The organism is Streptomyces sp. 7R007 (genome assembly GCF_054850255.1).
Map to the genome: position 1 here is coordinate 552,971 of NZ_JBTWMV010000001.1, position 53,916 is coordinate 606,886.

General features: G+C 72.8%; 54 protein-coding genes, 1 tRNA gene and 1 riboswitch (2 of these 56 only partly in view). Of the genes, 14 read left to right on the forward strand and 41 right to left on the reverse strand.

Features of this window, described 5'->3' with window-relative positions; translation table 11 throughout:
• Positions 1–908, forward strand: partial view of a beta-glucuronidase AbsR1 gene (gene absR1, locus ACYF6T_RS02635; protein WP_461693024.1) — the 3' portion only. 175 nt of this gene lie to the left of the window's left edge; 908 of the gene's 1,083 nt are visible here — the last part of the coding sequence; its start codon lies beyond the left edge, outside the window; its stop codon occupies positions 906–908.
• A 124-nt stretch (positions 909–1,032) separates the two neighbouring features.
• Here absR1 and ACYF6T_RS02640 read toward each other — a convergent pair whose 3' ends face one another.
• The 9 genes from ACYF6T_RS02640 to ACYF6T_RS02680 form a co-directional block, all read right to left on the reverse strand.
• Entirely contained in the window at positions 1,033–2,406 is a 1,374-nt protein-coding gene (locus ACYF6T_RS02640; RefSeq protein ID WP_461693026.1) for an NtaA/DmoA family FMN-dependent monooxygenase, read from the reverse strand.
• Positions 2,407–2,428: 22 nt separating this feature from the next.
• On the reverse strand, positions 2,429–3,625 hold the full coding sequence (locus tag ACYF6T_RS02645) for an LLM class flavin-dependent oxidoreductase (RefSeq protein WP_461693027.1): 1,197 nt from the start codon (positions 3,623–3,625) through the stop codon (positions 2,429–2,431).
• A gap of 78 nt (positions 3,626–3,703) precedes the next feature.
• A complete protein-coding gene (locus ACYF6T_RS02650) occupies positions 3,704–3,844 on the reverse strand; it encodes a putative leader peptide (RefSeq protein WP_461693028.1) in 141 nt (46 codons plus the stop codon).
• The gene (locus tag ACYF6T_RS02655; RefSeq protein ID WP_461693029.1) at positions 3,841–4,566 is read right to left on the reverse strand and encodes a GNAT family N-acetyltransferase; all 726 of its coding nucleotides are present in this window, start codon (positions 4,564–4,566) and stop codon (positions 3,841–3,843) included. Before ACYF6T_RS02655 ends, ACYF6T_RS02650 begins: the two co-directional genes overlap by 4 nt.
• Positions 4,567–4,641: 75 nt before the next feature.
• Positions 4,642–5,664 (reverse strand): transporter substrate-binding domain-containing protein, encoded by a 1,023-nt coding sequence (locus ACYF6T_RS02660; protein WP_461693031.1) that lies wholly within the window; start codon positions 5,662–5,664, stop codon positions 4,642–4,644.
• A 76-nt stretch (positions 5,665–5,740) separates the two neighbouring features.
• On the reverse strand, positions 5,741–6,511 hold the full coding sequence (locus ACYF6T_RS02665) for an amino acid ABC transporter ATP-binding protein (protein ID WP_461693033.1): 771 nt from the start codon (positions 6,509–6,511) through the stop codon (positions 5,741–5,743).
• Positions 6,508–7,488 (reverse strand): amino acid ABC transporter permease, encoded by a 981-nt coding sequence (locus ACYF6T_RS02670; RefSeq protein ID WP_461693034.1) that lies wholly within the window; start codon positions 7,486–7,488, stop codon positions 6,508–6,510. Before ACYF6T_RS02670 ends, ACYF6T_RS02665 begins: the two co-directional genes overlap by 4 nt.
• Positions 7,489–7,806: 318 nt before the next feature.
• Positions 7,807–7,915: riboswitch (SAM riboswitch) on the reverse strand.
• Between the two features lie 65 nt (positions 7,916–7,980).
• Complete coding sequence (locus ACYF6T_RS02675; RefSeq protein ID WP_461693036.1) at positions 7,981–8,841, reverse strand: glutathione S-transferase C-terminal domain-containing protein; 861 nt, start codon at positions 8,839–8,841, stop codon at positions 7,981–7,983.
• A 78-nt stretch (positions 8,842–8,919) separates the two neighbouring features.
• On the reverse strand, positions 8,920–9,063 hold the full coding sequence (locus ACYF6T_RS02680) for a putative leader peptide (RefSeq protein WP_461693037.1): 144 nt from the start codon (positions 9,061–9,063) through the stop codon (positions 8,920–8,922).
• A gap of 210 nt (positions 9,064–9,273) precedes the next feature.
• On the opposite strand from ACYF6T_RS02680, the gene ACYF6T_RS02685 reads away from it, so the two are divergent.
• A complete protein-coding gene (locus ACYF6T_RS02685; protein ID WP_461693039.1) occupies positions 9,274–9,939 on the forward strand; it encodes a LuxR C-terminal-related transcriptional regulator in 666 nt (221 codons plus the stop codon).
• On the opposite strand, the gene ACYF6T_RS02690 is transcribed toward ACYF6T_RS02685, so the two are convergent.
• The gene (locus ACYF6T_RS02690; RefSeq protein ID WP_461693040.1) at positions 9,909–10,838 is read right to left on the reverse strand and encodes an EamA family transporter; all 930 of its coding nucleotides are present in this window, start codon (positions 10,836–10,838) and stop codon (positions 9,909–9,911) included. The genes ACYF6T_RS02685 and ACYF6T_RS02690 overlap by 31 nt on opposite strands.
• 69 nt (positions 10,839–10,907) lie before the next feature.
• On the opposite strand from ACYF6T_RS02690, the gene ACYF6T_RS02695 reads away from it, so the two are divergent.
• On the forward strand, positions 10,908–11,771 hold the full coding sequence (locus ACYF6T_RS02695) for a LysR family transcriptional regulator (RefSeq protein ID WP_461693042.1): 864 nt from the start codon (positions 10,908–10,910) through the stop codon (positions 11,769–11,771).
• Positions 11,772–11,776: 5 nt separating this feature from the next.
• On the opposite strand, the gene ACYF6T_RS02700 is transcribed toward ACYF6T_RS02695, so the two are convergent.
• Positions 11,777–13,600, reverse strand: a complete 1,824-nt coding sequence (locus tag ACYF6T_RS02700) for an ABC transporter ATP-binding protein (RefSeq protein ID WP_461693043.1) — start codon at positions 13,598–13,600, stop codon at positions 11,777–11,779.
• A gap of 265 nt (positions 13,601–13,865) precedes the next feature.
• Here ACYF6T_RS02700 and ACYF6T_RS02705 point away from each other — a divergent pair, with 265 nt between their 5' ends.
• Positions 13,866–14,117 (forward strand): hypothetical protein, encoded by a 252-nt coding sequence (locus ACYF6T_RS02705; protein ID WP_461693243.1) that lies wholly within the window; start codon positions 13,866–13,868, stop codon positions 14,115–14,117.
• Positions 14,118–14,133: 16 nt separating this feature from the next.
• On the forward strand, positions 14,134–15,336 hold the full coding sequence (locus ACYF6T_RS02710; RefSeq protein ID WP_461693044.1) for an SPFH domain-containing protein: 1,203 nt from the start codon (positions 14,134–14,136) through the stop codon (positions 15,334–15,336).
• A 68-nt stretch (positions 15,337–15,404) separates the two neighbouring features.
• Here the strand turns inward: ACYF6T_RS02710 and ACYF6T_RS02715 are convergent, their stop codons facing one another.
• A complete protein-coding gene (locus ACYF6T_RS02715; RefSeq protein ID WP_461693045.1) occupies positions 15,405–15,863 on the reverse strand; it encodes a DUF4442 domain-containing protein in 459 nt (152 codons plus the stop codon).
• Between the two features lie 80 nt (positions 15,864–15,943).
• On the opposite strand from ACYF6T_RS02715, the gene ACYF6T_RS02720 reads away from it, so the two are divergent.
• Positions 15,944–16,696: a YqjF family protein gene (locus tag ACYF6T_RS02720; protein ID WP_461693046.1), complete on the forward strand. Its 753-nt coding sequence runs from the start codon at positions 15,944–15,946 to the stop codon at positions 16,694–16,696.
• Between the two features lie 49 nt (positions 16,697–16,745).
• On the opposite strand, the gene ACYF6T_RS02725 is transcribed toward ACYF6T_RS02720, so the two are convergent.
• Positions 16,746–19,952 (reverse strand): alpha-L-rhamnosidase, encoded by a 3,207-nt coding sequence (locus ACYF6T_RS02725; protein WP_461693047.1) that lies wholly within the window; start codon positions 19,950–19,952, stop codon positions 16,746–16,748.
• Between the two features lie 233 nt (positions 19,953–20,185).
• Positions 20,186–20,659 (reverse strand): hemerythrin domain-containing protein, encoded by a 474-nt coding sequence (locus tag ACYF6T_RS02730; RefSeq protein ID WP_461693049.1) that lies wholly within the window; start codon positions 20,657–20,659, stop codon positions 20,186–20,188.
• Between the two features lie 941 nt (positions 20,660–21,600).
• Here ACYF6T_RS02730 and ACYF6T_RS02735 point away from each other — a divergent pair.
• Positions 21,601–22,023: a pyridoxamine 5'-phosphate oxidase family protein gene (locus tag ACYF6T_RS02735; RefSeq protein ID WP_461693050.1), complete on the forward strand. Its 423-nt coding sequence runs from the start codon at positions 21,601–21,603 to the stop codon at positions 22,021–22,023.
• On the opposite strand, the gene ACYF6T_RS02740 is transcribed toward ACYF6T_RS02735, so the two are convergent.
• The 3 genes from ACYF6T_RS02740 to ACYF6T_RS02750 all read right to left on the reverse strand — a co-directional run bounded on the left by ACYF6T_RS02740 (position 21,998) and on the right by ACYF6T_RS02750 (position 24,542).
• Positions 21,998–23,056, reverse strand: coding sequence for an Acg family FMN-binding oxidoreductase (locus tag ACYF6T_RS02740; RefSeq protein ID WP_461693052.1), 1,059 nt, complete (start codon positions 23,054–23,056; stop codon positions 21,998–22,000). The two genes, ACYF6T_RS02735 and ACYF6T_RS02740, sit on opposite strands and share 26 nt — an antisense overlap.
• A 374-nt stretch (positions 23,057–23,430) precedes the next feature.
• Positions 23,431–23,931 (reverse strand): hypothetical protein, encoded by a 501-nt coding sequence (locus ACYF6T_RS02745; protein ID WP_461693054.1) that lies wholly within the window; start codon positions 23,929–23,931, stop codon positions 23,431–23,433.
• Entirely contained in the window at positions 23,856–24,542 is a 687-nt protein-coding gene (locus tag ACYF6T_RS02750) for a hemerythrin domain-containing protein (RefSeq protein ID WP_461693055.1), read from the reverse strand. The genes ACYF6T_RS02745 and ACYF6T_RS02750 overlap by 76 nt, the downstream gene beginning before the upstream one ends.
• Between ACYF6T_RS02750 and ACYF6T_RS02755 the strand changes: the two genes are divergently transcribed.
• Positions 24,541–24,666 (forward strand): hypothetical protein, encoded by a 126-nt coding sequence (locus ACYF6T_RS02755; protein WP_461693056.1) that lies wholly within the window; start codon positions 24,541–24,543, stop codon positions 24,664–24,666. The two genes, ACYF6T_RS02750 and ACYF6T_RS02755, sit on opposite strands and share 2 nt — an antisense overlap.
• Before the next feature lie 588 nt (positions 24,667–25,254).
• Here ACYF6T_RS02755 and ACYF6T_RS02760 read toward each other — a convergent pair.
• A tRNA-Pro gene (locus ACYF6T_RS02760) sits at positions 25,255–25,328 on the reverse strand.
• Positions 25,329–25,436: 108 nt separating this feature from the next.
• Positions 25,437–26,876, reverse strand: a complete 1,440-nt coding sequence (locus tag ACYF6T_RS02765) for an MFS transporter (RefSeq protein WP_461693058.1) — start codon at positions 26,874–26,876, stop codon at positions 25,437–25,439.
• A gap of 227 nt (positions 26,877–27,103) precedes the next feature.
• On the opposite strand from ACYF6T_RS02765, the gene ACYF6T_RS02770 reads away from it, so the two are divergent.
• Positions 27,104–27,676, forward strand: coding sequence for a TetR/AcrR family transcriptional regulator (locus tag ACYF6T_RS02770; protein WP_461693059.1), 573 nt, complete (start codon positions 27,104–27,106; stop codon positions 27,674–27,676).
• Here the strand turns inward: ACYF6T_RS02770 and ACYF6T_RS02775 are convergent, their stop codons facing one another.
• Both ACYF6T_RS02775 and ACYF6T_RS02780 read right to left on the reverse strand, forming a co-directional pair.
• Positions 27,677–28,408 (reverse strand): polysaccharide deacetylase family protein, encoded by a 732-nt coding sequence (locus ACYF6T_RS02775; protein WP_461693060.1) that lies wholly within the window; start codon positions 28,406–28,408, stop codon positions 27,677–27,679. It lies immediately after the preceding gene.
• The gene (locus ACYF6T_RS02780; RefSeq protein ID WP_461693061.1) at positions 28,405–29,889 is read right to left on the reverse strand and encodes a glycosyltransferase; all 1,485 of its coding nucleotides are present in this window, start codon (positions 29,887–29,889) and stop codon (positions 28,405–28,407) included. Before ACYF6T_RS02780 ends, ACYF6T_RS02775 begins: the two co-directional genes overlap by 4 nt.
• Positions 29,890–30,074: 185 nt before the next feature.
• On the opposite strand from ACYF6T_RS02780, the gene ACYF6T_RS02785 reads away from it, so the two are divergent.
• Positions 30,075–30,488, forward strand: a complete 414-nt coding sequence (locus ACYF6T_RS02785) for a BlaI/MecI/CopY family transcriptional regulator (protein ID WP_461693062.1) — start codon at positions 30,075–30,077, stop codon at positions 30,486–30,488.
• Between the two features lie 4 nt (positions 30,489–30,492).
• Positions 30,493–31,530, forward strand: coding sequence for a M56 family metallopeptidase (locus ACYF6T_RS02790; protein WP_461693063.1), 1,038 nt, complete (start codon positions 30,493–30,495; stop codon positions 31,528–31,530).
• 27 nt (positions 31,531–31,557) lie between these two features.
• Here the strand turns inward: ACYF6T_RS02790 and ACYF6T_RS02795 are convergent, their stop codons facing one another.
• The 5 genes from ACYF6T_RS02795 to ACYF6T_RS02815 all read right to left on the reverse strand — a co-directional run bounded on the left by ACYF6T_RS02795 (position 31,558) and on the right by ACYF6T_RS02815 (position 38,004).
• The gene (locus ACYF6T_RS02795) at positions 31,558–32,619 is read right to left on the reverse strand and encodes an Ldh family oxidoreductase (RefSeq protein ID WP_461693065.1); all 1,062 of its coding nucleotides are present in this window, start codon (positions 32,617–32,619) and stop codon (positions 31,558–31,560) included.
• 14 nt (positions 32,620–32,633) lie between these two features.
• A complete protein-coding gene (locus tag ACYF6T_RS02800; RefSeq protein WP_461693066.1) occupies positions 32,634–34,334 on the reverse strand; it encodes a thiamine pyrophosphate-dependent enzyme in 1,701 nt (566 codons plus the stop codon).
• Between the two features lies 1 nt (position 34,335).
• A complete protein-coding gene (locus ACYF6T_RS02805; protein WP_461693067.1) occupies positions 34,336–35,196 on the reverse strand; it encodes an amidohydrolase family protein in 861 nt (286 codons plus the stop codon).
• A 146-nt stretch (positions 35,197–35,342) separates the two neighbouring features.
• On the reverse strand, positions 35,343–36,545 hold the full coding sequence (gene lhgO / locus ACYF6T_RS02810; RefSeq protein ID WP_461693068.1) for an L-2-hydroxyglutarate oxidase: 1,203 nt from the start codon (positions 36,543–36,545) through the stop codon (positions 35,343–35,345).
• Positions 36,538–38,004 (reverse strand): aldehyde dehydrogenase family protein, encoded by a 1,467-nt coding sequence (locus tag ACYF6T_RS02815; protein WP_461693069.1) that lies wholly within the window; start codon positions 38,002–38,004, stop codon positions 36,538–36,540. The genes lhgO and ACYF6T_RS02815 overlap by 8 nt, the downstream gene beginning before the upstream one ends.
• Before the next feature lie 170 nt (positions 38,005–38,174).
• Here ACYF6T_RS02815 and ACYF6T_RS02820 point away from each other — a divergent pair, with 170 nt between their 5' ends.
• Positions 38,175–38,477, forward strand: a complete 303-nt coding sequence (locus ACYF6T_RS02820; protein ID WP_461693071.1) for a putative quinol monooxygenase — start codon at positions 38,175–38,177, stop codon at positions 38,475–38,477.
• Positions 38,478–38,559: 82 nt separating this feature from the next.
• On the opposite strand, the gene ACYF6T_RS02825 is transcribed toward ACYF6T_RS02820, so the two are convergent.
• The 12 genes from ACYF6T_RS02825 to ACYF6T_RS02880 form a co-directional block, all read right to left on the reverse strand.
• Complete coding sequence (locus ACYF6T_RS02825; RefSeq protein ID WP_461693073.1) at positions 38,560–39,537, reverse strand: uroporphyrinogen decarboxylase/cobalamine-independent methonine synthase family protein; 978 nt, start codon at positions 39,535–39,537, stop codon at positions 38,560–38,562.
• A 3-nt stretch (positions 39,538–39,540) separates the two neighbouring features.
• Complete coding sequence (locus ACYF6T_RS02830; RefSeq protein ID WP_461693074.1) at positions 39,541–40,017, reverse strand: GlcG/HbpS family heme-binding protein; 477 nt, start codon at positions 40,015–40,017, stop codon at positions 39,541–39,543.
• Positions 40,014–40,799, reverse strand: coding sequence for an alpha/beta fold hydrolase (locus ACYF6T_RS02835; protein WP_461693075.1), 786 nt, complete (start codon positions 40,797–40,799; stop codon positions 40,014–40,016). The genes ACYF6T_RS02830 and ACYF6T_RS02835 overlap by 4 nt, the downstream gene beginning before the upstream one ends.
• Before the next feature lie 26 nt (positions 40,800–40,825).
• Positions 40,826–41,197 (reverse strand): VOC family protein, encoded by a 372-nt coding sequence (locus ACYF6T_RS02840; protein ID WP_461693076.1) that lies wholly within the window; start codon positions 41,195–41,197, stop codon positions 40,826–40,828.
• Positions 41,194–41,964 (reverse strand): fumarylacetoacetate hydrolase family protein, encoded by a 771-nt coding sequence (locus ACYF6T_RS02845; RefSeq protein ID WP_461693078.1) that lies wholly within the window; start codon positions 41,962–41,964, stop codon positions 41,194–41,196. The genes ACYF6T_RS02840 and ACYF6T_RS02845 overlap by 4 nt, the downstream gene beginning before the upstream one ends.
• On the reverse strand, positions 41,961–43,409 hold the full coding sequence (locus tag ACYF6T_RS02850; RefSeq protein WP_461693079.1) for an NAD-dependent succinate-semialdehyde dehydrogenase: 1,449 nt from the start codon (positions 43,407–43,409) through the stop codon (positions 41,961–41,963). Before ACYF6T_RS02850 ends, ACYF6T_RS02845 begins: the two co-directional genes overlap by 4 nt.
• Before the next feature lie 13 nt (positions 43,410–43,422).
• The gene (locus ACYF6T_RS02855; protein ID WP_461693080.1) at positions 43,423–44,337 is read right to left on the reverse strand and encodes a VOC family protein; all 915 of its coding nucleotides are present in this window, start codon (positions 44,335–44,337) and stop codon (positions 43,423–43,425) included.
• A gap of 97 nt (positions 44,338–44,434) precedes the next feature.
• Complete coding sequence (locus ACYF6T_RS02860) at positions 44,435–45,346, reverse strand: LysR family transcriptional regulator (RefSeq protein ID WP_461693082.1); 912 nt, start codon at positions 45,344–45,346, stop codon at positions 44,435–44,437.
• A 46-nt stretch (positions 45,347–45,392) separates the two neighbouring features.
• Complete coding sequence (locus ACYF6T_RS02865) at positions 45,393–46,373, reverse strand: sugar ABC transporter substrate-binding protein (protein WP_461693083.1); 981 nt, start codon at positions 46,371–46,373, stop codon at positions 45,393–45,395.
• A 43-nt stretch (positions 46,374–46,416) separates the two neighbouring features.
• Positions 46,417–47,430, reverse strand: coding sequence for an ABC transporter permease (locus ACYF6T_RS02870; RefSeq protein ID WP_461693085.1), 1,014 nt, complete (start codon positions 47,428–47,430; stop codon positions 46,417–46,419).
• Positions 47,427–48,914 carry a sugar ABC transporter ATP-binding protein gene (locus ACYF6T_RS02875; RefSeq protein WP_461693086.1) on the reverse strand — a complete coding sequence of 496 codons (1,488 nt, stop codon included), beginning with the start codon at positions 48,912–48,914 and terminating at the stop codon, positions 47,427–47,429. Before ACYF6T_RS02875 ends, ACYF6T_RS02870 begins: the two co-directional genes overlap by 4 nt.
• Complete coding sequence (locus ACYF6T_RS02880; RefSeq protein WP_461693088.1) at positions 48,911–49,468, reverse strand: carboxymuconolactone decarboxylase family protein; 558 nt, start codon at positions 49,466–49,468, stop codon at positions 48,911–48,913. The genes ACYF6T_RS02875 and ACYF6T_RS02880 overlap by 4 nt, the downstream gene beginning before the upstream one ends.
• A gap of 233 nt (positions 49,469–49,701) precedes the next feature.
• Here ACYF6T_RS02880 and ACYF6T_RS02885 point away from each other — a divergent pair, with 233 nt between their 5' ends.
• Together ACYF6T_RS02885 and ACYF6T_RS02890 are read left to right on the forward strand one after the other, a co-directional pair.
• Entirely contained in the window at positions 49,702–50,112 is a 411-nt protein-coding gene (locus tag ACYF6T_RS02885; RefSeq protein WP_461693090.1) for a cupin domain-containing protein, read from the forward strand.
• A 28-nt stretch (positions 50,113–50,140) separates the two neighbouring features.
• Positions 50,141–50,878, forward strand: coding sequence for an MBL fold metallo-hydrolase (locus tag ACYF6T_RS02890; protein WP_461693092.1), 738 nt, complete (start codon positions 50,141–50,143; stop codon positions 50,876–50,878).
• 4 nt (positions 50,879–50,882) lie between these two features.
• Here ACYF6T_RS02890 and ACYF6T_RS02895 read toward each other — a convergent pair whose 3' ends face one another.
• From ACYF6T_RS02895 to ACYF6T_RS02905, 3 genes are all read right to left on the reverse strand, one after another.
• Complete coding sequence (locus tag ACYF6T_RS02895) at positions 50,883–51,665, reverse strand: alpha/beta fold hydrolase (RefSeq protein ID WP_461693093.1); 783 nt, start codon at positions 51,663–51,665, stop codon at positions 50,883–50,885.
• Positions 51,666–51,774: 109 nt separating this feature from the next.
• Positions 51,775–53,100, reverse strand: a complete 1,326-nt coding sequence (locus tag ACYF6T_RS02900; protein WP_461693095.1) for an MFS transporter — start codon at positions 53,098–53,100, stop codon at positions 51,775–51,777.
• Between the two features lie 209 nt (positions 53,101–53,309).
• Positions 53,310–53,916, reverse strand: partial view of a catechol 2,3-dioxygenase gene (locus ACYF6T_RS02905; protein ID WP_461693097.1) — the 3' portion only. It continues 344 nt past the right edge of the window; the window shows 607 of its 951 coding nt (coding positions 345–951); its start codon lies beyond the right edge, outside the window — the gene reads right to left on this strand; it ends in the stop codon at positions 53,310–53,312.

The window sequence follows — 53,916 nt, forward strand, 5'->3', positions numbered from 1 at the left end:
CGGGCACCGGGCAGTCGCGGCGGGTGCCGTGGGTGGGGACCGGCGAGCAGCGGGACGTGGTGCGCGCCTGTTTCCGGGAGTGGCAGGACCTCGGCATCGGCGTGGCCTTCGTCGAGGTCGGCGACCGCTCGGAGGCGGAGCTGCGGATCGGCTTCCAGTCCGGGGACGGCTCCTGGTCGGCGGTGGGCCGCGACGCCCTCCAGGCCGGGGTGAACGACCGCACGATGAACTTCGGCTGGGACCTGACCGCGCCCGGGGAGCGCTGGACGGCCCTGCACGAGATCGGGCACGCGCTCGGCATGCGGCACGAGCACCAGAGCCCGTTCGCCGGCATCCACTGGGACGACGAGGCCGTGTACGCCGAGCTGGCGGGCCCGCCGAACTTCTGGGGCCGGCACACCACCGACGTCAACGTCCTGCGCAAGCTGGACCGCGACGAGGCCAACGGCTCGGTGTGGGACCCGCAGTCGATCATGCAGTACCCGTTCCCGGCGGGGCTGATCCTGGAGCCGGAGCAGTTCCGCAAGGGCCTCACTCCGCCCGGGTCGCTGTCGCCGGCCGACAAGGAGTTCGCGCTGCGCTGGTACCCGCCCACCGCACGTCCGTCGGCGCTGGAGCCCTTCCGGTCGGTGCCGTTGCGGCTCGGGCCGGGCGAGCAGGCCGACTTCGTGGTCGAGCCGCCGGAGACCCGCGACTACACCGTGGGCACCTTCGGGGACGGTGACGCGGTCGTCGTGGTCTTCGAGGAACGGGACGGGGAACCCCGTTACCTCGCCGGCCGGGACGACGGCGGCACTTCGCGCAACGCCGCCATCAGGGCCCGCTTCGTCAGGGGCCGCCGCTACTTCGTCCGCGTGCGTCTGTACTCCGCCTGGGGAGCGGGACAGACGGCGGTCATGTGCTGGTGACAGCGCACGGCCGCGGCACGCGGGCGGTCCGGACCACTGTCCGGCGCCGGGGGAAAGGGCCCGGACCGTCACCTTCGGGGGAGGGAGGCGGTCCGGGCCACGCCACGTGCGCGGCCGCGGGACCTCAGGAGGCCGCGCGGGCGCCCCGGGCGTCGTCCGGATGGGCGAGGCCGAGGTGGTCGCGCAGGGTGGGGCCCTCGTACTCGGTGCGGAAGACGCCCTGTTCCTGCAGCAGCGGTACGACCTTGTCGGCGAAGGGGTCGAGTCCGGCGGGGGTGATGTGCGGGACGAGGATGAAGCCGTCGGACACGTCGGCCTGGACGAAGTCGTTGATGGTCTTGGCGACGGTGGCCGGGGAGCCGACGAAGGTCTGCCGGTTGCCGGTGTGGATGACCAGGTCGCGGATGGACCAGTTGTTGGCCTCCGCCAGTTGGCGCCACTCGCGTGCGGTGGCGATCGGGTCGCGGTACATGCGCACCTGGGCGCGGCCCTTGGAGATGTGGTCGTCGCCGACGGCCGGGTCGATGTCGGGCAGCGGTCCGTCCGGGTCGTAGGCGGACAGGTCCCGGTTCCAGACGAACTCCAGGTGCTTGATGGCGGTGGCGCCGCTGACCTGCTGCCGGCGCACCTCGCGGGCGAGGTCCTCGGCCTCGGCGTCGGTGTCGCCGAGCACGAAGGTGGCGGCGGGCAGGATCAGCAGGTCCCGGTGGGTGCGGCCGTACTTGGCGAGGCGGTTCTTGACGTCGGTGTAGAACGCCTGGCCCTCCTTGAGGGTGGCGTACCGGCTGAAGATGGCGTCGGCGCTCGACGCGGCGAACTCGCGGCCCTCCTCGGAGTCGCCCGCCTGGAAGACGACGGGCCGGCCCTGGGGTGAGCGGGGCACGTTGAACTGGCCGTGGATGTCGAAGTGGTGGCCGGTGTGGACGAAGGAGCCGGCCTTCGCGTCCCGCAGGAAGACGCCCGCCGCCTGGTCGGCGAGGATCTCGTCCCCGTGCCAGGAGTCGAAGAGTTCGTTCGCGGTGGCCAGGAACTCCCGCGCGCGGGAGTAGCGCTCCTGCTGCGGCAGGAATCCGCCGCGGCGGAAGTTCTCGCCGGTGAAGGCGTCCCAGGAGGTGACGACGTTCCAGGCGGAGCGGCCGCCGGAGAGGTGGTCGAGGCTGGCGAACTGGCGGGCCACCTCGTAGGGCTCGTTGAAGGTGGAGTTGATGGTGCCGGTCAGGCCGAGGTGCTCGGTGACGGCGGCCAGGGCGGCGAGGATGGTGAAGGTGTCGGGGCGGCCGACGACGTCCAGGTCGTAGATCTTGCCGCCCTGTTCGCGCAGCCGCAGTCCCTCGGCGAGGAACAGGAAGTCGAACTTGGCGCGTTCGGCGGTGCGGGCGAAGTGCGCGAAGGACGCGAACTCGATGTGGCTGCCGGCGGCCGGGTCGCTCCACACGGTGGTGTTGTTGACGCCCGGGAAGTGCGCGGCCAGGTGGATCTGCTTCAGCGGTTTGGTCATGGTCGGTGCGGGTCCTTCCCGGTCAGGCGGCGGCGTAGCGGTTGGCGGGGCGGGGCAGGCCCAGCAGGCCGCGCAGGGTGTCGGCTTCGTAGGCGGTGCGGAAGGCGCCCCGGCGCTGCAGTTCGGGGACCAGGCCGCGGGTGATGGCCGGCAGGTCGTGCCCGGCGACCGCGGGCCGCAGCCGGAACCCGCTCAGCCCCTCCCCCGCCAACTCCTGGAGCAGGTCGGCCAGTTGCGCGGGCGTTCCGGTGAAGATCCGGGCGTCGCTTTCGTACGGCTCTCCCGCGAGCGCGTCGAGGCGTGCGCGCCGGTCCTCGGCGGCCGTCTGGTCGTCGTCGAGGAAGACCACCAAGTCGCCGAAGACGTGCAGGGGTTCGCCGGCGCGTCCGGCGGCCTCCTGCTCGGCGCGGATCTCGGCGACGATCGCGCGGGCCTGTCCGGCGTCGTGCGGGGTGACGTAGCCGACGTCCGCCTGGCGGGCCACCAGCCGGTAGGGGACGGTCTGGTGGGCGAGGGCGGTGACCAGGGGCTGGCCCTGGGGCGGGCGTGGGGTGATGGAGGGGCCCTTGACGCTGAAGTACCGGCCCTCGAAGTCGATGTAGTGCAGCTTGTCGCGGTCGATGAAGCGGCCGGTGGCGGCGTCCCGGATCTCCGCGTCGTCCTCCCAGCTGTCCCACAGCCGGCGTACGACCTCCACGTAGTCGGCGGCCTCGTCGAACAGGTCGGTCACGACCGGGCTGTCGTAGGAGTCGACCGGGGCGATCGTGCGGCGGCCGAAGTGGTCGGCCTCGTGCGGCCGGGCGGAGATCTGCACGCGCAGGCCGGCGCGGCCGGTGCTGACGTAGTCGAGGGTGGCGATCGCCTTGGAGATGTGGAACGGCTCGGTGTGGGTGGCGATCACGGTCGGCACCAGGCCGATGTGCCGGGTCAGGGGGGCGATGCGGGAGGCGGTGAGGACGGCGTCGAGGCGTCCGCGGACCTGGTCGGTGCGGCCGTCGAGCTCGTCGTGGCGCGAGGACTGCAGGCCGAGTCCGTCCTCGAAGGTGACGAAGTCGATCAGGCCGCGCTCGGCCTCGGCGACCAGGTCGGCCCAGTAGCCGGCGGTGAACAGCTCGCGGGGGCGGGCGACTTGCTCCCGCCAGGAGGCGGGGTGCCAGCCGGTGCCGTCGAGGGCGACGGCGAGGTGCAGCGAAGAAGGAGACGTAGCAGAGGGGGACACGGGGGAATGCCTTCCTGGAGATCCGTACGAGAGCGCCGGCCCGCCGGAACGGGGGCGGACGGCGGCTGGGAAACGGGGTCAGGAGCAACAGAGGGCGCCGGCCACGCGCTGGAGGTCGATGTGGGGCCGGGAGTGCAGGCGAACGGCGCGCGGCAGGCGTGTCATGGGGCGCACCTCCGTCCGGGCCGTCGCCTTCGACAGGGGCAACGGCACGGTCATGCCGTTTCTTCCGCGCCGGCGGCCGCGGTGTTGCGTACGAGCGAGAAGACGGTGTGGCGGCGCAGGGTGAACCCGAGCGACTCGTACAGCCGGATGGCGTCGGTGTTGTCGGCGGCGGCGTGCAGGAAGGGCTGTTCGCCGCGCTCCTCGATGCCGGCGGCGACGGCGCGGACCAGGCGGCCGGCCAGGCCGCGGCCGCGGTGGCCGGGGTCGGTGCACACGGCGCTGATCTCGGTCCAGCCGGGCGGGCGCAGCCGTTCACCGGCCATGGCGATCAGCCGGCCGCGGTGGCGGATGCCGAGGTAGGTGCCGAGTTCGACGGTACGGGGCAGGTAGGGGCCCGGCCGGGTGCGGGCGATGAGGTCGAGGATCTCGGGTACGTCGGCGGGGCCGAGCCGTACGGCTTCGGGGTCGGGCTGCGCCCGCACCGAGGTGCCGACGAGCTGGACGCCCCGGCCGGTCCGGAGGAGTTCCCAGCCGTCCGGCGGGCGGGTCACGTCGCGCACCGCCGCGCTGCCGCCGGGGCCGACGAGGACGGCCAGGTCGGCCCAGGCGCGCGGGTCGTCCACGTCGGTGACGGCGTGGAAGGGGGCGACGTCCCGGGGGTAGCGGGCGGCGCGCCCGACGCGTTCGGCGAAGTGCCGGTGCGGGCCGGTGAGCGCGGCCCAGGCGGGGTTGTCGAGGACGGGGGCAGAGGTGGTGTCGAGGCTGGCGACGGACATCGCGTGACGGCTCCGGTGCGGGTGTAAGGGGCGGGGACCCCGCCGCGGGGTGGCGGGGTCCCCGGCCGGGGTGGGTCAGGAGTTGTCCAGCGGCAGGCCGGGCGGGTTGACCTCGGACGTGGCGACGGCGTCGTGGGAGAGGTTCCAGGCCTTGAGCCACTGTGCGTACTGGCCGTTTCGGATCAGGTGGTTGATCGCGTCGGCGAGGGGCTTGGCGAGGCCGCTGCCCTTCTTGGCGGTGGCGGCGATCAGGCCCTGGAGGGAGGCGCCGGCGCCGGAGTACTGGCCGGCGATGCGGGTGGCCTGGGGCGTGTTCGCGGTCTGGGTGACGTGGTAGGAGAGGTTGGGGCTGGGGCCGAGGTAGGCGTCGATCTTGCCGCCGGCGAGGGCCAGGTAGAGGCTGTTGTTGTCCTGGAAGTACTTGACGGTGAGCTTCTTGCCCTCCTTGGCCAGCTGGTCCTTCCAGGCCAGCAGGATGCGTTCCTGGTTGGTGCCGGCGCCGACGGACACGGTCTTGCCGGCGAGTTCCTCGTAGTCGCCGTCGAAGGTCCACTTCGAGGTCTTGAGCGTCTCGAAGGCGAGGTCGTCCTTGCGGTAGGAGGCGAACTCGTACTTCCTCTTGCGTTCCTCGGTGTCCGTGATGTTGGAGAAGCCGACGTCGACCTTGCCGCTGTCGATGCCGACGAAGAGGTTCTCCCAGGTGAACCGCTTCACCTCGGGCTCCAGGCCGAAGACGGCCGCGACGAGTCTGGCCAGGTCCACCTCGGAGCCGGTGAGGGTCTTCTGGTCGCTGCCCACGAACCCCAGCGGCGGGGAGCCGGAGGGCAGGGTGCCGGAGCCGATGACCAGCTTGCCGCTCTTGCGGATCGCGGCGGGCAGTTCGGCGCTGATGGACTTCACCTCGGAGACCTTCAGGGCGGTCTCCTTGGCGGCGCCGTTGGACAGCCGGCCGACGGTGACCGTGCCGGCGCCGTCGCCGGTGCGGGTGGCCGCGTCGCTGTCGCCTCCGCAGGCGCTGAGCGCGGTGGCGAGGGAGGCCACGGCGGTCGCCGCGGTGAGGCCGCGGATCAGGCCGCGTCGGGAGAGGTGGGTGGGCATGGTCGTTCCTTGTCGTTCGAAGGGCGGTCGGCGAAAGAGTCGGGGGAAGTTCGGGGAAAGGGGGGACGAGCGGGGGTCACAGGACCCGGCGCAGGAAGTCCTTGGTGCGTTCGTGCCGGGGGTGGTCCAACACCTCGGCGGGCGGGCCCTGTTCGACGATGCGTCCGTCGTCGATGAAGACGATCCGGTCGGCGACCTCGCGGGCGAAGCCGATCTCGTGGGTGACGATCACGAGCGTGGTGCCGCTGGTGGCCAGGTCCTTGATGACGGCCAGCACCTCGCCGACGAGTTCGGGGTCGAGCGCGGAGGTCGGCTCGTCGAACAGGATGATTCCGGGGCGCAGGGCGAGGGCCCGGGCGATGGCGACGCGCTGCTGCTGCCCGCCGGACAGCTGCCGCGGGTAGGCGGCGGTCCGGTCCCCGAGGCCGACGCGGTCGAGGAGTTCGCGGGCCAGTTCCAGCGCCTCGGGCCTGGCGAGCCTGCCGGTGGCGACGGGGGCGGCGGCGACGTTGTCGAGCGCGGTCAGGTGCGGGAAGAGGTTGAAGTTCTGGAAGACGAACCCGATCCGGGAGCGCTGGGCGAGGATGGCCCGCTCGCTGAGCTCCTTCAGCCGCCCGCCCTGCCGCCGGACGCCGATCAGCTCGCCGTTGACGCTGACGTGGCCGATCTCGGGCTTCTCCAGGTGGTTGATCACCCGCAGCAGCGTCGACTTGCCGGAGCCGGACGGGCCGAGGACGACGGTGACCTCCCCGGGGCGGACGGTCAGGTCGATGCCGTCGAGGACGCGGTGGGTGCCGTACCACTTGTGGACGTCGTGGACTTCGAGCCCGGCGGGTGCGGTGGTCATACGCCGGCCTCCCTGCGCAGCCGGGCCCTGAGACCGGCGAGGCCGGCCCGTGCCTTCTGCAACGGCGTCGGCGGCAGGGTGCGGGTGGCGCCCCGGGCGAAGTACCGCTCGACGTAGAACTGGACGACGGACACGGCGCTGGTGAGGATCAGGTACCAGACGGTGGCGACCAGCAGCAGCGGCACGATGTCGCCGGGGTAGGTGCTGCCCATCGACTGCACCGAGCCGAACAGGTCCAGCAGCGACACGTAGAACACCAGGGACGTGCCCTTGATGAGGCCGATGAGCTGGTTGACGTAGTTGGGCGTGATGGACCGCAGGGCCTGCGGGAAGACGATCCGGGTGAACTGGTAGCGCTTCGGCAGGCCCAGCGCGGCGGCGGCCTCGTGCTGGCCCTGGTCGACGGAGAGGATGCCGCCGCGTACGACCTCGGAGGCGTAGGCCGCCTCGTTGAGGCTGAGTCCGACGACGGCGACGGCCATGTCGGTGGCGAGCCGGGACTCGTCGAAGGAGACGAACGCGGGGCCGAACGGCACGCCCAGGCTCACCGTCCGGTACAGGGCGCTGAAGTTGTAGAGGAAGATCAGCACCACGATCAGCGGTATCGAACGGAACAGCCAGGTGTACGTCCAGCTGACCGCGCGCAGCACCGGGCTCCCGGAGAGCCGGCCGAGGGCCAGCAGGATGCCGCCGAGCAGGCCCAGCACGGCGCTGAGGGCGGTCACTTCGAGGGTGACGAGCAGACCGTCGAGGATGGCGGGCCGCAGGAACCAGTAGCGAAAGCGGTCCCACTGGTAGAAGGGGTTGGTCGCCAGCCCGTGGACGGCCTGCGCGACGAGCACCAGGACGACGGCGGTGGCGATCCACCGGCCCGGCCGGCGCAGCGGCACGACGCGCTGGGCGGTCAGTTCCCGGGAGGGGGCGGGGGCGGGCGGTGCCTCGGCGAGGGACACCGCGACGCCGGGAGGTTCACTCATGGTGGGCTCCGGCTGGTTCGGACACCCCGGAGCGCGACGGCATGCGGCACAGGCAGGCGAGGCACCGGGGGGCGGGAAGGACAACGGCACACCGCTCGGGCGGTGTTCGTCAGGAGGCGCGGGGCTGCGGGGAAGGAGTCAGCCCCGACAGCGGGCACGGCCCGGCGCGGTACACAGTGCGCTGTTCACGCGGAGCAGATCGACGGCGCGATCGGCCACGAGGAGGTTGCGGTACGGCCGTACGCAGCCCGCCGGGCGGCGCGTGGCCGTCCTGGGAACTGCGTACATGGCGTCACCGTCACTTCTGGCCCCTTCAGGGCCTCGCGCTTACCGAAACGACTTCGGTCCGGTCGTCACCTGGGGCACCCCACCGCGGTGCGAGGGTTGCCGGTCAGCAAGCCAGGGCTTGTCGCTGACGCTCATGACCGTTCTGGTCCGTACGTTAAGGCAGTCGACCCGCCCGGTGTCAACGCCGGTCCAGAGGATGGACGGTCAGGGGGTGTGGGCGGCCCAGTCGAGGATCTGCACGGCCGCGCCGGCGTCCTCCAGGCCCCGGCAACGGGCGTGGTGGCGGCGGGCGATGCCGTCCAGGTCGAGGTGGGTGCCGAAGGCGGGGTGGGCGGTCAGGCGGCGGGCGTAGGCCCACAGCGCGGGATGGCCGGCGATGCGGCGCACGGCCGAGGCGTCGAGGTGGTTGCGGTGCACGGTGTCGAGTTGGACGAGCGCGACCCACAACTCGACGTCGGCCGCGGTGATGTGATCGCGGATCATGTACGTCCGCCCCTCCAGCCAGCGCTCCAGCGCGCCCAGGGTCTCCAGCAACGCCTCGAGCGCCGCGGCGCGTTCGGCCGGCTCGGCGTCGGCGGCCCCGGCGCGCTGCGCCGCCTCCCGGATGCCGTGCGCGCACATCCGCTCGACGGCGTCGATCTCCGACTCGGCGCCGCACGGGTACGGCGCGGGCCGGTCGGCGCCGAAGTGCCGGGCGAGGTCGCGCATGATGTCGGGGGCGTGGGTGCTGACGATGCGTCCGGACCAGTCGTCGGCGAGGACCGGGGCGAGTGCGGCGCCGGCGTAGCGGTGGGCGCTCGCCTCGTACAGCGGGCGCAGCCGCGCGTAGCCGCCCTCGGGGCGGTCGGGGACGGCGGGCAGGTAGGTGGCCGGACAGACGGCGTCCAGTCCGAGCAGGCTGTGGGTGACGGCGATGCGCAGGCCGTCCGGACACGCGGTCGACAGGTACAGGCGGTAGCGCAGCGGAACGGCGTAGTGGCCGCTGCGGGCGTCCCTGCCGATGCGCCCCCGGAAGGCGGGCGCGGGCTGGACGGACGCAGGGGCGGCCGGCGGTGCGATGGTCATGACTCTCCCCGGGAGCGGGCGCGGACGTACGCGCGGCGGAAGCGACGTCGGGCGACTGTGGAGCGCAGTCGGCGGCTCTCAGCGCAGGGGGTCGATCGCGCTGCACACGCGCAGCAGATCGATGTGGCGGCGGGAGGTGAGAAGAGGCGTCGGCCCGGGAGTGCGGCTCGCCCGGCGTGCGGCCGTGCTGACCCGGCCCGGGGCCGGTGCGGGGCACCTCATCTTTCCCTACCTTTTCACTAGGATTCCTGACTGGAGTGTCGATCCGACCAGGGAGTACGTCAAGAGGGCGTCCACGGGCCGGATATGACGCCGGTATGACCGAGCCCACAACCGAGACGCTGGCGTTTCGATAACGACGGGGCTAGCCTGATGCCATCAAGGTGAACGATACCGTTTCGTTCACCGCGGCAGAGGGTGACGGGAAGTGCCATGCCCACTGTGCTCATCGTCAGCAACCACGCGCTCCAGCGCCGCGGCCTCCGGATGCTCCTGGAGACCCGGCCCGACCTGACCGTCCTCGGCGACGCGGCCACCGGCTCCGACGCGGTCCGCCTGTGCGAACAGGGCCCCGTCGACGTCGTCCTGCTCGACAGCCGCCTGCCCGGCGCCGACGACCTCGACACCATCCGCCGCCTCACCCGCTCCGAGTCCGTGCGGCACACCCCCCGGGTGCTCGTGCTGAGCCTGGCCGGTTTCGACGAGTACGGCTACGCGGCCCTGCGCGCCGGAGCCGGCGGCTTCCTCACCGAGGAGGCCACCCCCGACGAACTCGCCGCCGCCGTGCACACCGTGGCCGCCGGGGACGCCGTACTGCCGCCCGCGCTCACCCAGGCCCTCATCGACGCCGTCCGCCGCGAGGCGCCCGCCCCCGCACGGGAGCCGGAGCACCGGCTCGGCACCCTCACCGGACGCGAACGCGACGTCCTCGCCGGTGTCGCCTCCGGCTGGTCCAACGCCGAGATCGCCGAACGGCTGTCCATCGCACCGACCACCGTCAAGTCCCACGTCAGCAGCATCCTCACCAAGATCGACGCCCACGCGCGCGTGCAGGCCGTGGTCTTCGCCTACGAGTCCGGGCTGGTACGGCCCTCCTGACGCCGCCCGGTCCGTACGGCGCCCACGCTCGCGGCGACGACCATCGCGACGGCCACGCACCGCGCCGCCGACAGGGCCTGGCCCAGCACCAGGTACCCGGCCAGCGCGGCGAGGGCCGGCGCGAGGCTCGTCAGCACCGCGAACGTGGCCGCGGGCAGCCTGCGCAGCGCGAGGAGTTCGAGCGTGTAGGGCACGCCGGACGACAGCACGGCGATCGCCAGGCCCAGGCCCAGCACCCCCGGCTCCAGCAGCGCGCGCCCCGCGTCCGCCACGCCCGGCGGCAGACTGACCAGCGCGGCGACGGCCATGGCCAGGGCGAGGCCGTCCAGGCGCGGAAAGCGGGCGCCCGCGCGGGCGTTGAGCACGATGTACGCCGCCCACAGCGCCCCGGCGCCGAGCGCGAAGGCCACGCCGGCGGTGTCCAGGCCGCCGAAGTCGCCGCCGCCCAGCAGGACGACGCCGGCCAGCGCGAGGGCGGCCCACAGCAGGCCGGCGGCGCGGCGCGAGACCAGGACCGACAGCAGCAGCGGGCCGAGCACTTCGAGGGTGACCGCCGCGCCCAGCGGAAGGCGGTCGATGGCCTGGTAGAAGAGGAGGTTCATGCCGCCGAGCGCCAGGCCGAACCCGGTGACCACCGCCCAGTCGGACCGCGCGTGACCGCGCAGCCGGGGCCGGGTGACCACCAGCAGCAGCACCGCGGCGAAGGTCACCCGCAGCGCGACCGCGCCGAGCGCCCCGGCCCGGGGGAACATCAGCGCGGCGCAGGCCGAGCCGAACTGCACGGACACCGCCGCGGCCAGCATCAGGCCGACGCCCGTGAGACCGCCCCGCCCGGGGGCGTGGCGTAGGACGACAGGGGCGGCCGGAGCCGCGGCCGGGGTGCGCGCCGTGGAAGTCATGCCCCTCACGCTAGGAAGCCCCTCGCGCCGTGTGAAATGCCGGTTCCGCGCTGGTTATGCTTCGCAGGCATGACCATCGAGTTGCGGCACCTGCGGGCCTTCCTGGTCATCGCCGAGGAGGGCACCATCACCCGGGCCGCCGCCCGGCTGCACGTGGGCCAGCCCGCCCTCTCCCGCACGCTGCGCCAGCTGGAGCAGCACCTGGGCACCCGCCTCGTCGACCGCTCCACGCACCACCTCGAACTGACCGCCGAGGGCCGCGTGTTCCACGACAAGGCCGCCGCCGCCCTGGCCGCCGTGGACAGCGCCCTCGACCCGCACGGGACGGGAAACCGGCCACTGCGCCTGGGCCACCCCTGGGCGGCCCTCGGCGACCACACGATCCCCCTGCTGCGCCGCTGGGACGAGACGCACCCGGACGTGCCGCTGCACCTGCTGCGCGTCGACGACCGCACCGCGGGCCTGACCCGGGGAAAGGTCGACGCGGCGCTGCTGCGCGGCCCGGTCACCGCGCCCGGGCTGCGCACCGAGCCCCTGCTGTCGGAGGAGCGGGTGGTGGTCCTGCCGGCGGACGATCCGCTGGCGGCGCGGGCGGAGCTGACCCTGGCCGATCTGGCCGACCGCCCGATCGCCCTCAACACCGTCTCCGGCACCACGACGATGGACCTGTGGCCGCCCATGGCCAGGCCCACGGCGACCCTCGAGGTGACCAACACCGACGAGTGGCTCACCACGATCGCCGCGGGCCGCGCGGTCGGGATCTCGACGACGGCCACACCGGGCCAGCACACCCATCCCTCGGTGGTCTACCGCCCGCTGGCGGACGCCCCGCCCGTCCCCGTCGTCCTCGCCTGGCGGGCGGGGTTCGGGCATCCCGCCCTCGCGGACCTGGTGAGGCTCGCGCACGAGGTCGTCGGGGCCGGCCGGGGCTGAGCCGGTCAGACCAGGTCGGCCGAGGCGGGCTCGGTGGGCGTCTCGGTGAGGAAGCCGCCGGACTGGTGCTGCCACAGCTTGGCGTAGGCGCCGTCGGCGTCGAGCAGTTCCTGGTGGGTGCCCTGCTCGACGATCCGCCCGCGGTCGAGGACCACGAGCCGGTCCATGGAGGCGACGGTGCTCAGCCGGTGCGCCACCACCAGCGCCGTACGCCCCTCCATGAGCCGCCACAGCGCCTCCTGGACGAGGATCTCGCTCTCGGAGTCCAGGGCGCTGGTGGCCTCGTCGAGCAGCAGGATCGGCGCGTCGCGCAGGATCGCCCGGGCGAGGGCGACGCGCTGGCGCTGGCCGCCGGACAGCTTGACGCCGCGCTCGCCGACCATGGTGTCGAAGCCGTCCGGCAGCGCGTCGGCGAACTCCGTGACGTGCGCCGCCTCGGCCGCGGCGCGGATCTCGGCGTCGGTGGCGTCCGGCCGGGCGAAGGCGATGTTGTCGCGCAGGCTGCGGTGGAACATCGCCGGGTCCTGCGGGACGTAGGCGATCTGACTGCGCAGGTCGCGCTGGCGCAGCCGGCTGATGTCCTGACCGCCGATCAGGATCCGGCCGCCGTCGATGTCCTTCATCCGCAGCAGCAGGCGGGTCAGTGTGGTCTTGCCGCCGCCGGACCGGCCGACGAGCCCGAACCTCGCCCCGCCGGGCACCGCCAGGTCGAGTCCGGTGAACAGCGGCTCGGCGCCGCCGTGAGCGAACGTCACCGCCTCGAACCGCACGTCGGCCACCCCGCGCCGCAGCGGCTCCGGCGCCGCCGGGTCCAGCACCGTCGGCCGGTCCAGCAGCAGCTGGGTGAACTGCGCGGACTCCGTCATCGAGCTCTCCAGACGGCGGTAGATCTGGTTGAACTCGAACATGATCCGGGTCGCGTTGCCGTAGTACGTGAAGGCGACCACCACCGCCTCCACGCCGTGCCCGTGGCCGACCAGCAGCACCGCGAGCAGCAGGCCCAGCGCGTTGGTCAGCACCGACAGCGGCGCGACCAGGGTGTCGATGCGCAGGTTGCCGTAGTCCCACGAGCGCAGCATGAGCCGGCGCGACTCGGCCACCCGGGTGCGGTGCTCGGCTGCCTCGCGCTCCTCGGCGGCGAACGCCCGCACGGTGTCCATGTTCATCAGGCTGTCGGCGACATGCCCCGACACCCGGGCCGTCGCCTCCTCGCGCAGGGCGACGAGTGCCTGCCGGCGGCGGATGAGGGGCGCGACGATCAGCGCGGTCAGGGCGATCATCGACAGCAGGGTGACGACCAGCAGCGGCTCGTAGTGCCACAGCACCACCGACCCGAACACCAGCGGCACCAGGCTGCCCATGATGTTGAACGTCAGCGTGTCGACGAACTGCTCGAAGCGGGTCGCGAAGCTCACGACCCGCTTGGTGAGCGAGCCGGCGAAGTTGTCGTGGAAGAAGGCGGCGTCCTTGGCGAACAGCTCGTCCATGCCGATGACGTACAGGTGCTCGATGCCGAGGGCGTCGAGGCGGTTGAGGCAGTGCAGGCCGATCCGCCACAGCGTCTCCGCCAGCAGCAGCGCGCCGGCGAACCCGAGGACGTACGGCAGCATGGCGGCGACGCCGACGCCCCGGTCCCCGGCGATGCGGCCGACGAGCTTGGCGACGACGAGCGGCGCCACGTAGTTGATGCCGATGTTGCCCAGCGCCGGCAGCAGCAGCGCAGGTGCCGTGAGCCACCGCAGCCGGGACAGCTCCCGGCCGTAGTAGCGGAGTGCGAGGACCACCGCGCCCTTGCGCGGCTGATTTTCCCGAGATTGAGGTGATCCCATCCCAGCCCTGTGAGGTTGTATGACAGACGGCCGCATGACAGACGGTCGTCCGGCAGGTGGAGGAAGCGCAGTGTCCCGCGACGGGTTCGGTGCGGTCCAAGCGTTTTTCTCGGCCAATGACCGGAAACGGCCCGTTCTGTTCCGCCGTCCCGGCGGGCCCGTCCCGGTCTGCGGCACGCCCGTGGTCACCCGCGCGTTTGCCGCCGGCCCGGGTGGGTCTATCGTCGGAATTCTGGAGCCAGAAACGATTGGGGGGCAGCCGGCCGTGGTGGAGGACGAAGCCGTGATCGGCTGCACTGGGGAGTTGCTCATCGGCACGCGCGGATCCGCCGGTCCCGGCGAGATCCTGGTCCGCGTCCGGGGTGGCTCGGAGACCTTCCTCGCCTGGTCACAGGAGCCGTTGCCCAAGGGGGCGACGGTGCTCGTGGTCGAGTCCCGCGGATGCCGTGAGGTCGGGGTCATCAGATGGGCCGACCCGTTGGACGCGTTGGGCGACGATGCCGCCGACGCCGGCTGAGGAGAAGTGAAGAAGGATGTTCGGTTACCGCGTTCCCGCGCCCGACGAGGCGATGCTGATCTCGGGTGGTCGGCGGGGACTGGGGGGCGCGCCGTTCCGGGTGGTGACGGGGCACGGCAAGTTCGTGCTGCCGTTCTTCCGAAAGACCCGCTTTCTCACTCTGGCGATGTGCGAGGCCGAGGTCACGGAGACCTGCGTGACCCGGCAGGGCATCGCCCTGAACGTACGGGCCGTGATCGCGTTCAAGGTCGGCAACGACACCGAGAGCATCATCAACGCCGGTCAGCGCTTCCTCTCCGACCAGGACCAGATGTCGGTGCTGACGGGCCGGATCTTCGCCGGTCATCTGCGCGCCATCATCGGCTCGATGACGGTGGAGGAGATCGTCACCGAGCGGCAGAAGCTCGCCGCGGAGGTGCTGGACACCTCCAAGACCGAGATGGCGAAGATCGGTCTGATCGTGGACTCGCTGCAGATCCAGTCGATCGACGACGGTGACGCGGGGTACATCGACGCGATGTCCGCGCCGCACCGCGCCGCGATCCAGCGGCAGGCGCAGATCGCGCAGGCACAGGCCACGCAGACCGCGGCGGAGGCGGAGCAGGAGGCGGCCCGCAAGCAGGCCGAGTACGCCCGGCAGACCGCGATCGTGAAGGCGGAGTACTCGGCGGAGGTGGACCGCGCCCAGGCGCAGGCCGCCCAGGCCGGACCGCTGGCCCAGGCGCACGCCCAGCAGGAGGTGCTGGCCGCGCAGACGGAGCTGGCCCAGCGTCAGGCCAAGCTGCGTCAGCAGCAGCTGGTGGCGGAGATCGTCAAGCCCGCCGAGGCCGAGGCCGAGCGGATCCGCACGCTCGCCGTCGCCGAGGCCGAGCGTATGAAGATCCAGGCGGAGGCCGCGGCCTCCTACGACCGCGTCGCGCTGGACCGGATGCTCATCGACCAGCTCCCGCTGATCGTCAAGGAGGCCGCGAGCGGCCTGCAGGGCGCCAACGTCAACGTCCTCAACGGCGCGGACGGCCTCGGCGAGATCGCCGCCGGCCTGGTCGCGCAGGGCCTGACGATCCTCGACTCGGTCCGGCAGAACCTCAACGGCCAAGGCGACGAGGAGCGCGAGGCCGGCAAGAAGAAGGGCGTGCTGGAACTCCAGGGGCGCTCGCGCACCCCTGACCAGAACAACCCGGACAACCGCAAGGGCGACGGGCCGGTCAACGTCGACTAGCGCGGTACGGCGGAGCCCACGGCGCCGTCCGGCCGGCGCGGCCTGGTCGCGGCCCGGCGGTGCGGGCGTCACGGCATGCGGCGCACGCTCCAGTCGAAGGCGCCGCGGCACACGGGTGTCCCGGCCGCGTCGACGACCTCCACCCGCGTCGTCAGGCGGGCCCGGCCGGTCTCGCCCGACAGCAGGGGCTTCAGGGCGTCGCGGGCCTCGTCGTCGAGCCGGCAGCGGGCCGCCAGGCGGCCGCGTGCGGGCGCCAGGAACTCCACCTCGGCCCGCGCGCCCAGCGGGACGATCCCCTCGAAGTCGCCGGCCGTCTCGCTCGCGGCGATGATCGCACCGAGGCCGGCCGCGTCGACGAGGGCCGTCAGGCCGCTGGAGTGCAGCGAGCCGATGACGTTCGTCAGCTCCTTCGGAGTCTCGGCCGCGATCTCCGCCGCGCCGTCGGCGGCCCGGACCACCCGGATGCCGGCCGTGCGGTGGGCGGGGATCGGCTCCAGCAGGGTGCGGGCCAGCTCCGTCATGTCCATCGCCGCAGCATCCCAGGCCCCGCTTACGCGCGGGTGACACCGAAGCCAACGGCCCCGCGCGCCTCTGTCATCCTGGCCCGGTGCAGCAACCCGCCCCCGTCACCCCCGACTCCCCCGCCGCCGTCCACAGCCCGCTGCTCACCCAGGAGTGGCTCGACCTCGCCTTCGTCCACTGGGCCGTCACCCCCGAGACGGTGGCCGGCCTGCTGCCGCGGGGGACCGTGCCCGACACCCACCACGGCGTCACCTACGTCGGGCTCGTCGCCTTCCGGATGCACCGGGTGGGGTGGCTGCGGCTGCCCGGGGTGCCGTATCTCGGCAGTTTCCCCGAGACCAACGTCCGCCTGTACTCCGTGGACGCGCACGGGCGCCGGGGCGTCGTCTTCCGGTCGATGGACGCCTCGCGGCTGATCCCGGTGCTCATGGGCCGCCTCGGCTTCCGGCTGCCGTACCTGTGGTCCCGGATGAGCGTGCGCCGGGCGGGCGACACGGTCGAGTACGCCGGCTCCCGCCGCTGGCCCGGTCCGCGCGGCGCGTACAGCCGTATCACCCTGCGCACCGGCGAACGCATCGAGGAACCCACCGAGTTGGAGCACTTCCTCACCGCCCGCTGGGGCATGCACAACGCGTTCTTCAACGGGGCGGCCTATCTCCCCAACCACCATCCGCGCTGGCCGCTGTACCGCGCCGAGCTGATCCGGTGCGAGGAGAACCTCGTCGCCGCCGCGGGCCTGCCCGCCCCGGCCGGCGCCCCCGCCAGTGTGCTGTACTCCCCCGGCGTGCCGGTCCGCTTCGGCCGCCCGGCACGCCCCGCGGGGATTCCCACGCCGTGACCGGGGCGGCGGGGTCCGCCGCCGGCGACCGACCCCGCCGTGCCCGTGGTCAGGCGGTGAAGCGGTGGCTTCCCGAGCCGACCTCGAAGACCGCGAAGCCGTCCTGCGCGCGGACGAACGTCCCGTGGGTGTGCTCGACGCGGTCGGCGCGGTCGGTGGGGATCCACACCTCGGCGGTGGTGTTGGGCGGCACCTCGCAGGAGAGGGTGAACTCGTCGGAGCGCTGCCGCCAGCGGGTGGAGACGGGGCCGTAGAGGGACGTGAACGTGGCCCGGGCGGTGGTGACCTGGCCGCCCGGGCGGGGGCGGATGACGATGCGCCGGTAGCCCGCCGCGCCGGGGGCGATGCCGGCGATGTTGGCGTACATCCACTCCCCCACCGAGCCGTAGGCGTAGTGGTTGAAGGAGTTCATCGACGGGGACTCGAAGCCGCCGTCCGGCTCGATGGAGTCCCAGCGTTCCCACATGGTGGTCGCGCCCCGGTCGATCTGGTAGCCCCAACTGGGGTAGGTGCGCTGGTGCAGCAGCCGGTAGGCGACATCGGTGTGCCCGGTCTCGGTGAGCACCGGCAGCAGCCGCGGAGTGCCGAGGAAACCGGTCGACAGGTGCCAGTCCCGCGCCTCGACGAGCGCCACCAGGCGGTCGGCGGCCGGCTTGCGCAACCCGTCCGGCAGCAGGTCCATGGAGAGGGCGAGCACGTAGGCCGTCTGCGTGTCGCCCTTCACCTTCCCGTCGGAGGTGACGTACGCCGCCTGGAAGGCGCCGCGGATGCGCGTCAGCAGGCCGGTGTAGGGTGCCGCGTCCTCGCCCAACTCCGTTGCCATCCGGGCCGCGAGGTCGGCGGCGTGCGCGAAGTACGCGGTCGCGATCACGTCCTTGGGCGTCTCGTCGGAGACGTTGAGCCAGTCGCCGTATCCGGCGGCCGGCCGCAGCAGTCCGTCGCTGTGGTCCTCCAGGTAGCGCAGCCAGGCCCGCACCGACGGCCAGGCGTCCGCGAGCACCTGCCGGTCGCCGTAGGCCTGGTACAGGGTCCAGGGGACCGTGACCCCCGCGTCGCCCCAGCCCGCGGTGCCGCTGCCGAGGCCGCCGACGTCGGGGGCCACGTCGGTGAACGCGCCGTCCGTCCGCTGCGCGTCGCGCAGATCGACGAGCCACTTGGTGAGGAAGCGGGCCGACTCCATCGTGTAGGCGGCCGTGGGCGCGAAGACGTTGATGTCGCCCGTCCAGCCGAGCCGTTCGTCGCGGGCGGGGGTGTCGGTCGGGATGGAGAGGAAGTTGCCGCGCTGCCCCCAGGTGATGTTGCTGTGCAGCTGGTTGAGCATCGGCACGTCGGTTTCGAAGGTGAACGTGAAGGGCGCGGAGGTGTGCATCACCCGTCCGGTGACGGACGCGGTCGTCGGCCGTCCGGGGAATCCGGTCACCTCGACGTAGCGGAACCCGTGGAAGGTGAAGCGCGGTTCGTAGACCTCCTCGCCGCCGCCCTTGAGGGTGTACGTGTCCGTGGCGGCGGCCGACCGGAGGTTCGCGGTGTAGAGCGTGCCGTCGGGGTTGAGCACCTCCGCGTGCCGCAGCCGTACGGTGGTTCCGGCCTCGCCCGAGACGCGCAGCCGTACCGAGCCGACCATGTTCTGGCCGAGGTCGACGACGTACACGCCCGGTTCCGGTTCGGTGATCTCCTGGGCCGTCAGCTCCCGTTCGACGCGTACGGGTGCGTCGGCCTGGGCGACGACCAGCGGCGGGACATCGTTGCCGGACCGGCGCACCGCGAGCCAGGAGCCGTCGTCGAAGCCGGGCGAGGTCCAACCGGCGGTCTCCTTGCGGGCGTCGTAGGTCTCGCCCGACAGCAGGTCGGCGGAGAGGATCGGGCCGGCGGCGGCCCGCCAGTCGGCGTCGGAGGTGACGCGCTCGCTCGTCCCGTCGGCGTAGTCGACCTCCAACTGGGCCAGAAGCGCCGGGACTTCGCCGTACTGGTGCGGGCCGAACATGCCGACGTTGCCCGCGTACCAGCCGGGCGCCAGGAGGACGCCGAGGGCGTTGGCGCCGGGGCGCACGGCGTCGGTGACGTCGTAGGTCTGGTACTGCACGCGTGTGCGGTAGTCGGTCCAGCCGGGGGCGAGCCGGTCGCGGCCCACGCGGGTGCCGTTGAGGTGGGCCTCGTACAGGCCGAGGGCGGTGGCGTAGAGGCGGGCGCGGGTGACCTTCCTGCGCGGCAGCCGGAACTCGTGGCGCAGCTGGCGGGCGGCGGAGACGACCGGCGCGATCCGGCCCCACGGTCCGCCGCCCCAGGCCGCGGCCACGCGGGCCGCCGGCCAGGCGGTGTCGTCGAAGTCCACGGCCCGCCAGTCGCCGGACGGTTCCCGGTCCGCGGCCTTCCACGTGGCGTCGGTGGCGATCCGCTGCTCGCCGGAGGGGGTGGTGACGATCAGGACGCCGATCAGCCCGGCGGGTCCGGCGGTGGCGTTGGTGGCGGCGACGGCCAGCGTGTTGGCGGCGCCCGGGCGCACGTGGTCCAGGACGTCGAGGACGGCCGGGCGGCGCCAGTCCTCGTTGTCGGTCTCCAGGTCGGTGTGCGCCAACTCGGTGCCGTTGAGGGAGAGTTCGTAGACGTTGTCCGCGCTGACGACCAGGGTGGCCGCGGTGATGCCGGCCGGCAGGTCGACGGTGCGGCGGAACCAGCGGGTGGCCGCCGGAACGCTGCTCGCGGGGTCGCCCTCCGGATACCAGATCCACGAACTGCCCTCCAGGGACGGGGCGTCGGTGAGGACCGCGGGAGCGGAGATCCACTCGGCCGACCACTGGGCGGCGTCCATCAGGCCGGTCTCCCACCACTCCGGGGCGCTCCACTCCGAGACGCGGCCGTCGGCGTCCCAGACCCGCACCGACCAGAAGTAGCGCGTACGGGGCCTGAGTCGGGGCCCTGCGTACGGCACGAGGACGGAGTCTCCCGAGACGACCCGGCCGCTGTCCCACACGTCCGGACGGGACAGCCCGGCGGCGCTGGTGGCGACGCGCACCTGGTAGGCGCTCTGCCGCTGTCCCGGTCTGGCCGAGGCCAGCGGCCAGCTCAGGCGCGGGCGGGTCGCGTCGAGGCCGAGGGGGCGCTGCGCGTACTCGACGGTCGGGGAGGTGATCCGCAGGGCACTCGCGCCGGCCCGCCCGCCGCCCGGTCCGGACGCCGCCCCGGCCGGTCCTGTGCCGGCGGCCATGACGCCCATCGTGGCGGCGGCGGTCGCGAGGATGTTCCTTCTGCTGATCACGGCTGACCTCCGAAGAAGGGGTTGAATCGTTTCAGATCGATTCGTCGCCGTGACCGTAGGGGGGTGTGGGGCGGCCGTCAATGACGCGCGAGGGTGCGGTTTCGGCCATAGTCGACAGCCGTGGTCGGCGGTCGTCCGCGTCGGCGTGCGGGTGCGGGGTGGGGGTGTGGGTTGCGGGGTGTGGGTGTGGGTTGCGGGGTGTGGGTGTGGCGTGTGCGGTGTGGGGTGTGGAGTCACGCGGCCGATTCCGGCAGCCAGGTGCCGACCCGGGCGCGGACCGCCTCCACGGCCTCCCACTGCTCGGTGCTCAGCAGGGCCAGCGCGGCGGGGAAGACGCCGTCCTGCTCCTTGAGGATGTGCTCGCGCAGCAGGTCGAGGGCCTCGACGAGCCGCCCGGGCCAGTCCGGGTCGGTCAGGAAGGGACCGTTCGCCTCGGCCAGCACCTCCTCGACGCGCCGGTGCTCGTCCTCCAGCGCGGCGATCTTCTCGGGGAACTCGGCGGCCAGGGCGGGGAAAAGGCCCTGTTCCTCCACCAGGGTGTGCGGGGTCAGTACGGTGGCGATCTCGCGGGCCAGTTCGGCCATGTACGCGATCTTTCCGTCGCGCCGGGCGTCGCGTACGCGGCTGATGAGCGTCACGACCGTCTCGTGCTCCAGGGTCAGTTGGTCGATGGATTCCAGTGCCTGGCAGCCGCAGTACTCGCACATCGGTGTCGTCCTCTTGTCGTGGTCCGTGGTCCGCGGTCCGCGGTCCGCGGTCCGGGCCGTGGGCCGTCGGGCCGCGGTGGTTGTTGCCGCGTTCCGGTGATCCGCTGCCACTGTCGCCGCCCGGCCTCCCGTCTGACGTGGGCCGTCCGGTCCCCGTCCCCCGGCCCGGCGGTCCCGGGTTCACACCCGACCGGACGGGGTCCATCCGCGGGGGCGGGGACGATGGGCGGGGTGAGGGACGGCGGGCGGGGCGGGGGCGACGGGCGGGGTGAGGGACGGCGGCCGGGCAAGGCGTGACGGTCGGGTGAGGGACGGCGGACGGGTGAGGGACGGCGGACGGGGCGGGGACGACGGGCGGGGTGAGGGACGGCGGACGAAGCGGGCACGACGACCGGGGTGAGGGACGGCGGCCGGGCGAGGCGGGCATGACTGCCGTCAGGGGGATGGCGGGCGGGCGGCCGAAGCACAGGACGGCCGCCGAAGCGCGGTGGAGTGGCCGAGGCTCCGGGCCTGTGGCCGAGACTCCGGGCCGGCGGCCGAGACTCCAGGTCGGTGACCGAAACTCCAGGCCAGCGGCCGAGACTCCAGCCCGGTGACCGAAACCCCAGGCCAGCGGCCGAGACTCCAGCCCGGTGACCGAAACCCCAGGCCAGCGGCCGAGACTCCAGCCCGGCGGCCGAGACTCCAGCCCGGTGACCGAAACGCCAGGCCAGCGGCCGAGACTCCAGCCCGGTGACCGAAACTCCAGGCCAGCGGCCGAGACTCCAGGTCGGTGACCGAAACTCCAGGCCAGCGGCCGAGACTCCAGGCCAGCGGCCGAGACTCCGGGCCGGTGGCCGAAATGGCAGGCGGCCGGGGGATGCGGTGACGACGGCACGGCACGTCGGGATGAGGGCCGTCCGGCCCTAACGCGGGGCCGCAGTGGGAGTGAGCATGGACTGATGTTCCATCACGACGGCTTTCGCGCACTCGACCGGCAGGAGTGTCTGCGACTGTTGGCCAAGGCGCCGGTCGGCCGTGTCGTCTACACCCGGCACGCGCTGCCCGCGGTGCTGCCGGTCAACTTCTCCCTGGACACGGACTCCGCCGTGCTGCTGCGGACCTCGCCGCGCTCGGACCTCGTCCGGGCGGTGGACGGCGTCGTCGTCGCCTTCGAGGCCGACGACTTCGACACCGACCGCCGGTCCGGCTGGAGCGTGGTCGTCACCGGCCGGGCGAGCGTGGTGACCGACCCCGCCGAACACGAACGGCTGTCCCGCACCGGTCCGCGCTCGTGGGTGGCCTCGCACGACGGCGTGTTCGTGCGCATCGCACCCGAGATGGTGACCGGGCGGGAGGTCATGGGGACGCCCTTCGAGACGTGACCGGCGTGAACGGTGGAGTCCCGGGCGTCGGCGAGGAACCCGTGGCGGTGGCCCGGGGGCGCGCGCGGGGCGTGGGTGTGCCGTCGGGGCCGTAGCCGAAGCGGATCAGCAGGTGGGGGTGGCAGCGTCGGCCCGCGGGGGCGGCCGCCACGCGCAGGTCCGGCCACTCCATGGCCTGGTGCAGGAGCGAGGTCCGCACGCCGTGCGCGGTCGCCGTGAGCAGCACGTGCTGCAGGGCCTGGCCGGCGTTCAGCCAGTCCTCCCGCCGGTCGCGCGCGGTCCACAGCAGGGCCACCTGGACGTGGCGTTCGAAGCGGAGGGCGGGCCGGCGCGGCGCGGGCAGGGGGCCGGTGAAGTCCCGTACCGGCATGCGCCCGGCGGCGTCCGGCGGGCCGAGGGCGGTGAACGGAATGCCGTACGGGCGGTCCGTCCCCGGCGGCGTGATCCAGCCGCGGGTCTCCGCGAGCCGTGCCGCCGCCGCGTGGTTGCGGGCCTCGGCGACGGCGGTCAGGCGCAGCAGGCGCCGGGTCGCGGCGATGTCCGGCAGGTGCAGCCGCGCGCCCACGGCCTGCGCGGCCGCGGTCATCCGCGCCACGACCGGCTCCGGCACCGGGCGGCCGGTGAACGGCATCCGGCTGGTGTGCCGTAGCGCGATGGCGTCGTACAGGTCGTACGGCCCCGCCCCCCGCTCGCGGGCTGCGGCGTACGGACCGGTCGGGGCGCCGAGCCGGACGGCAGCCAGCACGTCGGGGCGGTCGCGGTCGGGCAGCAGTCGTACGTCCGGCCGGAGGCCCGCGTGCCCGGCGGCGAGCCGGAGGTTGAACAGGGCCGCGCCCACGGACAGGTGCTGGGCGCGGCCGTCCGGGTCGGCCAGCGGCAGCAGCCGCTCCGGCACCGCGCGGACCTCCAGGGTCCGGCCGTCCGGCAGGAGGCGGAAGCGCCAGGGCTGGGTGTTGTGGAGAGACGGAGCGGCCACCGCCGCCGCGAGCAGCATGTCCACCGCGGTCGCGTCCAGCTCACGGGTCTGCGTCATGGGATCCTGCCTTCTTTCGCACGTCCGGTCAGGTGGCGGGCAGGGCGGCGGCGTGCAGCACGAGGCCCAGCGAGCCGGTCAGGGACGCGACGGCCAGGGCGCGGGCCGGTTCGGGGCGGCCTTGGCGTAGGCGGGGCCGTGGCCGGCCGCGGCGAGCCTGACCAGGCAGAACAGGGCGACATCGGCGGCGAGGGGGCGGCCGTAGCCCGGGTCGGCCAGCGAGGCCCGGGTGACGCCCTCGTACGAAGTCCTCCGGACCGGTCGGAGCCGGCCTCCGGCATCGGCCGGGGCGGGTGCGGCGGCCGATGTTCCCTCGCCGGTGGGCCGAAGGGCCTTCGTCCCGCCGCGGGCTGTTCAGGGCCGCCGCGGGCTGTTCAGGGCCGCCGGCGGTCCGTGCGGAGGGTGTCCGCCGTCGCCACCAGCGCCGCTCCCAGGCCGGTCAGCGCGGCGCCCAGGCCGGTGACCAACGTGGTGAGGTGCCAGGCCTGATACGCGGACAGCAGCGAGCCGCGCAACGTCTCGCCCATGAAGGCGGTCTGCCGCAGCCGGGCGAGTTTCTCGTCGTCACCGCCGGTGGCGTGCAGTTCGTCGGTGATCTCGGCGTAGGTGCGGCCACCGGTCGCCTGGACGACATGGTCCTTGATCAGCTCGGCGTAGGCGTGGGCCTGCGGCCCGTTCTCCACACGGCGGCCGGCGAGCGGGGCGAGGTGGGCGGGCAGGCCGTGGTGCGGGAACGTGATCCGCTGGGCGGCGAGTTCACCGCGGATCTCCTGACGGCCGCCGCGACCGCGCAGGATCATCACGGGCCCGGCGACCAGGAGGGCGGCACCCGTCGCGCCGACGAGGGGGCCGGTCCAGCGGTGCGCTGTGTGCATGACGTGTCTTCCTTGTTCTGTTCGTTCGGGCGGGAGGTGTGGGGAGGGAAGGTGGAGGGGGAGGAAAGGTAGGGCCCTGAGCGGACCGGGCGGTGGGGGTACGGCGGTGTCCTCGCCTCACCCGCGGGCGCGCCCACCGCTCTCCGCAGGCGCGTGAGCAGCGCGGCCAGTCCCACGCCGGGGGCGACGGCGAGCAGGGGCAGTACCAGGCCGTTCTCCTTGGCCACATGCTGTTCGAACAGCACCTGAAGGGCCCGGGCCTCGGCCGCCGCGCCGGTCACGGTCGGCGCGGTCCGCACGGCGTCGACGAGCGCGACCAGACAGCCGTGTTCCGCGATCAGGCTCTCCACGAGCAGCCGGCTGTCGGGCAGCCGGCGCGCGGCGGGATAGAGCACGGCCTCCTCCGCGGCGGCGTGCGGCAGGACGTCCCGCTCGCAGAAGGCGACGAGACCGGCCCGGAACCTCTCGGCTGCCTCGGGGTCCCGGTCCACGGCGGTCAGCAGCAGCGTCACTTGTCCTGCCAACTCCCGCGCGAGACGGACGTGATGGGCCTCCGCGGCTTCGAGGGCCGTGGCGTCCTCGGGGGCCGAGGCGAGGGTGAGAGCACTCATGAAGGTGTCTCCAGCGGTTCGTGGCCGGTGGGACCGGCCGGGTGCGGTGGCGCGGATCACCCGCCGCGTGCCCGAACTCGGCCTGCGCGAGCGGCGGACGGTGACCGGTGGTGACCTGCGGTGACCGGACCGGGAGCCCGCCGCGCCTGCCGCGGCCGTACGGACACGAGCCGTCCGGACACGAGAAGACGAAGCCGGACAGCCGCAGCGGCGGTTCGTGGCTGCTCCCGGCCGGTCCCCGCCAGCATCACGAGAGGCCGGTCACCGGCGCCTGGGCCGAGGGGCCCGTCCACGCGGCCTCCTGGCCCATGGTCAACTCCCACACGGCCGTCCTGCGCGGAGGAGCAGGGTGCACGCGTCCCGCCGACGCCGTACCGGCACAGAACCAGAACCCTCCCCTCGGGACCTTCGGCACCACCGCTCCGGCGGACCGGTGAGTCGGCTTCGGGCCGGCCACCAGCCGCCGTCGTCATCCCCGACCTGTCCGTTCGCCTTCGCCGGCGGGCAGGAGCTGACCGAGCACGCGCATCTCGGCCCTCCCCGGCGTCATCCAGGTGGTCCGGGGCCATTTCGGCCTCGTCCTCGGTGAGAAGAAGTCGCAGGCGTCGTCCGGCAGTTGGATCTCTCCGCCCGCGCACACGTCCTGGGCTCCGGCCACGAACACACGAAAAGGGCCCTCGCGAGCTGCCGCCCGCGAGGGCCCTTCGCACCGTCGGGACGACAGGATTTGAACCTGCGACCCCTTGACCCCCAGTCAAGTGCGCTACCAAGCTGCGCCACGTCCCGGTGCGTGTGCGCCGCGGTGGACCGCGTGAACACGCAGGTAAACCCTACCTCATGGGAGTGCCGCCCCGCCGCCGGGCAGGCCGGGGCGGGGCGGGCGGCGGCGGTGGGTCAGTCGCGCGCGGCCGAGGCCACGGGCTCGCGTCGCGCGCCGGCGCCCTGGGCGGTGGCGGCCGTACGGGCCCGTCGTGCCGTCGGCACGAGCAGGGCCGCCAGCGCGGCCGCCAGGCACAGCACCGCGAGCAGGGTGAAGCCGTGGGTGTAGCCGGAGGCGTACGGCAGACCGGACGGCTGGAGCCGGCCGGTGACCAGGACGCTGGTCAGCGCGGCGCCGATGGAGCCGCCGATGGTGCGGATGTTGGCGTTCATGCCGGTCGCGGCACCGGTCTGGTCGGCCGGGACGCTGGCCACGATCAGGTTGGCCATGGACGCGAAGGCGAGGCCGATGCCGAGTCCGAACAGGCCGGAGACGACGGCGATCTGCCACTGGGCGGCGTGCCAGGCGGCGAGGAGCCCGAGGGCGAGGGCGCCGAGCGCGGCACCGGTCGTCAGCAGCGACTTGGCGCCGACCACCGGCTCCAGGCGCCCGCTCAGGATGCCGGAGAGGAACATCGCGACCAGCATCGGCAGCATCAGCAGGCCGGAGGCCGTGACGCTGGCGCCGAAGCCGTAGCCCGCGGCGGACGGGGTCTGCACGAAGCCGGGGAGGAAGGACCACAGGGCGTACATGCCGGCGCCGAACAGCAGCGCCGCGGTGTTGGTGGTCCACACGGCGGGCAGGCGCATCACGCGCAGGTCGATCAGCGGGGTGCGGGAGCGGGCCTCGGTCAGCAGCCACGCCGCGAACAGCACGACGGCGGCGGCGAACAGGCCGATCACCCGGGCGGAGCCCCAGCCCCACACGCCCGCCTGGCTCAGCGGCAGCAGCAGCGCGACCAGCCAGGCCGACAGCAGTACCGCGCCGAGCCAACTGACGCTGCCTTTCGCCCTGTTGGGCGACTCGGGGACGTAGCGGAAGGCGATGAGCACGGTGGCCGCGACCACGGCCACGGGGATCCAGAACAGCCAGCGGTAGTCGAGCGCGGAGACGATCGGGCCGGCCGCCACGATGCCGACGCCGCCGCCCGCGGCGATCACGGCGGAGAGGTTGCTGATGCTGCCGGGGACCCGGGACGGGGGGAACTCGTCCCGGATGGTGCCGAAGGACAGCGGGAACAGCGCGCCGCCGGTGCCCTGGACGACCCGGGCGACGATCAGTGTGCCGATGTCCGGCGCGAGGGCGGCGATCAGACAGCCGGCCAGCACGACGAGCAGAACGGCGACGAGGGTGCGCTTCTTGCCGATCAGGTCGCCGACGCGGCCGAGGATGGGCGTGAAGACGGAGGCGGACAGCAGGTAGGCCGTCATCACCCAGGTCGCGGTGGACTGGGAGGTGTGCAGCGCGTGCTGCACGGTCGGCAGGGCCGGCGCGATGAGCGACTGGAGCATCGCGAAGACACCGGCGCCGGTCGCGAGGACCGTGAAGGTGAGACGGGTGGACGTGCGGGGCATGAGGGGCCTCTCCGAACGGGGTGCGGCCTCGGGCCGCGGTCGTACGGGCCTGGTGCGCCACGGGGACGGCACCGGCACGCCGACGGCCGCGGGGCGCGGTCGCGGGAAAGGTGGTGGACGCACCTGGCACTGCTAAAGTGGAGGTACGCCTCCACTCTAGCGGAGGCACTCCTCCGCTTCAAGTAGCGGAGGGAACCCTCCGTATCGGTCGTGCTCGGGAGGCAACCGTGACGTTCCCCGTCGGCGAGATCGTGGCGTCCCGGCGCCCGCACCGGAAGGACGCCGCCCGCAACTACGACGCCCTGCTGGACGCGGCCCGCGAGGCGTTCGCCGAGCACGGCTCCGAGGCGTCCCTGGAGGACATCGCGCGCCGCGCGGGCGTCGGCATCGGGACGCTGTACCGCAACTTCCCCACCCGGCGGGACCTGTTCGAGAGCGTGTACGCGGACGACGTCAACGAACTGTGCCGGGTCGCCCGGGAGGTCGCCGGGCTGGAGCCGTGGGAGGCGCTGACGGCCTGGCTGGGACGGTTCGCCGGTTACATGGTGACCAAGCGGGCGGTGCGCGAGGCGCTCAACGACGAGTCGGAGATCTTCCAGGCCTGCCGGGAGTCGATGTACGCGGCGGGCGGGCCGCTGTTCGAGCGGGCACAGCAGGCCGGCGAGGCCCGCAAGGACATGGACTTCGTCGACCTGCTGCGGATGGTCGCCGGGATCACCGCGACGGCCTTCGACGACGACGCCCAGCGCGACCGGGTGCTGTCCATCGCCCTGGACGGGGTGCGCGCCGGCGCCCGCTGATCACGCCCGTCGCGGCCGGTGGTCGCGCAGGGGGCCGACCGGCAGCCCGCGCTCGGCGCAGGTGTCGAGGATGCGGGGCAGCGCGCCGAGCGCCGAGCGCCACGCGCCCGGCGCCGAGGTGCAGTCGGAGTCGTGCAGCAGGATCGTGCCGCCGCCGTGCAGATCGCGTACGACCGTGCGGTGGACGGAGTCCGGGGTGGCGCGGGCGGTCCAGTCCTCGCCCCAGCAGGTCCACAGCACCGGCGTGAGACCGAGGCGCCGGGCCGCGAGGTGGGCGGCGGCGGACATCACGCCGTAGGGCGGGCGGAACAGGCTCGGCCGGCGTCCGGTGAGGGCGCCGACGGTGTCGCGGGCGCGGGCGAGGTCGTCGTACGTGGCGCGCGGGCCGCGCAGCAGCAGGGGGCGGTGCAGCCAGCCGTGGACGGCGATCTCGTGCCCGGCGTCCGCGATCTCCCGCACCAGGCCGGGTGAGCGGCGCGCCTGGCTGCCGAGCAGGAAGAAGGTGGCCTTGACCTGCCGCTTCTCCAGGACCCGGAGGAAGAACGGGGTAGACAGGGGGTCGGGTCCGTCGTCGAAGGTCAGCGCGACGTGGTCGGGACGGCCGCGGCCGGCGAGGCGCGGCATGGCGCGGTTGCGCAGCGGGCCGAAGGCGGACAGCACGGGTGCCGCGTGGACGGCGACGACCGGGAGGGCGGCGAGGGCGCCGGTGCGGAGCAGGCGTACAGCGGTCACGAGCGGTGCTCCGGGTGGTGTGCGCCGGTGTGCGGCGGATCGTCGAGGTCGAGGCTGTGGCCGATGGCGTGGATGACGCCGGTGCCGGCCCCGGTGGTGGCGACGGCGGTTCCGACGGCCCCGGCCCACACCGCACACGCGGCGACGACGGTGACGGCGAGACGCCGCAGGGCCGCCGGGCGGGACGCAAGCCGGACTGCGGGGAGGGGACTTGCGCCCACGCCGGCTCGGGCGGTGCCGAGCCGGCGTACGGCTTTGTCCGGCCGTACCGCGGCCTGCCGCGCCCCGTCCGCCACCGCCCCGGCGTCCCGGCAGGCCCGTGCGATCTCGTCCGCCGGTCCTCGCCCCGCCGCGGCGAACAGGGCCAGGCCCGCCTGGCGTTGGAGCAGGCCGCGTGGTCCGTCGAGCAACTCGCCCAGGGTCGCGCCGAGTTCGGCCGGGTCGCGGTTCCACGCGGCGACCCCCGCCTCGTCGAGCGCGGCGGCGTTGGCCAGGCCGTGCCCCGGTATGCAGCGGTAGCCGACGACCGGCAGGCCCGCAGCGCACGCCTCCAGCGAGGTCAGGCCCCCGGCGTTCTGGACGAGCACGTCGGCGGCGCGCATCAGGGCGGGCATGTCGTCGACCCAGCCGTGGACGTGCTCGATGCCGTCGGCGCGCAGTTGCCCGGCCAGCGCCGTGTTGCGGCCGCAGACGACGACCGGCACGGCCGCGCCGCACTCGCGCAGTTCCAAAGCCGCCTGCCGGACCGGCCCGACGCCCCAGGAACCGGCCACCAGCAGGGCGAGGGCCGCGTTCTCCGGCAGCCCGAACCGCGCCCGTGCGGCGCTGCGTCGGTCCGGTCCGGCGGGACGGAAGCGCGGGTCGACGACCGGCCCCGCGACCCGGACGTCCCGCGCGCCGAGCGCCCGGGCCTGCGCGGCGGGCACGGCGTGGGCGGCGAGGTGGACGTCCACGCCGTCGGCCACCCACAGCGGGTGCACCGAGAAGTCGGTGAGGTAGGTGAACACCGGCACGCCCAGCCGCCCGGTCAGCCGCAGCCGGCCCAGGACCCGGCTGGCGCCCGGGTAGGTGGAGACGACGGCGCCGGTGTCCGCGGGCAGGGCGCGCAGCATCCGCTCCTCCGCGCTGCGCAGCAGGGCGCGGGCCAGCAGGCCGCCGCCCCCCGCGCGCTCGGTGCTGCTGTAGACCCGCTGGTAGGCCCAGGGCGCCCGGACAAGCATCCGGTGGTAGCCGTCCCGCACGGCGCGGCCGAGCCGGGCGGGCAGCAGGTCGAGCAGGTCGTACCGGTCGACGGCGACGCCCTGTGCGAGGAGTCGGCGGTGCAGTTCGCGCGCGGCGCCGTCGTGGCCTGCGCCGATGCTCGCCGAGACGATCCCGACGCGTTCACCGGGCGTGGCCCGACGGGGCGTTCGCGCCGGACGGGGCGCCAGGGCGGCCTGCGCCAGGGCGCGCAGATGCACCGTACTTCCGAGGTGGGGCATGGGCTTGTTCCTCTGCGAGTGGAGTGAGGCGGCGAAACTCTACAACATGTAGTAGGTAAGCTCGTACAAGATGTAGTAGATGGGCTGGTCCAGAGGAAAGCCCAGGTGGGGGTCCTTGTTCTACATGCCGTAGTAGGCGCCGGGTAGGCTGTGCCGCCGAGCGGCGAAGGACGGTGAGGTGAGCGGTGGACGACCGGGAGAGCGAAGCCTCCGGCAGGCGGGCGCGCGGTGAGCTGGAGAGCGGGGTGCTCGCCGCCCTGTGGGCGGCCGACGCGCCGCTGACCGCGCGGCAGGTCCTGGACCGGCTGCCCGGCGACCTCGCCTACACGACCGTGCTGACGATCCTGTCCCGGCTGCACGACAAGGGCATGCTGACCCGGCACCGGGCCGGCCGCGGTTACGCCTACGCGCCCGTACGGGACGAGGCGTCCCACACCGCCGAGCAGATGCACGCGCTACTGGAGCACGGTTCCGACCGCGAGGCGGTCCTCAGCCGCTTCGTGTCCGAACTGTCGCGTGAGGACGAGGAGTTGCTGCACCGCCTGCTGGCCGACCACGACACCGGGCCGGGTTCCGCAGCCCACGGCCAGGGGTCGTGAACCGATGCGGATCAGCGTCTACGTCCCGCTCCTGGTCACCGTCGTCCTCGCGGTGCTCGCCCCGCGTCCGGCCCGGCGGCTGACGCCGCGCCCGGCGGCCTGGGCGCTGGCCTGCGCCGCGCTGGTGACCGCGCTCGGCTGGCTCGGGTCGCTGGCCCTGCTGGCGTTCGCGGGGTTCGCGCGGATTCCCGAGGTGGCCGAGGAGGGACGGTGGTCGGTCGCGGCCCTGCGCGCCGACGACCCCGTGTACCTCACCGTCGCCACGGCCGCCGCCCTCGCCCTCGCCGGCTCCTGCACCGGCCTCGCCGTCGCCGCCGTACGCCAGGCACGGCACCTGCGGTGGGCCCGCCGCGAGTGCCGGCGGCTGCCCGGCGGCACCGAACTCGCCGTCCTCGACGACGCGTTGCCGACCGCCTTCGCCCTGCCCGGGGCACCCGGGCGGATCGTGGTCTCCCGGGGCATGCTGCGCTGTCTCGCCGACGGCGAGCGGGAGGCGCTGCTGGCCCACGAACGGGCGCACCTGCGCGGCCGGCACCACCTCTTCCAGACCCTGTGGCGGCTCACCGCCGCCGTCAGCCCGCTGCTGCGCCCGCTCGCGGACACGGGCACCTTCATCCTGGAGCGCTGGGCCGACGAGGAGGCCGCCGCGCACGTCGGCGACCGCCGTACCGTCGCCCGCTCGGTCGGCCGGGCGGCGCTCGCCTCCGCCCAACCGCCACGCCGGCAGCTGGCGGCGACCGGGGGCGCCGTACCGCAGCGGGTGCGGGCCCTGCTCGATCCGCCCCCGCCCCGCCGGGCCCTGCCCTTCGTCGGCGGTGCGCTGCTGCTCGTCCTGTGCTGCACGAGCCTGGCGAACGCGGCGTCCGACAGCGAGGAGATGATCGAGAGCGCGCAGCGGGCCGCGTGTGTGGCGCACGCCGGTGCCGGAGCGGTGCCGGACGGGCCGCTGCGGAGGGTTTCAGCGCCCGGGGAGCCCGGGCCTCCCGGCTGCCGGCGGCCACCGGAGTGCGGGGACCGGTCGCACAGTGCCCCGCGCCCCTGAGGACAGCGGGGAACTCCGCGTCGGGAACTAGGCCAGTGCGCCCGGCAGCGGCACCCCCAGCCTCTCGGCGTGCTCGGTCAGGTCGCGGCGCACCTTCGGTGCCACCGGGATGCCTTTCGCACCCCTCTGCGCGGCCACCGACGCGCTGCGCTCCCCCGGGTAGTAGACCCCGTCGGCGCCGTCCGCCACCGGCAGGCCCTTGAGGGTGTCCAGGGTCGTGTCGACGTCCGCCGCGAAGGTGTCCGCGTCGCCGAAGGCCGCCGGGTCGACGGCGATCAGCAGGGCGTTCTGGCGGTGCTCGCGGCCGGCCGGGTCGTCCGAGTGGAAGGACGAGAAGATCGGCGCGCCGACCAGGACGCTGGTCAGCAGCTCGAAGGCGAGGGACATGCCGGAGCCCTTGGCGCCGCCCAACGGCAGCGGCATGACCGCCAGTTCCGGGTCGGTGGTCGGCGTGCCGTCCCCGGTGGCGGCCGCGCCCTCGGGCAGCGGGGTGCCGCTCGCCTTCGCCTGGCGGATCCTGCCGAGGGCGATGGTGGCGGTGGCCATGTCGAGCAGGACGGGGGCGTGGTCGCGGGCCGGTACGGCGATGGCGAGCGGGCTGGTGGCGACCGCGGCGCCCTTGACGCCGGTGTAGCCCATGGTGGGCATGCCGGCCACGAAGCCGATGCCGATCAGGCCCTGCTCGGCGATCCTGGCGACGTAGTAGCCGATGGCGCCGGTGTGCACGGTGCGCCGTACGCCCACGGAGGCGATGCCGGTCTGCCGGGCCCGCCGTACCGCCTCCTCGGCGGCGGCGCTCAGGGCCACCGGGCCGGGCGCGCGGTCGGCGTCCAGGACCGCCGCGGCCGGGGTCGTCGACTCGACGCCGAGGACGGCGCCCGCGTTGGCGACGCCCTTGGCCAGCAGGTCGAGGTAGGCGGGGACGCGGGCGACGCCGTGCGAGTCGACGCCGCGCAGGGCTGCCCAGACGAACACGTCGGCCGTGGTGCGGGCGTGCCCGGCGCTCAGGCCGCCCTTCTCCAGGAGGGCGGCGCAGAAGGCGCGCAGGTCCTCGGCGGGGACCAGGACCTTCGAGGGTGGGGTGGACATGGGTCTCTCCTGGGTCAGCGGGTCACGAGGACGTCGACCACGGCGGTGGTGCCCTCGGCCACGGCCTTGAGGGCGCGCTCCAGCGCGGGCGCGAGCGCGTCCTGGGTGTCGACGGTCTCGGTGTGCATGCCGAACGGCTCGGCGAAGGAGGCGAGTCGGGGCAGCCGGTGCAGGTCGGTGCCGAGCCACTCCCCCGTCTCGGCGGCCGCGCCGTCGGGGTAGAAGCGGCGGTGGTTGAGGTTCATCGACTTGTAGACGCGGTTGTTGAACACCACGACCAGCAGCGGGAGTCCGTAGGCGCGGGAGGCGTCGTACGACGGGATGACCGGGTTGTAGGTGAAGGCGCCGTCGCCGATGGTGAGCACCACCGGGCGCTCAGGCGCGGCGAGTTTGACACCGAGTGCGACCGCGATGCCCTGGCCGAGACCGCCCTGCACGTAGAAGTACGAGTCGGGGGCGGAGGTCTGGAGGTGGCGCCTGACCACCCTGCTGTGGGTGATGGTCTCGTCGACGACGACGGCGTCCGCGCCGACGAGCAGCCGGCGCAGGGTCGCGGCGACCAGCACCGGGTCGACGCCCTTGGCCTGCGCGGCGCGCTCCTCGGCGGCGGCCACGGCGGCCGTCTCCTCGGCGTGCCGTTGCTCCTGCGCCGCCCGGCGGGCGGTCACCGCCGCCTCGTCCAGGTCCGTCGCCCGCTTGGTCAGCTGGCGCAGGGTGTTGACGACGTTTCCCTCCAAGTACCGGTCCGCGAACAGCACTTGGTAGACCACGTGCGGACGTTGCGGGACCTCATCGATCACCACCACCTTCGCCGTGGCCGGGCGGCGCGACGGCGGATAGAACGGGGCGCGGCAGTTGACGAGCAGGATCAGGTCCGCCTCGTCCAGCCACGGGCCGACGTCGCTGCCCGCGTGCAGCGGATGGGTGCGCGGGAAGTTGCCGCACACCGCGGAGTCGGGCTCGACGACCGGGATGTGCCAGGCCTCGGCGAAGGCCACCAGGGCCTCGAAGCCGCCCGCCTCGCGGCCGGCCGTCTCCGTGACGACCACCGGGTTGGCGGCCTCCCGGATCAGCCGGGCGACCGGGTCGACCTCCTCGGGCGAGCTGTGTGTGGAGCCCGGCGGCACGATGGGCTTGGCCTCGCGGCCGTCCCAGTCCTCCAGGAGGATCTCCAGCGGGATGTTGAGATACGCCGGTCCCGCCGGAGCCCGCCAGGCCAGCTCCGCCGCCCGGGTGATCATCGTGGGCAGGGTGTGGACGCTGGCGGCCTCGTTGGACCACTTGGTGAACGGCCGCGCCACGCCGTGCGGGCCGCCCACCACGGACAGGTTGCGGTACCACTGGCCGCCCGGGTCCTTGCCCGGGCCGTCGCCGTAGGTCGCCGACTCCGAGGAGGCGACGACCATCGGCACCCCGGCGAGCAGGGCGCCGTGCACGGCCATCGAGCCCTGGAGCAGGCCGGGGGCGGCGTGCAGCAGGACGCCCTGCGGCCGGCGGGCGAGGAGGCCGTAGCCGGTGGCCATGCCCACGGCCACCGTCTCGTGGGTCAGGTCGAGATACCCCGGGCAGGGCAGTCCGTCGCGGTGGTGCCGGGCCAGCGCCTCCCACACCGGGGCCCATTCGGACCCAGAGGAGCAGAAGACGTAGTCGGCGCCCGCGGCGGTGAGGGCGCGGACGGCGGCGTCACCGCCGTCCAGGTGCTCGGTGTGCGTCATGTCAGCCCTCGATCGGCCAGTTCAGGACCTCGGAGATGCCGCGGCCCATGATCCATTCAAGCTCCTCGGGCGTGAAGTCCCAGTGCTTGGTGAACTGCTCGATCGTGTCGGTGTAGGTGATGCCGTGGCCGAGCAGCCGGGTGATGTCGGTGCCGTAGAAGCAGCGCTGCGGGCCCATCTTGTCGACCATCTCGCGCACGTACTTCTGGATGTTGTTGTTCGGGAAGGGCTGCGTCGAGTAGCCGGGCAGCGCCGAGACCTTCACGTGGATGTTGGGGTGGACGTGCAGGTCGGCGGTCTCCTGGACCCAGTAGCCGATGGCGTCGTCGACGCAGCGGGCCATGATGCCCATGTGGTCGATGATGATCTTCAGCTCGGGGTGCTTGGCGGCGATCTCGCCCAGCTCGCGCTTCCAGATCGGCGCGTGCACCATCGTCGGGATGCCGAGCTCCTCGGCGAGCGGCCAGTACCAGTCGTTGGTGCCGTCGATCATCCAGTTGCGGTCGATCGGCCGGTGGAAGGTGAGCCGGGTGCCCTTGACGTGCGGGTTCTGGGCGAAGTCCTTGAGCATCGCCGTGCCCTCTGCGGGCTTGTTCTGCGGGATGCGGGCCATGATTCCGAAGCGGTCGGGGTGGGCCTCGCACGCCTCCAGGGCGTAGTCGATGCGGTCGCCCTCCCAGGACGGCGGCAGGATCAGCGCGCGGTTGACGCCCGCCTCGTCCATCAGCTCCAGGGCCTCCTCGTAGGAGAAGGGGTCCTCGCGGTGGCCGTTGAGGCGGATGCGCTCCCGCGCGCCCGGGACCCAGGGGCGGTCCGGGGTCTCTTCCTTCCAGATGTGGATCTGGGTGTCGACGACGAACATGTCTCAGCTCTTTTCGCGCAGAGGGAGGTGGGGGGTGCTACGGAGGGAACGCTAGGCGGGCCGTGCGCCCTTGCGGAGTCCCCGGAAGCGCAAGCAGTTGTTGCGCGCGAGCACCCTTACGCAGGGCGTTTGCGTGCGGCGCGGGCTCATCGGGCGGCGCCGAAGACGGCGTCGACGATGTGCTGGGCGATGGCCATGGAGGCGGTGGCGGCCGGCGAGGGGGCGTTGCGGACGGCCGTGACCCGGCCGGCCTGGTGGATGCGGAAGTCGTCCACGAGCGTGCCGTCGCGGTCCAGGGCCTGGGCCCGGACGCCCGCGCCGCCGCGCACCACGTCGTCGACGCCGACCGCGGGGACGTACAGCCTGGCGTCCTTCATGAAGGCCGCCCTGGACAGCGAGCCGCGGTACTCCTTGATGCCGGTGCGCCAGTGCCGCGCGGCCATCCTCCAGGCGCCCGGGTAGGCGGCGAGCCCGAGCAGGTCGCGCGGGGAGACCTTGGTGAGCCGGTAGCCCTCCCGGGCCAGCGCGAGGACGGCGTTGGGGCCGACCTCCACCGAGCCGTCGACGCGCGGGGTGAAGTGCACGCCGAGGAAGGGGTAGCGCGGGTCGGGCACCGGGTACAGCAGGCCCCGTACGAGATGGGTGCGGTCCGGCTTGAGGAGCAGGTACTCGCCGCGGAAGGGGACGATCCGCGGTTCGGCCCTGTCCTGGGCGAGCCGGGCCACCGAGTCGGAGTGCACGCCCGCACACAGGATGAGCCGGTCCGCGCGCACCCGCTGGCGGCCGGAGGCGACCTCGATGCCGTTCGGGACGTGGGTGACGGAGGTGACCGGGAAGCCGAGCCTGACCTCGCCGCCGGAGTCCTCGACGTCCTTGGCGAACTCCCGGGCGATCGCCGGGTAGTCGGTGATCGCGGTGCGCGGGGAGTGCAGGGCCGCGATGCCGCCGGCGTGCGGCTCGATCTCGCGGATCTCCTCCTTGGACACCTTCCTCAGGTCGGGCACGTGGTTGTTCCTGGCCCGCTCGTAGAGGGCCTCCATCCGGCCCAGTTCGTCGGGGCGTACGGCCATGACGAGCTTGCCGGTCTCCTCGTAGGCGACCCGGCGCTCCTGGCAGTACTCGCGCAGCATCGCCACGCCCCGCACGCACAGGTCGGCCTTCAGGCTGCCCGGCGCGTAGTAGATCCCGGCGTGCACGACACCGGAGTTGTGGCCGGTCTGGTGGACGGCGACCCGGTGCTCCTTCTCCAGGACCACGACCCGCGTGCCGGGGCGGCGCAGGGCGATCTCGCGGGCCGTGGCCAGGCCCACGATGCCGGCGCCGACGACGCCGATCGTCTCGTCAGCCACGGGCCGGCTCCGGGGCGCCGAGGTTGACGGCCACCGTCTTGACCCGGGTGGAGAAGCGCAGGACCTCCTCGCCCTGCTCCTTGTACGCCGTACCGGAGTCGCGGAAGCCCCCGAAGGGCAGGTGGACGTCCCAGCCGGTGGTCGTCGTGTTGACGGCGATCTGCCCGCACTCGGCCTCGTCGGCGAAGCGGTGGGCGGCGGCCAGGTCGCGGGTGAACACGGCGGCGGCGAGACCGAAGTCGGAGTCGTTGACGGCCTCGACGACGGCGGCGAAGTCGTCCACCGCGCGCAGGGCCAGGACGGGTCCGAAGACCTCCTCGCGCCAGATCGCCGCCTCGGGCGTGACGTCGGCGAGGACGGTCGGCAGCACGTAGCAGCCGTGGGCGCGCTCGCCCTCGGTGTCCGCCGCGCCGCCGGTGAGGACGGTGGCACCCTGCGCGAGCGCCTTGTCGATGTCGGCGAGGACGGAGTCGCGCTGCTTGGGGCTGGACAGGGGGCACAGGGTGGTCGCCGGGTCGCTGCCCGGGCCGGCCTTGAGCGTCTCGACCTCGGCGAGCAGCAGCCGGGTGAACTCCTCGTACACCGGCCGCTCGACGACGACCCGGCTGGTGGCGGTGCACCGCTGCCCGGCCTGTCCGAAGGCGGCGGCGACGACGGCCTTCGCGGCGGCCGGCAGATCGGCGTCCCGCAGCACGGCGGAGGCGTTCTTGCCGCCGAGTTCGCCCTGGAAGCGGACGTTGCGGTCGGCGAGGCGGCGGCGGATGCGGTTGCCGACGGCGTTGGAGCCGGTGAAGGTGATGCCGGCGATCCGCGGGTCGTCGAGGAGGGCCTCCTCGATCTCGGCCGTGCGGCCGGTGACGACGTTGAGCACCCCGGCGGGCAGACCGGCCTGGTGCAGGGCGCGGGCGAAGTGCAGGCCGGACAACGGCGTCTCGGTGGCGGGCTTGAACACGGCCGCGTTGCCCGCGGCGAGCAGCGGGGCGAGCTTGCGGGCCGGCGTGATCAGCGGGTCGTTCCACGGGCTGATCACCAGGATCACGCCGATGGGCTCGCGCTGGGTGTGCGTACGGTGGTGCGGCCGTACGTCGTGCAGGAGGGTGCCGTAGCCCTGGCGGGCCAGCCCGGCGTAGTACTCCAGGAAGTCGGCGGCCTTCAGGGTCTCGCCCGTCGCCTCGGCCAGCGTCTTGCCGTTCTCCGCGGTCACGTCGGCGGCGATCTCGTCGACGCGTTCGCGGATCAGCCGGGCCGCGTCGGTGAAGACACGGGCGCGCTCGAAGGGGCTGGTGCGCTTCCAGGTGGCGAAGCCGCGCTCGGCGTGGTCGTAGGCCCGGGTGACGTCCTTGGCGGCGAGGGCGGGAACGCGGGCCATGGGGGCGCGGACGTCGGCCGGGTCGTGGACGTCGATCCACTCTCCGGTCGTGACCCACTCCCCGCCGGAGAGGGTTTCCAGGGTGCGCATGGAGATCACTTCCTTTGTCGTCCGCCGTGTGCGGATCGTGCGGGCCGGATGAGACGACACACCATGTGGGGGCGGCGCCACCAGACCCGGTGGGGCAGGCATTGATTGCGCCGTGCGGGGGCCGGTGAACGCATGATCCGTGCTGCAATCGGGCGGACCGAGAAGATCCTTTGGAGGAGAAGCAGATGGCTTATGCGGTCGTCGCCCATTACCGTTGCGCGCCCGGCGATGCGGAGGTCGTCCGTGCGGCGTTGTTGCAGGCGCGGGAGAGTTCTCGGGCCGAGCCGGCCAACGAGGCGTATGACGTGCACGCCGTGGAAGGGGAACCCGGCGGTTTCCTGCTGTACGAGCGGTATGCGGATCGGGCCGGGTTCGAGGCACACAAAGGCGCCGCGCATTTCAAAGAGGTGATCGTGGAGACCGTGTGGCCGCTGCTGGTCGAACGGTCCGTCACTTTTGCCGACGTGCTTTAGCGTCCGCCCGGCTGGTGTATCGGACAGGGGCGCGGGTCGTGTGTGCGTGAGCGCGCGGTTCCCCGCGCCCCTTCGGGGCGCTTCAGAACTCGTTGCCCCAGACGTAGCGGGCGATCGTCTCCACCAGGACCAGCTTCTGGCGCTGGACCTCCGCTGTGAGCAGGGGCTTGGTCGCCACGTCCGCGAAACCCCTGGACGGGGAGACCGCGCCGTCTTCCAGGTCCTTGAACTCGCCCACCGCGTCGATGCGGGACATCACGGTGTCGATGTCCTCCGGCTCGGGGGTGGTCGCATCGACGACGCCCAGGCAGAAGTCGCGGTCGTCCGGGAGCAGCCTGACCAGGTCGAGTTCGGCCTGGGTGCCCTGGTCGAAGGGGAGGACCCAGCGGTCGGCGCGGATGCCGTTGTACAGCTTCTCGACGCGGGAGCGGTCCACCTCGGCGGGGGCGCGCCAGCCGGGGCAGACGCCGATGCGGACGCCCTCGGGGCGCTCGTCGAGCCGTACCGCGAGCGCGTCGACGGCGAGGGCGTCCTCGTAGGACAGGGCGCCCGGGTCACCGTCGAGCAGGAGCGGGTTGTTGAGCTGGACGAGGCGGACGCCCTTGGAGACGAGGAGTGTGATCTCCGCCTGGATGATCTCGGCGAGGGCTTCGCCGAGTTCGCGGGCGGAGGAGACGCCGAGGCCGGGGCGGAAGGTGGTGGCGGCGAGGTACGCCGGGGAGGGCAGCGACGCCTTCGGGGCGATGACCGTCAGGTCGGCGAGCTTCGCGGCCCAGTCGGCGAGCAGCGGGCCGCCCGCCTTGGGGAGGGACTCGGCGACCCAGCGGGTCAGGCCGTCGGCGTCCGTCTCGTCGGTGCGGCGGAACCCGCAGACGCCGTCGAGGACCGCGCTGCGGAAGTCCTCCCGGGGGTAGTCGCCGTCGGTGACGACGGTGGAGCGCAGCCTGCGCTGGTAGGCCACGACGTCCTTGACCGCCTGCTCGACGCCGGTGGTGGCGAGGTCGGTGGGCCGGACCAGGCTGCCGTGGTGGTCGATGCGGTAGTTGAACGTGTCCGCCATGGTTCACGCGTCCTTTCCGGACGAGGCCGGCTTGCCCGCGACGCCCCAGGCGGCGAACTCCAGCTCGTAGCCGAGGGCGTGCAGGACCTCCTCGGCGATCCGCTGGTCCTCGTCGGCGGTGCCGCCGGCGATGCCGAGGCCGCCGAGGATCTCGCCGTCCTTCTTGATGGTCATGCTGCCCTCGGTGGCCATGATCGGCAGGGCGGCGCCGGGGAGTTGGGAGAGCTGGGCGAAGAAGACGGGCTGGCTCTCCTGCCACTTCTTCAGCATCGTGCCCGGGCGCTGCATGATGGCCGCGGTGTAGGCCTTGGCGCGGGCGATGTCCGGGGTGAGGGGGCGGGCGCCGTCGGGGCGGCGGATGGCGACGGGGAAGCCGCCGGCGTCCACGACCGCGACGCTCACCGCCTTGCCGATGGCCTGGGCGCGCTGGTGGGCGGCGTCGAGGATCTCCTCGGCGGCGTCCAGGGTGAGGCTCGTCATGCTGCTTCCTTCGGTGCGGTGAGGGTGCGGCGCAGGTGGGCGACGGCCGCGTTGTACTTGTGGGGCGTCTCCCAGTACATGGAGTGCGGGGCGCCGGGGACGATCTCCAGGTGGGAGCCGGGCAGCAGTTCGTGGGCGCGGGTGACGGTCCCGACGCCGAGCACCGCGTCCTTCTCGCCGGCGAGGAAGGCGACCTTGATGCCGGAGGCCCGGATCTCCTCCAGGGTGGGGCCGTTGGTGTCGAGGTTGCGCAGGTCGGCCATCCTGGCGACGTTGAAGGTGCCCATCTGCTTAAACAGGAAGGTCAGATCGGCCCGTTCCCGCTGGAACTCCTTGGTCAGCAGGCGGTCGATGACGGGCAGCTTGACGGCCTCGGCGCGGTCGGCGGCGGCCAGTTCCCTCAGCTCGGGGTGGCTGATGCCGCCGAGGGAGTGGCCGAGGACGACCGAGGAGACGCGCTCGGGGCGCAGCAGGCCGGCGCGCAGGGCGGCGACGGAGCCGATGGACTGGCCGACCAGCATGGCGTCGGCGATGTCCTCCTGGTCGAGGACGGCGACGACGTCACCGGGGAAGTCCTGGCCGTCGAACTCCTCCATGGACGAGTCGGACTTGCCGAAGCCGCGCAGGTCCACGGTGAGCACCGTGAACTCCTCGCGCAGCGCGGCCACTTGCTGCCACCAGGCGGCGTGGTGGCCGCCGCTGCCGTGCACGAACAGGATCGCCGGGCCGCTGCCGTGGCGCTCGTAGTAGATGGCGGTGCCGTCGGAGTCGGCAAAGGGCATGAGGGTGAACTCCCCTAGGTGCAGGCTTAGTTGCGGCGGCGGCCGTGGTAGACGAGCTCGATCATGGTGTGGTCGGGGTCGTGGATGTAGCAGAACTTCGACTGGTTCTCGGGGCGTTCGATGGGCCGGGTGTGCCGGATGCCCAGCTCCTTGAGGTGGTCGAGGAACTCGTCCCAGTCGTCGACCTCGACGGCGAAGTGGTAGGGCGCCATGCGCTCCATCTCCTCGACCGGGGTGAAGTGCAGGTCGAAGTTGCCCCGGGTCATCAGCACCACACGGGTGTTGGACTTGGGCATGATGCGCTTCATCCCGAAGACCTTGGCGTACCACTCGGCGGTGCGGTCGGGGTCGGTGGTGGGGAAGTTGACGTGGTGGATGTAGCGGGGTTCCCTGCTCATGGGTGATGGCCTTCCAGGTGTACGGGGTTGGAGAGCACGCCGATGCCGCTGATCTCGACGTCCACGGTGTCGCCCGGCTCCAGCTGGCAGACGGACTCGGCGCCCATCCACAGCACGTCGCCGGGGTGCATGGTGATGTGCCGGGTGATCTCCACGATGTAGTCGAAGGGGTCGAAGACCATGTCGCCGGTGGCGAACTCGGCCCGCACCTCGCCGTTGACCTTCAGGACCGTCGTCTGCGCCAGCGCGTCGACGTCGGTCTCGATCCACGGGCCCATCGGCTTGAACGTGTCGCTGTTCTTGCTGCGCCAGAAGGTGCGGTCCTGGTGCTGCCAGGTGCGGGCGCTGACGTCGTTGCCGATGGTCCAGCCGAAGACGCACGCGCGTGCCTCGTCGTGGGTGGCGTGCCGGACGGTGCGGCCGATGACGGCGACGAGTTCGGGCTCGGCCTCGAACCGGCCGGTCACCCCGGCCGGCTTGACGATCGGCGAACCGTGCCCGGTCAGCGCGTTGTTGGCCCGGTAGCCGACCTCCGGGCGCTCGGGAGTGGCGGCGCCGGCGTGGGCGATGTGCCGGGGGTAGTTCATGCCGACGGCGTAGAAGACGGGCGGCACGACGGGCGGCAGCCACACGGCGTCCGCCCGCGCGAGCGCGCCGATCACGGTCGGCTCGCCCTCGACCGGGGACTCGGACAGCAGTTCCACGTCCTCCTCCCCCACCCGGCCCCACAGCGCCCGGCCGCCGGCCTGCACCCGCGCGTACCTCATGGCACCAGCAGGTGGGAGACGCGCTTGGTGACCAGGTAGGCGTCGAGGGCCTCGGGGCCGCCCTCCCGGCCGTAGCCGCTCTCCTTCACGCCGCCCGACGGCGCCTCGTGGACCGAGCCGCCGCAGTGGTTGAGGGAGAGGATGCCGGCCTCCAGTTCCGCCGAGAGCTTCTCGGCGGTGGCGGCGGAGCGGGTGAAGCCGTAGGCGGCCAGGCCGTACGGCAGGCCGTTGGCGGTCTTCAGCGCCTCGTCGAGGTCGGTGAACGGCACGATCGGCGCGAGCGGGCCGAAGGGCTCCTCGTGCATCAGCGCCGCGTCGGCCGGTACGTCGGTCAGGACGGTCGGCGCGAAGAAGTAGCCGGGGCGGTCCGGGCGTTCGCCGCCCGTGAGCACCTTCGCGCCGCGCGCGACGGCGTCCTCGGTGAGCCGGATCATCGCCGCCAGCCGGCGTTCGCTGGCGAGCGGCCCCATCGTGGTGCCCTCGGCCAGTCCGTCGCCGACGACCACGGCCTCGGCGGCCTTGACGAACTCGGCGGTGAAGTCCTCGGCCAGGCTCTCGTGGACGAGGAGGCGGCTGGGCGAGGTGCACACCTGGCCGGCGTTGACGAACTTCGCCTGCGCGGCGCGCCGGGCGGCCTGCGCCGGGTCGGCGTCGGCGCACACGATGACCGGTGCGTGGCCGCCCAGTTCCATGAGCGAGGGCTTCATGACCCTGCCCGCCTCGGCGGCCAGCAGCTTGCCGACCGGGACGGAGCCGGTGAAGGCGACCAGGCGGGTGACGGGCGAGGCGATGAGACGGGCGGAGACCTCGGCGGGCTCCCCGAAGACGAGGTTGAGCACACCGGCCGGCAGGCCCGCGTCCGCGAAGCAGCGGACGAGTTCCATGGCGGTGGCCGGGGTCTCCTCGGATGCCTTGATCACGATCGAGCAGCCGGCGCTCAGCGCGGAGGAGATCTTCCGCATGGGGCCGCCGGCCGGGAAGTTCCACGGGACGAACGCGGCGACGGGACCGAGCGGTTCGCGGCGCACGGTCAGCACGGTGCCGGGGACGGAGGGGACGATACGGCCGTACGCGCGCCGGGCGTCCTCGATGTGCCAGCGCAGGGTGTCGGCGACCCGGCGGGCCTCGCCGACGGCCTCGGCCAGCGGCTTGCCCTGCTCCTGGGTCATGATCCGGCCCACCTCGGCGGCGCGTTCGGTGAGCAGGTCGGCGGCGGTGTGCAGGATCTGGCTGCGCCGGGTCACCGGGGTGCCGCGCCAGACGCGGAAGCCCCGGTCGGCGGCTTCGAGGGCGCGGTCGAGGTCGGCGGTGGCGGCGAGGGGGACTTCGCCGATCACCTCTTCGGTGGCCGGGTTCACGATCGGGGCGGTACGTCCGGTGCCGCCCTGGCACCACTCGCCCGCTATGTGCATGCGGACGGCGGGGTAGCCGTGGTCGGTGGTCATGGATGGGTGCCTCTCAGGCGGGGGTGTCCTGGTCCCGGTTGGTCCGCAGGGCCCAGATGTGATGGGGCGGAGTGGTCTGGTGCACGCGGGTCTCGTAGCGCGCGTCGACCCGGTCCATGTCGGCGGCGTACTCGACGCGGCCGCCGCACGGGGCGTGCAGGAACCGGAAGACGTTGGAGCCGATGGTGTGCCGGCCGAGCCGGCGGGCCTCCCGCCACCCCTTGTCGATCATGTGGTTGCCGCCCTCCACGACGTCGTCGAAGCCCGGCACCTCGTACGCGACGTGGTTGATCCCGGCCTTGTCGGGGCGGTGGCACAGCAGCATGGTGTGCTGGTCGTCGTCCTGCGGGGCCTGCATGAACACGCCCATCGGCTCGACCACGTCGGTGGGCCGGAAGCCGAGGAGACCGGTGTAGAAGGCGACGGCCTCCTGCCGGCCCGGCTTGGGGATGTTCAGGGCGACGTGGCACATGCGCAGGGGCCTGACCCGCGCGATCGGCTCCAGTGCGGTGTTCCAGCGGTTGACGTGGCCGAGGGCGTTCGCGGGGCGGGGCGTGAGGGGCGCCGGCTTCGGGCGGGCCAGGGTCAGGCCGACGCCGAAACCGGTCTCGTCCACGGTGTGGTGGACGCCGTCGACGCCGACGCGGACGTCGCGGTCCTTGGCCACCGCCGCCACCAGCCGCTGAAGCTCCTCGGCCGTGTCGACGCCCCACACCACCTCGCGCAGGGTGGGCCCGGACTCCACCGGGGGCGGCAGCAGCGGGCCGGGGACGGTGTCCAGGTGCAGGGTCTGCCCGGTCAGCGTCGCGAAGACGGCGTGCTCCTCGGTCCGTTCCACGAGGAACAGGCCGAAGTCGTCGAAGAAGCGGGCACACGCGGCGAGGTCGTCTATGCCGTAGGTGACCGATTCGATTCTCTGGATTCCCATGGATTCCTCGCTTCCGGGTTACTTCGTGAGCGTAGGTTTCCGGGCGCGGGCGCCTCAATGATCCGAGCTCCACGAACTGCGCAATCGTTTCTTGCGGTTACGGCCGGATCGCGGGAATGGGATTGTGCGAGAACCAGTCGGCGAGGAAGTCCAGGAACACGCTGACCTTGCGCGGGGTGTCCCGGCCGGGGCCGTAGATGGCGTACAGCGGCCGGTCGGGAACGGCCAGTTCGGGCAGCAGGACACGCAGCGCGCCGGAGACGAGGTCGTCGTAGGCCGGCCGCTGCGGGAGCAGGGCGATGCCGCGTCCGTGGACGGCCGCCTTCTGTAGCGCGAGGTAGGAGTTGGACGAGAAGGCGATGTTGCGGATCTTGTGCAGGGTGCTCTGGTGGCCGTGGCCGATCCGCCACACGGGGTCGTTGACGTGCACGAGGCAGTCGTGGTGGGCGAGGTCGTTCGAGTGCTCCAGCGGGCCGCACCGCTCTACGTACGCCTTCGACGCGCACAGCACGAAGGGCAGGGAGGAGATCTTCTTCAGCCGCACGCTGGAATCGCGCAGATCCCGGGTGTGGAATGCGATGTCGAATCCGCTGTCCAGGAAATCGTAGGTGCGGTCCGACATTCCGCCGAGTTCGAACCGCACCTGGATTTTGGGGTGGGCGGCGGAGAACGCGGCGATCGCGTCGCCGAGGTCGAGGCTGCCTATCCATTTCGGGCAGATGATGCTCAGCGTACCCTCGGCACGGTCGTGCGACTGCGCTATGCCGGCGTCCTCGGCCTCGATCTCGTCCAGAATGCGGGCGGCGAATTCGGCGTACCGCTGGCCCGGTTCGGTGAGGCTCACCGAGCGGGCGGTGCGGTTGACCAGGCGTACGCCGACCTGCCTCTCCAGCTCCGCCACGTGCCGCGACACCAGTGAGCCCGAAGACCCCAGCTTCTTGGCCGCCCCGCTGAAGCTGCCCACCTGGGCGACGGTGACGAAGCTGTGCATCAGGAGCAGGCGGTCCATGGTGTCCTCCGGGCCCTTCCGGTCACGGCGTTGTGAGCGGGGGTAGCTACTTCGGGCAGTACTGAGGCGCTTCGCTCAGGTTGTCCTTGGTGACCAAGACAAGAGGAATGTTGGCAATTTTGTCAACCTTCTTCTCGTCCAGCAGACCGACGGCGTTCTTCACCGCGGTGTCCCCGATCGTCTTCGCCGAATTGGCGACCGTCGCGGAGAAGTCGCCGCTCTTGACGGCCGCGAGCCCCTCGTCTGTGCCGTTGACGGTGACGATCTTGACGTTCTTGTGGCCGGCCGCGTCGAAGGCCTTGCGGACGGCGAAGCCCATCTCCTCGTTGGCGACGAAGGCGTAGTCGAGGCCGGGGTGGGCCTCGATCATGTTCTGGGCGACGTCCTGCGCCTTGGCCGGGTTGAACATGCCGGGCTGGTTGGCGACCACCTTCGCGTTCGCCGGCAGGGCGCCCTTGAAGCCGCCCACCAGCAGGTCGGAGGCGGCGCCCGGGGCGCCGGCGACGATGCCGACCTCGACGTCCTTGCCGCCGGCGTCCTCGGCCACCCAGCCGGCGTCCAGGCTGCCGACCTTGCCGAGGTCGACGACGGCCGCGCCGAGGATGTCGTTCACGTCGCTGGTCGCCACGGACGTCAGGTAGATCGGGATGCCCGACGCCTTCGCCTTGGCGATGTCGCCCTTGAGGGAGTCGACGTTGACGGTCTGCACGATCAGCGCGCTGACGTTGCGGGAGATCATGTCCTCGATGTTGGACAGCTCGGTCCCGGCGTTCTGGTGCGAGTTGGCCGTGTAGACCTTCGCGCCCTCGGCCTTGGCGGTCTCCTCGACGGCCTTCTGCAGACAGGTGTGGAAGCTGGTGTCGCCGCCGTTGACGAAGCCGAGGGTGACGTCGCCGGAGGCGGAACCGGAGCCGCCGTCGTCGTTGCCGCAGCCGGTCAGCACCAGGGCGGAGGTGACGGCGGCAGCGAACAGGGCGCTGCGCGAGCGGGCCGGTGGTCTCGTGGCTCTGGTCGCGGAACGTCTCATGGTGGGGCGCCTTTCGATAGGGCGAGCAGGAGGGCGAGCAGGATCAGTGACGGGAGGCGGTACGGGACTTGTGCATCTCGTTGGCGATGGCCGCGACCAGCAGCACGGCGCCGACGGAGACCGGCTGGTAGTTGCTGGAGAAGTCCAGGAGGTTCAGGGCGTTGGCGACCACGCCGAGCAGGACCAGACCGAGGGCGGTGCCGAGCACGGTGCCGTGGCCGCCGGCCAGGGAGGTGCCGCCGATGACCACGGCGGCGACGACGGACAGCTGCAGGGACAGGCCCGCGGTGCCGCCGGGGCTGGAGGAGCCCAGCCGGGAGAGGATCATCAGCCCGGCCAGACCCGAGAGGGTGCCGGTGAGGCCGTAGAGGGTGAGCTTGCGGGCGGTGACGTCGATGCCGCTGAGGCGGGCCACGTGCTCGTTGCCGCCGATCGCGAAGGCGTCCCGGCCGAACACGGTGAACCGCATGACCAGCGCCGTCACGACCAGCACGACGATCGCCACGACCAGCAGGTACGGCACGCCGAGCACCTTGTCGTTGCCGAGGGCGAACATGCGGGTGCCGATGGAGATGGTGTTGCCGTCGTGCACGAGCAGCGCCACCCCGTCCAGGAGGGTGGCGGAGGCGAGGGTCGCGACGAACGGCGCGACGTTGGTGAACGTCACCACCAGCCCGTTGACCAGCCCGATCGCCGTGCCCAGCAGCAGCGCGACGACCACCGTCAGGGCGGTGGCGTGTCCGCCGGCCAGCAGTTTCGCGGAGACGGCGGCGGTGACGGCGACGTTGCTGCCCATGGAGAAGTCCATGCCGCCGGCGGTCATCAGCAGGGTCAGTCCGGCGGCGAGGACGGCGTTGACGCTGACCTGGCTGAGGATGTTGACGATGTTGCGGTCGGTGGCGAAGGTCTCGCTCCGGGTCGCGGTGAAGACCACGACGAGGGCCAGTACGGCGATCAGGCCGCCGTGCGGCACGTGCAGCAGGGCGCCGGGCGCCAGGCGCCGGGCCGCGGGTTTCCCGGAGACGCCGGGGGCGTCGGGAAGTGTCTTGACGCTCACTGCTGTTCTCCTCCGAGGGCCGTCGCGACGAGTTCGTCACGGGTGATGGCGGCGATGTCGTGCTCGGCGACCGTGCGGCCGGCGCTCACGACGACGACCCGGTCGGCCAGGCGCATGACCTCCTCGGCGGAGGAGGAGGCCAGCAGGACGGCCACGCCCCGGGAGGCGAGGTCGTCGATGAGGGTGTGGATGTCGGCCATGGCAGCGATGTCCACCCCGTTGGTGGGGTCCTCCAGGAAGCAGGCGGCCGGCTGGGTCTCCAGCCACTTGCCGAGCAGGACCTTCTGCTGGTTGCCGCCCGACAGCGCGCTCACCGACGGGTTGCCGGTCAGTGCCGTCACGCCGTAGCTGCGCCTCAAGGGGGCGGCCCGGCGGGCGAGTTCGCCGCGGCGGTGCAGCCGGCGGCGGGCGAGGCGGTCGTCGGCGAGCATCAGGTTCTCGTCCAGGGAGAGGCCGGGCACCAGGCCGAGGGCGCGCCGGTCGCCGGTGACGCAGCGCAGACCGCTGGCGAGGGAGGCGGGGATGCGACCGAAGGGCACCGGCCGTCCCTCGACGTGGAGTTGGCCGGTGTCGGGGCGCCGCCGCCCGGAGAGCAGGTCGAACAGGCGGGACTGAGCGTCGCCGGCGGGTCCGAGGACGGCGACGATCTCGCCCGCGCGGACCTCGACGGTGAAGTCCCGGATGGCCCGGCCGTCGGTCAGCTCCCTGACGGCGAGGCCGACTTCGTCCTTGGGCGTGGGGCGTTCGGGGCGGGTGGAGACGACGTCGCGGCCCACCATGGCCCGTACGAGCGCCCCGTGGTCCATCTCCCCGACCGCCGCCGTGCGCACCACCGCTCCGTCGCGCAGGACGGTGAGCCGGTCGGCGACTGCCATCACCTCGTCGATGTAGTGCGAGATGTAGACGACGGCGACGCCCTCGTCACGCAGCGTCCGTACCAGAGCCCGTATCTGGTGCGCGGCCTCGGCGCTCAGACAGGCGGTGGGCTCGTCCAGGATCAGGATGCGGCCGCCGCGGCGGACCTCGCGGGCCACCTCCACCATGGTCTGTTCGGCGACGCTGAGCGAACCGGCGGTGCGCTCGACGTCGATGTCGATGCCGAGCCCGGTCAACGCCGTGCGGGCCTGCTCGCGGACGGCCCTCCAGTGCACGGTGCGGCCCCGGGTGGGCAGGTCGCCGAGCATCACGTTCTCGGCGACGGTCAGTCCCGTCGCCAGTTCCCGGCGCTGCGGGACGCAGGCGATGCCCAGGCGGCGCGCCGTGCGCACGGTCAGTCCGGGCCGGACGTGCCCGTCCACCTCGACGCTCCCGGCGTCGGGCTGGTGGACACCGGAGAGGATCTGCACCAGCGTGGACTTGCCTGCGCCGTTCATGCCCATCAGGGCGTGGATCTCGCCCGGGTACAGGTCGAGGTCGACGCCCTTGAGGGCGGCCGCCCCGCCGAAGCTCTTGGTGACGCCCCGGACGCGCAGGACCGGGGTCACGGGCGCTCGCCGTCGGGGCTGACCCGGCCGTAGCCGCGGATGTCGGGGAAGGGCGGCTCCCTGTCGGCCTGGAGGTCCACCTGGAAGGCGTTCAGGCACATGCCGAGCATGGTGAAGTTGCCGAGCGCGCCGATGGTGTCGACCAGGCCCTTGGCGCCGAAGTGCTCCAGGGCGCGGGCGAAGGTGTCGTCGCGGACGAAGTGCTCCTGAAGGACCTCCCGGCAGAACTGGTAGAAGGCCTGGTCGGCCTCGTTGTCGAAGACCGCCTCGCGGTTCTCGGCGATGGCCTTGACCGCGGCCTCGGGGATGCCGGCCTCGACCGCCTGGCGGACGTGCGCGTTCCAGGAGTACTGCGCGTCCCAGTTGCGGGCGGCCATCAGCAGGCTCAGCTCGCGCAGGTGCTTGGGCAAGCTGCAGTCGAAGCGGGCGAACGCCCCCAGGGATTCGGCCCGTTCGCACATCTCGGGGCTGTGCAGCCAGACCCGGAACGGACCGCGGACGGCGCCGCGCCGGCCGGCGATCCGGGCGGCCAGTTCCTGCTGCCGCGCATCCATTTCCTCTTCGCTGAGAACGGGGAGCCTCATCTGGCCGATACCTGCCTTTTCTTTCCGGCGCGTTTCGGGCACGGAACGGGGAGCCGTGCGACGCCAGCCGACGCTACAGCCGGGTTCCGGCAGCTCAGCCCCCCTCGGATTGCACGCTAAAGCTGCACGCTGGAGGGCACCCGTCGCCGCGCGCGCGACCTAACGTCGGTCGACGCGACACCGTGCAGGGAGAGGAACTCCGGATGACCACGATCATCAAGGCCGCGCAGGTACCGCTGCTGGACCGGGGTGGCGCAGTGGTGACGACACCGCTGGTCACCACGCCGTCGGCCGGCGGCGAGAACAAGATCACCAGCGGGATGAGCGTGTACCCGGCCGGCTCCGGCGCCCCGCTGCACTCGCACAACTGCGACGAGCACGTGACGATCCTCGACGGCGAGGCGGAGGTGTGGGTGGACGGCGAGGTGACCAGGCTGGAGCAGTACGACACCACCTACATCCCGTCACCCGTCCCCCACCTGTTCCGCAACGTCGGCGACCGTCCGCTGCGCATCCTGTGGGTGTACTCCTCCGGCCACGTCACCCGGACCTTCACCGAGACCGGCAAGACGGTCGAGCACCTGTCGGCCGAGGACCAAATGGGCAAGGACTGACGGGCGTTGGCGGGTTAGGGTCGCGTGCATGCGACTGACCGTTCTCGGCGGCTGCGGGGCCTGGCCCACGGCGGAGCAGGCGTGCGGCGGATACCTCGTCGAGCACGAGGGGTTCCGGCTGCTCGTCGATCCCGGGTACGCGACCCTGCCCCGGCTGCTCGCCCAGCACCCGGCCCACGCGGTGGACGCCGTGTTCGTCACCCATGGGCACCCCGACCACTGCGCCGACCTCAACCCCCTGTTGCGGGCACGGGCGTTGAGCGACGCTCCGCCGCCCCCGCTCGCGGTGCACGCGCCGCACGGTGCCCTGGAGGCCGTGCTGGCGCTGGACCGGCCGGGCATGCTCGCCGCCGCCTACCGCCTGCACGAGTTCCGGCCCGGCGACCGGCTCGCCATCGGCCCGTTCACCGCCGAGACCCGGCTGCTGCCGCACTACGTGCCCAACGCCGGGGTACGGCTGTCCGTGCCCGGCTCCGTCCTCGTCTACACCGGCGACACCGGGCCGAGCCCCGAGCTGCCGCGGCTGGCCGAGGGCGCCGATCTGCTGGTGTCGGAGGCCAGTTACGCGCGCCGGGTACCGGACGGCTCCCCCTTCCTGCTCACCGCCGAGGCGGCCGGCCGGTACGCCCGTGCCGCCGGTGCCGCCCGGCTGCTGCTGACGCATCTGATGCCGGGCACCGACCGGGCGGCGGCCGTGGAGGCGGCCGGGGAGACCTCCGGACGGCCCGCCGCGGTCGCCGTGCCCGGTCTCGTCGTCGAGCTGTGAGGGGTCAGAGCGTCGCCGCGGCCTCGGCGATGACGTCGGCGACGCGGGCGGGCTGCTCCGGCAGCAGGAGGTGCCCGGCGTCGGGCACCGTGACCATGCGCACCTGGGGGCACGCTTCCAGTCCGCGGCGCTCGGCGTCCCGCAGGCCGATCTCGTCGTGGTCGCCGCGCACCACCCACACCGGCACGCCGGTGGCACACAGCCGGTCTACCAGCGACGGATACCGGTCCAGGTAGGCGTAGTACTCCCGCACGATCCGGCGGCAGGTCGCCCAGTCGTTGCGGCGCACGCCCGCCAGCAGCGCCTCGGCGCGCTCGGGCGGCAGTTCGCGTCTCATCGCCCCGGGCATCATCCGGATCATCCCGGCCCAGGCCGCCGCCCCGAGCCCGGGCACCTTGCCGAGCGTGTTCAGCACCGTCAGGAAGGTCGCCTCGTCCCGGCGTGAGAAGGTCGGCGACAGCAGCACCAGCGGCCCGGAGAACAGGCCCAGCGCGGCCGTCTCCAGGGCCAGGTTGGCGCCCAGGCTGTGGCCGACGAGCACATCGCAGCCGGTGTCGCCCGCGAACCGCGCCATCAGCTCGGCGTAGTGCTCCATGCTCACGTCCTCGGGCGCCGTCGTCCCGGCGAAGCCGGGCATCGTGGCGGCCACCAGGCCGAGGCCGGCCAGCGCGGGCTGGGCCATCACGTCGGCGTAGAACTCGGTCGAGCACAGGCCGCCCGGAATCAGCAGGGCCCGGTGCGGGGCCCGGTCCGGGCCCGCCCGGCGCACATCCCAGCGTTCACCCATACTCCGAGCGTGACCCCGCTCGCTCCGGCGCGCATCCGCTGCGCCGGACGCGGGGACGCCGGCCCCGCGTCGTCGCGGCGGCCGGCGTCCGTCCCGGTCGGAAGCCCGGTCAGTGGGAGGCGACCAGTTCCTGCTCGGCACCGGTGGGCGTGCCGGCCCTGGCGGTGCGCAGGGCGGCGATGCCGATGAAGATCATCGACGAGACGCCGGCCAGGGCGAACGCGGTGAAGCCCCAGTCGCCGTGGCCCGCGGCGAGCAGCTGGCCGCCGAGCCAGGGGCCGAAGACGGCGCCGAAGCGGCCCATGCCGGAGGTCCAGCCGACGGCGGTGGCGCGGCTGTCCGGGGTGGAGCGGATGGAGACCGTCGCGTAGATCATCGTCTGGGCGCTGTTGAGGAAGACGCCGGTGAGGAAGACGACCAGCATGGTCACGCCCTGCGACATGTGGACGCTGAGCAGGTAGACGCCGGCGGCGGTCAGCGCGAACCACAGCGCCGAGATGCGCGGGGCGCCGAACTTGTCGGCGGCGCGGCCGGCGACCAGCATGCCGACGATGCCGCCGAGGTTGAAGACGACCACGAAGGACAGGGCGTCGCCGAGCTGGTAGCCCTCGCCGCGCATCAGGGTGGGCAGCCAGGTCGCGACACCGTAGACCAGGAGCAGACCGCCGAAGGAGGCCAGCCAGTACAGCAGGGTCTGGAGCCACTCGCCGCCGCGGAAGAGGCTGACCAGCGCGTCCCAGCGGTCGGCGGAGGTCTTCTTGCCGGCCGCGGCGGGCAGCTCCACGTCGTAGCGGGTGGCCAGCTCGCGGGCCTCGTCGGTGCGGCCCTTGGCGACCAGGAAGCTCAGCGACTCGGGCAGGAACCTGGCCAGCACCGGGGCGAAGAGCAGCGGGACCACGCAGACCCAGAAGGCCGCGCGCCAGCCGACGGGGTCGATCAGCCACTGGGCGACGTAGGCGGAGAGGATGCCGCCGGCGTGGTGGGCGGTCATCAGCATGCCGATGACGATGGCCCCGCGGCCGCGGGGGGCGTAGTCGGAGACCATGCTGATCGCGGTCGGCAGCAGGCCGCCGAGGCCGACGCCCGCCAGGGTGCGGCCGAGGCCGAAGACCGCGACGCTGTTCGACAGCGCGCAGATCCCGGAGGCCAGGGAGAACAGCGTGACGCAGGCGATCATCAGGTTCTTGCGGCCGATCCGGTCCGCGACCGTGCCCGCCGTCAGCGCGCCGACCAGCATGCCGAAGGTGGCGTAGCTGCCGAGGTCGCCGGCCTGGTCCGCGGTGATGCCGAAGGTCTTCGTCTCCAGCAGGTGCGGCAGCACCGAGCCGTAGATGAACATGTCGAGACCGTCGAAGAGCACGGCCAGCCAGCACAGACCGACGACCAGGAGAGCCAGTCTGCTGCCGCGAGCGGACAGGGAGGGGGAGGAGGACATCGTTGTTTTCCTCTCGTCCAGGAGACGTTCCCTGGAGGGGATCAGTGAACCGGGTCTACGCGGCTCGTGCGGCCGACCCGTTGTGCGCTAGACGCTAAGGATCCGTTCCGTGAGTGTCAACGCTTTTGTCAACAATCTCATCGACGATCCGGATACGACGGAGGGTGGGTACGCACCGCATTGCGTACCCACCCCCCTGGGTGACCGGTCTAGGCGACCGGAGGCGTGCCGTGCGTGTGGAAGGACTCGATGGTCTTCAGGCCCCAGGCCTGGCCCTTCTTGCGCTCCTCCTCGGTCCAGGTGATCAGCGGCCAGTCGGGCGCCAGCACCAGCCGGGTGAGCGGGTTGCACAGTTCGATGCGGTTGCCGCCGGGCTCGTAGACGTACAGGAAGAACGTCTGCTGGATGGCGTGCTTGTGCGGTCCGGTCTCGATGAAGACGCCGGAGTCGATCGCGAGGTCGGCCGCGCGCAGGATGTCCTCGCGGGTGTCGGTCGCGAAGGCGATGTGGTGCAGCCGCCCCTCGCTGCCGGTCCAGTCCTCGGTGTAGACCACGTCGTACGACTTGTTGGTGAAGGTCAGCCAACGCGCCGCGACGCGGCCGGAGTCGAGCTGGATCTGCTCGGTGGGCCGGGCGCCGAGCACGTGCTGCTGGAACTCGGCGTTGGCGAGCACGTCCGCGGCGAGGAAGTTGACGTGGTCCAGGCGGCGCACGCCCACGCCCCGGTTGGGCTTGGCCTGCGGCTGGTTCTTCAGCGCCGGTTTCTGCGCGTCCGGGCAGAGGTAGTGCTCGCTCTCCCAGTACAGGGCGTGCTCG

Excerpts from the sequence above, each read along its gene's own strand:
- ACYF6T_RS02640 (WP_461693026.1), bottom strand. The coding sequence starts at position 2,406 with ATGACCAAACCGCTGAAGCAGATCCACCTGGCCGCGCACTTCCCGGGC.
- ACYF6T_RS02650 (WP_461693028.1), bottom strand. The coding sequence starts at position 3,844 with ATGACCGTGCCGTTGCCCCTGTCGAAGGCGACGGCCCGGACGGAGGTG.
- ACYF6T_RS02655 (WP_461693029.1), bottom strand. The coding sequence starts at position 4,566 with ATGTCCGTCGCCAGCCTCGACACCACCTCTGCCCCCGTCCTCGACAAC.
- ACYF6T_RS02660 (WP_461693031.1), bottom strand. The coding sequence starts at position 5,664 with ATGCCCACCCACCTCTCCCGACGCGGCCTGATCCGCGGCCTCACCGCG.
- ACYF6T_RS02665 (WP_461693033.1), bottom strand. The coding sequence starts at position 6,511 with ATGACCACCGCACCCGCCGGGCTCGAAGTCCACGACGTCCACAAGTGG.
- ACYF6T_RS02670 (WP_461693034.1), bottom strand. The coding sequence starts at position 7,488 with ATGAGTGAACCTCCCGGCGTCGCGGTGTCCCTCGCCGAGGCACCGCCC.
- ACYF6T_RS02675 (WP_461693036.1), bottom strand. The coding sequence starts at position 8,841 with ATGACCATCGCACCGCCGGCCGCCCCTGCGTCCGTCCAGCCCGCGCCC.
- ACYF6T_RS02680 (WP_461693037.1), bottom strand. The coding sequence starts at position 9,063 with ATGAGGTGCCCCGCACCGGCCCCGGGCCGGGTCAGCACGGCCGCACGC.
- ACYF6T_RS02685 (WP_461693039.1), top strand. The coding sequence starts at position 9,274 with ATGCCCACTGTGCTCATCGTCAGCAACCACGCGCTCCAGCGCCGCGGC.
- ACYF6T_RS02690 (WP_461693040.1), bottom strand. The coding sequence starts at position 10,838 with ATGACTTCCACGGCGCGCACCCCGGCCGCGGCTCCGGCCGCCCCTGTC.
- ACYF6T_RS02695 (WP_461693042.1), top strand. The coding sequence starts at position 10,908 with ATGACCATCGAGTTGCGGCACCTGCGGGCCTTCCTGGTCATCGCCGAG.
- ACYF6T_RS02700 (WP_461693043.1), bottom strand. The coding sequence starts at position 13,600 with ATGGGATCACCTCAATCTCGGGAAAATCAGCCGCGCAAGGGCGCGGTG.
- ACYF6T_RS02710 (WP_461693044.1), top strand. The coding sequence starts at position 14,134 with ATGTTCGGTTACCGCGTTCCCGCGCCCGACGAGGCGATGCTGATCTCG.
- ACYF6T_RS02715 (WP_461693045.1), bottom strand. The coding sequence starts at position 15,863 with ATGGACATGACGGAGCTGGCCCGCACCCTGCTGGAGCCGATCCCCGCC.
- ACYF6T_RS02730 (WP_461693049.1), bottom strand. The coding sequence starts at position 20,659 with ATGTGCGAGTACTGCGGCTGCCAGGCACTGGAATCCATCGACCAACTG.
- ACYF6T_RS02735 (WP_461693050.1), top strand. The coding sequence starts at position 21,601 with ATGTTCCATCACGACGGCTTTCGCGCACTCGACCGGCAGGAGTGTCTG.
- ACYF6T_RS02740 (WP_461693052.1), bottom strand. The coding sequence starts at position 23,056 with ATGACGCAGACCCGTGAGCTGGACGCGACCGCGGTGGACATGCTGCTC.
- ACYF6T_RS02745 (WP_461693054.1), bottom strand. The coding sequence starts at position 23,931 with ATGCACACAGCGCACCGCTGGACCGGCCCCCTCGTCGGCGCGACGGGT.
- ACYF6T_RS02755 (WP_461693056.1), top strand. The coding sequence starts at position 24,541 with ATGAAGGTGTCTCCAGCGGTTCGTGGCCGGTGGGACCGGCCGGGTGCG.
- ACYF6T_RS02750 (WP_461693055.1), bottom strand. The coding sequence starts at position 24,542 with ATGAGTGCTCTCACCCTCGCCTCGGCCCCCGAGGACGCCACGGCCCTC.
- ACYF6T_RS02765 (WP_461693058.1), bottom strand. The coding sequence starts at position 26,876 with ATGCCCCGCACGTCCACCCGTCTCACCTTCACGGTCCTCGCGACCGGC.
- ACYF6T_RS02780 (WP_461693061.1), bottom strand. The coding sequence starts at position 29,889 with ATGCCCCACCTCGGAAGTACGGTGCATCTGCGCGCCCTGGCGCAGGCC.
- ACYF6T_RS02790 (WP_461693063.1), top strand. The coding sequence starts at position 30,493 with ATGCGGATCAGCGTCTACGTCCCGCTCCTGGTCACCGTCGTCCTCGCG.
- ACYF6T_RS02795 (WP_461693065.1), bottom strand. The coding sequence starts at position 32,619 with ATGTCCACCCCACCCTCGAAGGTCCTGGTCCCCGCCGAGGACCTGCGC.
- ACYF6T_RS02800 (WP_461693066.1), bottom strand. The coding sequence starts at position 34,334 with ATGACGCACACCGAGCACCTGGACGGCGGTGACGCCGCCGTCCGCGCC.
- ACYF6T_RS02805 (WP_461693067.1), bottom strand. The coding sequence starts at position 35,196 with ATGTTCGTCGTCGACACCCAGATCCACATCTGGAAGGAAGAGACCCCG.
- ACYF6T_RS02815 (WP_461693069.1), bottom strand. The coding sequence starts at position 38,004 with ATGCGCACCCTGGAAACCCTCTCCGGCGGGGAGTGGGTCACGACCGGA.
- ACYF6T_RS02825 (WP_461693073.1), bottom strand. The coding sequence starts at position 39,537 with ATGGCGGACACGTTCAACTACCGCATCGACCACCACGGCAGCCTGGTC.
- ACYF6T_RS02830 (WP_461693074.1), bottom strand. The coding sequence starts at position 40,017 with ATGACGAGCCTCACCCTGGACGCCGCCGAGGAGATCCTCGACGCCGCC.
- ACYF6T_RS02835 (WP_461693075.1), bottom strand. The coding sequence starts at position 40,799 with ATGCCCTTTGCCGACTCCGACGGCACCGCCATCTACTACGAGCGCCAC.
- ACYF6T_RS02840 (WP_461693076.1), bottom strand. The coding sequence starts at position 41,197 with ATGAGCAGGGAACCCCGCTACATCCACCACGTCAACTTCCCCACCACC.
- ACYF6T_RS02845 (WP_461693078.1), bottom strand. The coding sequence starts at position 41,964 with ATGAGGTACGCGCGGGTGCAGGCCGGCGGCCGGGCGCTGTGGGGCCGG.
- ACYF6T_RS02850 (WP_461693079.1), bottom strand. The coding sequence starts at position 43,409 with ATGACCACCGACCACGGCTACCCCGCCGTCCGCATGCACATAGCGGGC.
- ACYF6T_RS02855 (WP_461693080.1), bottom strand. The coding sequence starts at position 44,337 with ATGGGAATCCAGAGAATCGAATCGGTCACCTACGGCATAGACGACCTC.
- ACYF6T_RS02860 (WP_461693082.1), bottom strand. The coding sequence starts at position 45,346 with ATGGACCGCCTGCTCCTGATGCACAGCTTCGTCACCGTCGCCCAGGTG.
- ACYF6T_RS02865 (WP_461693083.1), bottom strand. The coding sequence starts at position 46,373 with ATGAGACGTTCCGCGACCAGAGCCACGAGACCACCGGCCCGCTCGCGC.
- ACYF6T_RS02880 (WP_461693088.1), bottom strand. The coding sequence starts at position 49,468 with ATGGATGCGCGGCAGCAGGAACTGGCCGCCCGGATCGCCGGCCGGCGC.
- ACYF6T_RS02885 (WP_461693090.1), top strand. The coding sequence starts at position 49,702 with ATGACCACGATCATCAAGGCCGCGCAGGTACCGCTGCTGGACCGGGGT.
- ACYF6T_RS02890 (WP_461693092.1), top strand. The coding sequence starts at position 50,141 with ATGCGACTGACCGTTCTCGGCGGCTGCGGGGCCTGGCCCACGGCGGAG.
- ACYF6T_RS02895 (WP_461693093.1), bottom strand. The coding sequence starts at position 51,665 with ATGGGTGAACGCTGGGATGTGCGCCGGGCGGGCCCGGACCGGGCCCCG.
- ACYF6T_RS02900 (WP_461693095.1), bottom strand. The coding sequence starts at position 53,100 with ATGTCCTCCTCCCCCTCCCTGTCCGCTCGCGGCAGCAGACTGGCTCTC.